Here is a 57,671-nt window from a genome sequence, read left to right on the forward strand (position 1 = left end):
TTTTCCATCAGCTCTGCCACAGCCGAATGAAACATGTCAAATCCCGCCATAGAATTGGAGAACGGGATAGGCTTTCTGGTGAATTCGATCCCCCTCCAGTTGAAAGCCCTGAAGTAGTGTTTTTCACTGCCGACATCGATGCCGACGATCATAGATGTTTCTTTTACTTGCTCGATCTTCTTGTTTTGTGTAGACTTCATTTTGTAGATACCTCTCTTTTCTGTTTATTACTAACTTCTCAGGGTCAGTAATGACAGTTTAGCTGAGGTATCTCTTTTTGTTAAGTTTGACTTATCTGTTGTCTACACTTTGAATTATACAGGAAGCTATTCACTGTAGCCGCCCAATCCTAAATTTCCCTAAAAATAACAACTCCCCCGAAAGCAGCAGTAATGCTATTTCCGGGGGATGAATTTTTATGCCTTCCGATAAGGTGGCTTTATTGGAAGTTTATTACTTTATATTCCACGAAAGGCTTTTCATTTAACGAAGAAAGTAATAACTTTTATTCAAACGAAATATATAAGTTCATATCTAAGCTAAGCCTATAAAATCTTTGTTATGGTATGGAGACGGTTGCCTTCTTCTGTATAAGTGCCTGGACAATGGAAGATTTCGCTAGCCTAAAAATTCAAATAATGTTTTAAACATCACTGAGTAATTCCCTATCATTCCTCGCTATGATACAATGCTATCTTCGGTAAAAAGTGTATAGTATGTTGAAATAGTGTTGTGATACAAGCTACTTGAATTCATTACATAATTTGAGTAGCTTTTTTTAATTTTAAATAATCAATATGTTAGTGAGTCTCCTATTATTTGAAAATCTGTTTATTAATATCTGATGGAAGCAGGAATTAATAATTATTAGCTAGAATATGTAACTAGGATATAGGATCCATTGATACGAAAAATATGGCGAAAACATTAGTAGCGAAAAGAAAGAGTCTGCCCGTCATAAATTGTTAAAATAACGAGGAGGTATCACAATGAAGAAACTCAGTATTGCAACACTAATAGCAGTATTAATTGCTATGGCTGCACCGGCTATGGCTGCAAATTATCTTGCTAATCCACGTTCAATGATTTTTCATTATGCAAGTTGTCGTACCATAAAAAAAACAAGTAATTTTATACCAATAGGTTCACGCCAAGAAGCTGTAGATGCTGGTTATCGTCCATGTAAGGTTTGTAATCCATAACATGAATTTACTTGGAGCTTGTGAGGCAGAGATTATATTATCAAAGGTGCTTTTAAGTTACCGTAAACACGATTAAGATAAAAAACAAGCCCCGGATTTTATAAAATCCAGAGCGTTTTTATTTCTATGGCTAACATAGAAAAAACTTTCACTTTATAGCAGGAAAAAAATTGCTTATCTAGAAATACACAAGTATAAGGTTATTGGTCGTTTTATATTTTATGATTAAAAGAGGTGGAAAAAATGTTTTGTCCAAAATGTGGAGCGAATTTACCTGATGGAACTAAGTTTTGTTCTAACTGTGGGGCAAATGTTGATACTCCAGTGCCAAATGCCCCTCAATCTGTACCATCAAATAATCAACCAATTTCTAATACTTACCAACAGAACACAAATAGTCCAAATGGTTGGAATAATGAACCCAATAAGCAAGAAGACTTGAAATTCTGGCAAAAAAGTTGGTTTATGTGGGTATGTTTAATATTTCTAACACCTATTGGGATTATTCTGTGCTATGTAAATAGGGAAAGACATTCAAAATGGAAAGTAATCTGCGGTGTATTTGCTGTACTTTTCCTCATTGGAGTGTTTATGCCAAAAGATAATCATTCAAAGCAAGCAACCAGTACTAATGTAACCCAAGAGCAAGAAGTTAATAAAAAAACTGATGTAAATAGTGCAGAAAAGAAGGCAGCTGAAGGAAAAAAACAAACAGCTGCTGATTATAAAATACTGTATAATCAAGTAATGGGGGCCTTGCAACCGGCGGACGATGCCATGCAAGCTAGAAAAGATGTTGCTGCTGCTGGCGATTTTGTAGGAATGATTAACAAAATGGCCGCTGAAAAAGATGCTATTGCTACGGCAAAAAACAATTTGAGTGCTATATCTGCGCCAGCCTCCTTCGATAGTGACGATAGAGACAAATTACAAAAAGGAAAAGAAAGTATAGGGAAAGCATTGGATCAGCGGGATGCGTTTATAATGTATATGGCGCGTTATATTCAGAATCAAAGTCAAACCGATTTTGAAATGGCCCAACAGTCCATTAAGTTATCTGATGCTGCTATGATGGCAGGCCTGGCCTGTATTGTTTCCATAGGTCAGAAATATAATGCAAATTAAACATTTAATAATAGCAAGCAACTCACATAATAGTTTCGTTTTTAGACACTAATATCCAAAAGTTGCCTCCTAGTCTGAAAAGGAATATATGGAGTGTAGCTAGCATCTGTTAAGGAGACTTATAAAGCGAATTGTAAGGAAACACCCCTTGGCTTAATTATTATAAGCCAAAGGGTGTTTCTTATTATTTTTCTATATATTTTTTAAGATTATCATATTGCTCCTGCAACAAGGCTATCTTTCTTTCAAGAGATGTAACGCGTTCGCCAAGAGTATCCTTTATAGGTTACAGTACGCTGAATAAATGGCTAAGGATAGAAAAGCTTAATCAGATACATGCAGATGATACTCTTAAAAAGAGCGACCATGAATCAATCGATAATCATAAAGAAGTTGTAAGACTACAACAAGAACTTCAGGAGGCGAGGAAGACACTGAATCTCATGCTGAAGTTTAACAATTTCCTCTAGGACTTGTCAGAAATCCTTTCAAAAAGTGTCTAATTCATTTTTATCGGCCATTTTATCTTCCTGTCGTCCAGAAGACCTTATTTTACTAAGCTTTTAGCATATTTTAAAAATTAGACAGTCTATGGGGGTGTGATAGCTTTCCCGCTCCGGGACTCCCCACAAGCAAAATGTTGTGTCCCCCTGCTGCAGCTATCTCAAAGGCACGTTTGGCTACAAACTGGCCCTGAACATCAGCAAAATCCTCCTCTACTTCCTCTTTTGCTTCCTGTTCATCCTCCGTAGGTATTGATTGTTCCCAGACCGCCTTCCCGTTTAGGTAATCAATTAACCCCTGCAGCGTTTCCACCCGATAAACTGCTAATCCATCCACCAGCAGGGCCTCATTCACATTCTCCCCAGCCACAAAAAAGCCTTTAAATCCCATTTCCTTTGTTTTTATGGCCATAGGCAAAATTCCAGCAACGCCTCTAACCTGGCCTTCAAGTGAAAGCTCCCCAGAAAACAAATTTCCTTCTATACTTTCCTGGGTTATTATGCCATAAGCAGCCATCATAGCCATGGCAATAGGCAAATCAAGGCCAGGACTATCCTTTCTTATGCCGGCTGGAGCCAGATTTATTGTCACTTTCTGTGGCATCACTTTTATACCAGAGTTTTTTACCGCAGTCCTTACCCGTTCCTTTACCTCCCGCACCATGGTATCTGGCAGCCCAATCATCTCCACTCCCGGAAGGCCATTGGCCACATCCACTTCAACATCTATTATCTGGCCATCCACCCCCAAAGTAGTAGCCCCACAACATTTTGCAAACACAATTACCACCTCTGCATAATATTATTAATTATATTACACTTTATCTAATAATATTATGCAATTTTATTTATTTTGTTTTCTTATTAATATTAAAAAGAAAAGACCCATGGGAAAGTTATGTAGTGTAGAGACCCCATAGGTCCTTTTCAGTATCATAAACAAACACTTCAATGCTTTGATGGAACGAGTGAAGCATAAGACTCACCCATCAGAACATGCTTATACCCATCCCCTGATTCTTTCTGTGGGCAGGTGAGGCTAACATCCACACAGGATTGGAATACCATAACAATATCGCTGCCACCAAAGAGAAAATACCCCATAGGATCCCCCTTCTTGACAACATCCCCCACAGCCAGATTTTCTTCCCAATTGCAGGAACAGATCTGAGACATTCCAATAGGCAAAACAGCCACAAGACCGTACTCATCTGTATCAATAACAACGCAATCACGGGTCTCAATCATTTGCCACCCTGGAATGTCATCAATCAAACGATAGCGGGACAGCTTTGGATCCCATTCGGTAACTCCGCCGGCAGCGTTAGTTCCCGGGATTTTGCGTAGCTCAACAATTTTTCCGCTAACAGGGAAATGATACCGATGATAGTCATTTACATCAAGGAAAGTATGGGTTAAGGTACCACCCTTAAATGCATCGCCATAAGCGGAGCCAGGTCCCAGCAATTGAGGGATAGATGTAAAGTTAGCGGACTTAATGGCAACCCCTTCTTTTTGTATAAGATTACCTGTTTCGTCTATCTGCCAAATCCCCTGCGGGGTGGAATCTGCCGGAGCAACCACCTGGCTATCCGCAATCGGACGAACAGATGGATCTACCAAATGGCGGGCAAACCAGTCGTTAAAGCTGTTCCATACATTATGATCTGCATACCAACCATACTGCATATTCATGGAAGGATCCTGCTTTATTCTCTGATAATAGCTGTCATTCCAGCTCTCCTTTGTGGAGAGGAATTTACCCCATTCCTGGGAATACTCCCGGCACCAGGTAGCTATAGGCTCATGGTACTGAAGGGAAGGATAGTAATATCCCTTGTTCTCCAGCTCCTCCAGTGGCTGATCCACTATAAACCAGAAATAATCAACGCTCTGATCTATATGGCTATATAGTGTAGGATAAGAGGCATCCGAAAGCACATTCCACGGCATACAGGTCACGGCCCAATCCAAAAATGTATATAATTCATCCACACTTTGAATCGGATTGGTGTTGTGGTCCGGATTAATTACACGGGCCTTTGCGATGGATTTTTCCATCAGCCTCATCAGCTCAGGATCATCATTCAGATATTTCATCATGGAGATAGTGGCCTGAGAATGAGGCAAACCTGATGGTGGAACTGCCGCCTGTGCCCCGATGCTGTAAAGCAGCAACACCATCCCCAACAACAACGTAACGACTTTTCTTTGCATAAAAAGAACCTCCTTCCTTTATCCGTAAATAAACATATCGACATAATCCAGTTTTTACTTCGACATATTATTTGAAAAATCCTTCTGCTTTAACTGCTTACACTCCCTCGACAAGCACAAAAAATCCGCACCCACTATGAATGGATGCGGATTGCATTTAAAAGTTAAATTTTAAACTTGCCGGTTTCCTGAGAAAGGTCAGTTGCCAGAGATGCCAATGCCTGGGAGGCAGAAGCAATTTCCTCGGAGGATGCTGACTGTTCCTCAGCAGCTGCAGAAATTGTCTGCGTATGGTCACTGGTAGTGCGACTTACATCATCAATATTATTAACAGCCTCTACTATACTTCTGGTTCCAGAAGCAACGGTAGCAGCTGACTTACTGATAGAGTGCATCTTCTGCTCAATGCTTGTCACCATTTCCATAATCTTGGTAAACTGAACGCCTACACCCTGCACAGCCTCAGCACCCTGCTGAACCTCAACAGAGCCCTGTTGCATAGCAGTAACAGCCGCTGTCGTATCATTCTGGACGGAACCTATACGCTCCTTTATTTCCTCCGCAGCTGCTGAAGACTGTTCAGCCAGCTTTCTTACTTCCTCGGCAACAACGGAGAAGCCACGTCCAGCATCGCCCGCACGGGCTGCTTCAATTGCCGCATTAAGAGCCAGCAGATTTGTCTGATCAGCAATGCTGGCAATGGTTTCAACTATCTGGCCTATCTGCTGGGAATTATCACCCAGCTTCTGGACAACGCCCTCCAGCTGTCGAACAGATTTCTCAATTCCCTGCATACGCTCAGTAGCATGCTTCATCAATGCCTCGCCCTGACGAGCTGCATTGGCTGTTTCTGCAGTATCTGCTGCAACCTCCTGGGCCTCAGCAGTCATGTTATCAATATCTACAGATACATTATCTACGTTATTTCTGGTGCCATCAACATTTACCAGCTGCTTTTCCATGCCCTCTGCTACCTCAGTAACTGTTTCTGCCACGTTGGTAGCCGCCTGGGCTGCCTGATGGGCACTGGCCGTCAATTCTTCACTGGAAGCAGCCAATAATTCAGCAGATTTCTTGACACCACCAATAAGCTTCTTTAAATTTTCATTCATGCGGTTCACATCACCGGAAAGCTGTCCCAGCTCATCCTCAGAATCCACATAAAGCGGACGCTGATCCAGTACACCGTTGGACATATCATTTACACGGTCAGCCAAACGCTCTACGACCCTGACAATACGAGTAGAGAATTTCAAGCAAGCAAATACTATCAATAAAATACCAACTATAGTAAGAATACCATAAACTATTTTCATAGTGCGAAGCTGACTAAATACGAAGCTGGTTGGAGCTGATACTACTGCCTTCCAGCCAGAAGTAGGAATAGTAGCATAAGCAACTACCTTCTCTTCGCCACCAGCGTCAGTTACAAAAAAGCCTTTATCATTATTTTTAATCTCGGTGGCAAAGGCCTTAAGAATCGGATTATCATCTGTTTTAGACAGGTTTTCTTCTTCATTGGCAGAGGCAATAATAATACCACTCTCAGGGTTTATCAACATGCCCTTGCCCTCGCCGCGGAATTTAATGGCCTTAGCCTGCTCAGCCAAGGTATCTATCTTAACATCTTCACTAAATACGCCACCGACAGCACCCTTACGATCATAAGGAACGGCAATAGTCACAACCATACTTCCACTACTGACGTCCTTGTATGGATCAGTATAAATAATGTGACCTGCCTTTTTTGCATCTACATACCATGGACGCTTAGTCCATTCTCCCTGTCCAGTTAAGTCCCCGTCATGCCATGCCATAGCAAATCCGTCATCCATTGCATGAATATCATCAAGGACTTCCTTATCATCGGCAATTTGCCCTACCAATTCATGACGCTTCATTATATCTGTACTATCAGCCGGAATCTGTTTAAACACATTAGCACCAGATATAACTACTTGCCCCTTGGCATTAAGCCAAGCGTCAGCCTGAGCTGACTGTCTTCCTATTTCAGCTATAATCTCTTCTTCCATAGTCTTTTCCAGTGAGGTAGATGCTGTAAAATAACCAATAATAGATACAACGGCCATTATTACACCTGCTATACCAGAAAGCATGAAAAACTTTTGTTTAATACCCATTTTCTTTATATCTTCCTTTCCTATTATTTTTTAACCTATCATCTTTATGATATCATTAACCTATATTTTATTCAATATTTCATCCAAAAATTTATTATTGCTATTATGTATCCCAAACACAGCAATTAATTATAAAAATTTTTTTGCTTAATTTTCTTGGCTTAGGTGTTTCGTCCCCGTTTTATACAAAAAGTACATTTTTATGCGATTTATACATCAAAATTGATATTGTTTGACGCAGAGCCATGTCAGGTAATATACTTATCCTTGATATTTTACTCAAATGAAGGAAAGTGTATCATAATGAATATAATTAGCACCCAAAAAATTCTTGTTACGTGCGCAATAATGGCCGCACTTATTTCTTTTTGCTGTGTGACAGCTCAGGTAGCTGCCAATGAATACAAGCATATCCCTACATCCAGAGAAGAACTTAACAATGCTGAAAGGGATTTAAAGGTTCTCAAAAAAAGATATCCTGACATGGAAGAAAGTGCCTTTATTACTGACAATATTCAGGCACCGCTTATAAAAAACAACCCCGACCTATTAAAAAAAGCCATCAAAAAGCATGACGATGGCCTAAGAAAAGTATATATAATAGATAAAAAACATCCTGAAAGCGTTGGCAAGGGGATTTTCACTATTTCAGCAGGAAATATAGCTCTTACCCAGGGCTTTATTAATGTGAAAATGGCACTGGAGCCTGGCACATATACTCCAAAATCATACAAGGATTATGATATTTATGCTACAAGCTGTCTGGCTGCCGAATATGCAAAAGAAGCCTCCCGCTGGTACTACAATGAAAAAGTACCACAGGATAATATACGAGCAGAAAAATTTGCTGTGAATCTGTTGGATAATGTACCCACCTTCAGTGTTGGTGGCGTTCTTATGTCCCGCCAGCGCATGCAGACAATAATGCAAGATGATTTCGCTGCAGAAGCCAGTGAAGCTTCTTTATATGACCTCTACAGCTTTATTTTAAATACCTCCCAAAACCGTGTGGGTTTTACAAATGATGATATCAACACCAATCAGCTGCTGGTGGCAGACAAAAATGGTGACTACTGGAGTGTTTTCGCTCCCCCACAATTTGATGTGACCAAGCTGGAATTTGAACGCGCATTAGAAGATAAAACCATCATGACCCGTGGTGAGGACAGGGCTTATTATACCGCTGGACAGATTGCCTGGGCCATCAAGAACAATGCTTGGGACTCCAGACATGTTACATTTATGGATGCCCACAAGTATTTCAAGGATTTACCTAAAAATATCAACTTTACAGCTGTTATTGCCACCACTGACAAGGGAAACTGGAAGCTGATTGACTGGTACCTTTCCGACAGCAGCTATCTTACAGAAAGTCAGCAGGAAAATCTGAATTTGTATGTTGATGGCATGAAAGCCAGCTTTGACGATACCGAAAACTGGTAAAATTTATATTATTGCAGGAGATAAACATGGATAAAAAGAGGCTTATGCAGGTAGGTGCCGGAAAAGTAAAGGCCCAGCTTGTACTAAAAAATGCTCATGTATTCGCTGGTTTTACCGGCAAGTTTATAAAAACTGATATTGCGGTGCAGGATGGGTATATTGCCGGCCTTGGCCAATATGTAGGAGAGAAGGAAATTGACCTTCAGGGGAGGTACATTACTCCCGGTTTTATTGATTCTCACGTTCATATTGAAAGCTCTATGCTGACTCCCTTTGGGTTTGCCCAAGCTGTAGTTCCCATGGGCACCACCACTGTAGTGGCTGATCCCCACGAAATTGCCAATGTGGGTGGAGAAACTGGTATTCAATATATGCTGGATGCTTCCGAAGATCTTCCTTTACAAATAAAATTCATGCTGCCATCCTGTGTCCCTGCCACTCCACTTGAGGATGCGGGAGCTGTTCTTAATGCCAAGGTATTAAGACCTTTCCTAAAAGATAGTCGCGTTCTGGGGTTAGGTGAGCTGATGGATGTTCCCGGTGTACTCAACGAGTCTAAAACTGTCTGGGATAAGCTGAATATGATTGGACCCCACCACTTTGTGGATGGCCACGCCCCTATGCTGAAGGGCAAGGAGCTTATGGGATATGCCGCTGCCGGTGTGGACTCAGACCATGAATGTGTAACTGTGGAGGAAGCGGAAGATCGTTTGGCTGCAGGTATGTATCTCATGATAAGGGAAGGCTCTGCCGCCCACAATTTGGAGGCACTGCTCCCTGTAATCAACGACCATAACAGCCGTTTTTGCTGCTTCTGTGCCGATGACCGTCACCCAGGTGACCTGATGAATGAAGGTGGCGTAAATGCTATGGTACGCGAAGCTATTAAGCTGGGACTCCCCGTATGGCAAGCCCTGCAAATGGCCACAGTAAATCCTGCGACCTATTTTGGTATTCGCGACACTGGTGTAATTGCTCCTGGCCGCAGAGCAGATTTGCTGATATTCCCAGATTTGGAGAACTGGCAGCCAGATGAGGTTTATACAGGTGGCAAATTGGTAGCCAAAGATGGCAAATGTATAAAGGAAATCTGGGATACCATTGAAATTCCTCCAGTGCCAACCCGTTTGAGTAAATCTGTAAATCTTCCTGAATTAAGTCTTGAACAATTTGCCCTGCCAATAAAGGGAAATATGGCCAACGTAATTGGTCTTATTCCTAAACAGCTGCTTACCCATCACCTTTGGCAAGAGTTGCCTGTAAAGGATGGAATGGCAACTGCTTCCCCGGATGAAGACATACTTAAGCTGGCCGTATTTGAACGCCATCATAACACCGGCAAACGGGGTATTGGACTGGTAAAGGGCTTCGGATTAAAAAAAGGAGCCATTGCCCAAACCATTGGACACGACAGCCATAACCTTATTGTAATCGGCACCAACGACGAGGATATGCTTATTGCCTCCAGGAGTCTGGAAAGCTGTGGCGGTGGTATTGCCATAGCAGTAGATGGTAAAGTTGAAGAAATACTCCCTCTGCCAGTTGGTGGCCTGATGACAGATAAATCCGCCACCGATGCTGCAAAGCAAGCGGAAAAAATGGAAAAGCTGGCATTCAGTCTGGGTGTGGACAGAGAATATGACCCGTTCCTTACCCTGGCCTTCCTTAGCCTTCCAGTAATTCCTGAGTTAAAGCTCACTGACCGGGGACTGGTAAAGGTGTTGGACGGTCGTATCATCGGCATTGACGAAAAAGTGTAATCATAGTCAAAAAATAAGGCAGTAAATATCACCTGTAGCACGGATTAAATCACAGGTGGAAATGCTCCACCTTTACCCTGTCCCCTTCTATATTCAGCACCATAAAGGACTGGGCCTTTCCGTCTCTGGGATGGGATACACTACCGGGATTTATCACCAAACAATCCTCACCATCATCTATCACCGCCACATGGGTATGACCATATACGGCAATATCTGCTCCCTTACTGACAGCCGCCTGGCGAAGCAGTGAAATATCCCGCTTTACCCCATAAATATGTCCATGGGTCAGAAAAATCTTATGGGAGCCAATCTCTACCAAGATCTCATCATCAGTTCCAGAGCTTGGCCAATCACAGTTTCCAGCCACATTAATAACCTTCTTATCCGTCACCATGGCCAGATATTCAGCATCTTCAATAAGATCTCCTGCATGAAGCCAGCAATCCACTTCCCCTGCCAGCTCTATAGCCCTGTCTACAGCCATGGTGTTGCCATGGCTGTCACTCATTACACCTACTCTCATTGCAAATACTCCTTTAACAGCACTGCCATTTTCCGCAAGGCCTCTCCACGATGACTGATGGCCTGCTTTTCCTCCAAAGTCAGCTCCGCCATGGACTTATCCCCCACATAAAAATATGGGTCATAACCAAAACCGCCATTTCCCTTTGCCTCTAACCTAATTTCACCACCACAGAAGCCCTGGGCCTGCAAAATATTTCCATCAGTATCGGCAAAGGTCAAAGCACACTGATAGTCTGCCGGAGAGCTGGTCAAGCCCAGCCTTTTCAGCTCTGCCACCAGCTTGGCATTATTGGAGGTATCATCAGCATTCTCACCGGAATAACGGGCAGAATAAACTCCAGGAGCTCCCCCTAAAGCATCAACCTCCAAACCAGAATCATCCGCCAGGCAGGCCATACCAGTCATTTTCTGATAATGTCTGGCCTTTTTCAAAGAATTTTCCTTAAAGGTATCCCCGTCTTCCACTGCATCTGGAATTTCACCATCTATCTCAGCCAAAGAAACCAGCTCCACTGGTAAATCTATAAAGGCATTCTGCATTTCTCTGACCTTTCCCTTATTTTTGGTGGCAATCACTATCTTTTTCATTGAACTATGAACCAACCTTCCCATTGTATTGTTTCTATATATCATTTACAAAGGTAATTTTACTACCTTTATGATTTCGAGGCAAACCATTAACCCCATAAGAAAAGGTCCGCCTGACTTTTGTCAAACGGACCAGAATTTACTGTACCAAACAAGTACCATCAGATATTTATCCCAATATCTTTAAGAACTCCTTGCAAATTGCTGTATTTCCAGGCCATGCAGGAGAAGTTACCAAATTGCCATCCACAACTGCTTTGTCTACATCAACATTTTGGAAATTTCCACCAGCCATGGTCACATCAGGGCCTACGGCAGGATAAGCTGTCAAGGTGCGCCCCTTCACCACATCAGCGGCAGTGAGTACCTGAATCCCATGGCAAATAGCTGCCACTGGTTTATTGTTATTCATAAAATACTTGGTAATACTGATTACCTTTGGGTCCAAACGGATATATTCCGGTGCCCGTCCGCCAGTCAGATACAGACCATCATAATCCTCAGCGGAGACGTCATCAAAGGTGGCGTTCAGAATAAACAGATGACCTGGCTTCTCAGAATAGGTCTGATCGCCTTCAAAGTCATGAATAGCTGTTTTGATAGCTTCACCACTCTTTTTGCCTGGACAAACCACATCAACCTGAACCCCTGCTACACCTAGCGCCTGAAACGGAACCATTACCTCATAATCCTCGGCAAAATCCCCAGCCAGCATAAGCACTTTCTTCATTTCCGGACTACCTCTCTTTCTCTACCCAAAATAGGTGCAGGAAAGCTTTACATCCACATAAATCTCCCCTGCACTGGCATGAAGGTGAACCGACTCTTTTTACACTTCACCCTTCATCATCTTTTATTCTATGTCATAGCTATAAATCCTGCATTTATTTTTGTATTTTTTTAAAAAACATAATGGCTAACGTATTTTTACGTTAGCCATTAATTTTTACAACATATTAAACAGGTCTTCCGCCAAGCTATACTTTGGCTTCATTACCATATTCTGCTGAGCTGTAAGAGACCTGCCATCCTCCGACTTGGGAACCGGAGAATTTGGATCCGGCACCAGCTCCAAATGAGGTGGTTTCCTATAACGATCCTTAATCTTACCGCCTACATATTGGGTAATCATGATACTGCCATCAGGCATGTAGCGGCGGACCACTTCGGTAACCATACCTTCAGCCTTTACTGTATTGATTGCTTCCCTTTGGGCCCTCATTTCCTCAAGAGTATCCTGAATGGAACCAATCTTTTCGCATAAAATTGATTGGAATTCCTCCGGGGTGCTGGCTGTCTTTTTCGACACTTCCGACACAGCCTTAACCCCCTCCACATTAGTGGTGTTACTGGTTCTTAACGACATGAGCTCACCTTCCTTTTGCATATTATGCAACATCCGGTGCCTTCCTTAGCTTACTTAAATCCTATACCAGCTTATCGTCATTAAAAGTCAAAAACATAAATCCATGACATTACTTGCCATATTCTGCTGCCAGTTTTTTAAAGGCAGGGATAGATTTTTCGATTGTTTCCTGCTTTATACAATATGCAGCCCGGAAATAGCCCGGACAACCGAAATCAGAGCCAGGAACCAATAACAAATCGTATTTCTTGGCCCGCTCGCAGAAGGCATAATCATCATCCTCCAAAGCCTTTGGGAAAAGATAGAACGCCCCCTGAGGCTTCTGACAGGTGAAGCCCGCCTCAACGAGTCCATTATAGAGAAGATTTCCGTTCCTCTCATAAGCGGCAATGTTTGATGGCTCATCCACACAACGGGCCACCACCCGCTGAAACAGTGATGAGGCATTTACATGGGTAAGAACTCTGGCAGCTCCAGCTATGCCGCCGTAAACCCTTTCAAAATCCGCCACCTCATCAGGCACCACTATATAGCCAATACGCTCTCCTGGCAAGGACAGGGACTTACTCCAGGAGTAGCATACCAAAGTATTCTTATAGTATTTTGGAATATATGGCACCGTAATACCGCCATAAACCAGCTCACGATATGGCTCATCGGAGATTATAAATATAGGGTGACCAAATTCCTTTTCCTTCTCGCTGAGAATCTCAGCCAGCTTCTTTATTGTATCCTCAGAATATACCACACCGCTTGGGTTATTCGGAGAGTTCACTATCACAGCCTTGGTATCAGGGGTAAGCATCTCCTTAAATTTGTCAAACTGAATCTGGAAATCCGCAGTATTAGCAGGCACCACCTTCAGCTCAGAGCCCATTGCCTCCACAAAGCATTTGTACTCAGGAAAATATGGGGCAAAGGTGATAAATTCATTATGTACATCATCCTCAGTCAGTGCCTTAAAGCAAATTGTGATAGCCGCAGCTGCACCGGCAGTCATAAAGAGATTCTTTCCGGTAAAGCTGGTACCAAAACGACGATTTATGCTTCTGGCGATTGTTTCTCTTACCTGTGGATCGCCTGGAGCCACGGTATAGCCGTGGAGAGCCACAGAATCCACCTCGTTAAGAATATCTATAATGGCTTCCTTCACCTTTTCCGGAGCAGGAACATTCGGATTGCCAATGGAAAAATCGAAGACATTTTCCTCACCGACCTCTGCCGCCCGCTTACGGCCAAATTCAAAAATCGTTCTGATAGTGGACTTCTTTGTGCCCAATACATAGCTCTTTTCTGAAATCATTCCAATCCCCCATTTCATATATAAAAATCATTTAAATAAGCACAATTACTTTACAATTATACAATAAAAATAGGTGTAAGGCCAGTTTTGTGTACTGACTTTACACCTTTTGTTTACTCCATAAAGTATTGCATACTGGTTTTCTTCCATTCCCGCTCCGTAAACTGAAGCTCATACTGATCTATGCCTGTCTCCTTGGACAGCTCTCTGGCAAACTCAATGCAGCTTTCCTTGCTGTCCATGTGAATCATGGTATAGAAGTTATATGGCCAGTCCGGTGCGGTATTACGGTCATAGCAATGGGTAACCTCACTATGGGCACACATTTTGGCCGCAACCTCATCCATTTTTTCAGGAGGTACAACCCACACCACCAGGGCGTTGGCTTTAAACCCCACCTCCACATGGCGGAGCACAGCCCCCATTTTTCTAAGGATTCCCTCTTTTTTCATATCCTCCAAGCGCTGCAACAGCTCCTCCTGAGAAATACCAATATCCTCAGCTATTACTTTATAAGGCTCCGAGCATATAGGAAAATCACTCTGCAAAGCCCGTATTATTTTCTTGTCCGTTTCCGTAAAATTCATAACCGGCCTCACTTTAATTTAAACTGCACATTTATCTTGTATTTCTTTTGGGAATACAGGTCCAAAAGTGATATAACCCCTGGCAATGACCTAATCTCCGACAAGATTTGTTTTCTTCGGTCATCGCTGTTGGTAATGACAGTAAACCACAGTCCATAGCCGCAGCTTCGTTGATAATTATGGGTTATCTCAGGATATTCATTTATTTTGGCTGCCACATCTGCCACATGATCTGGTTCAATTTTGACCGCCACCAGGGTACCGCTGTAGCCCAGTTTATCGGAATTGAAGAAGGCTCCCACCTTACGGATAAAACCATCTTTTTTCAGCTCCTGCAGTCTGGAAATCACTCTATCCTCAGATACCCCCAGCTGCTTTGCCATGGCCTCATAGGGCTTTGGTACAAACTGCACGCCGCCCTGCAATATATTCAGAAGCTCTTTATCAAATGCTGTTAGCTCCATATTCTCTCCTTATACGCCCAAAAACTAAAAAGCTCCTTTGCCCTCAAGCAAAGGAGCCTCTATTATTCTATCAAATACTATGTTTAACAGTCAAGAAAATGTGAAGCCTATTCACTTTTTCTTACTCATTTACCTCATCATTTTCCAATAGGCAGTCCGCAATAACATTCAACAGCTCTTCACGGCCCACATTCTTTACAGATGAATAAGGAAGCACATCCAGCTCAGGCACCCCCAATGAACGCTTAATCTGGGAAATGTTTTTCGCCACAGCATTTTTACTGAGCTTATCCACCTTGGTGGCAATCACCAAAACCGGCAAATTGTGCTCCACCAACCAATGAAACATTTCCACATCAGAAGCCATAGGCTCATGGCGGCTATCAATAAGCTGACATACAAACTGCAAATCCTCAGAGCCCAACAAATACTCATTAATGAACCTGCTCCATATTTTACGGCGCTGGGCACCGGTTTTTGCATAGCCATATCCAGGCAAATCCACCAGATAAAAATCCTTCCGCCCTGGGTCATCATCAATCTTGGCACCAATTTCATAGAAATTTATGGTCTGGGTTTTGCCCGGCTGACTGGAAACCCTGGCCAGCTGATTAACTCTGGTGAGGGAATTTATCAGTGAAGACTTGCCCACATTTGAGCGTCCAATAAACACGATTTCCTTGCGGTGAATCTCCGGATACTGCTCCGGCTTAACTGCTGAGGCCAGATATTTGCCTTGGGTAATAATAACCTTTTCCGCCATAGCTACCTCACTTCAAAAGGGCATTTTCCAGTACCTTGTCCACATGATCAACTGGTATAAACTCCAGCTTCTCACGGACATTCTCAGGGATTTCCTCAATATCACGGCGATTATCCTCAGGAAGGATAATGGTCTTTATACCCTCGCGATATGCAGCCAGCACCTTTTCCTTCAAGCCGCCAATAGCCAATACGCGACCACGGATAGTAATCTCACCTGTCATGGCCACATCACTGCGCACCTTTCTGCCGGTAAGAGCAGAAACCATAGCTGTAGCCATGGTAATACCAGCAGATGGGCCATCCTTTGGCACAGCTCCCTCAGGGAAATGGATATGTATGTCATTCTCCTCATAGAACTTAGGAGACAGCTTCAGCTTCTTCTGACGGCTGCGGATGTATGACAGGGCTGCCTGGGCAGATTCCTTCATTACGTCTCCCAGCTTACCAGTCAAAATAAGGTGACCCTTGCCAGGGAATACATTAACCTCTGTAGGAAGAATATCTCCCCCTACCTGGGTCCAGGCCATACCGATGCAAAGACCAATTTCCGGCTTATGCTTTTCCTTGGTGTGGTGATATTTAATCTTACCTAAAATATCCACCAAATTCTTGGTGGTCACCTTTACGGAGTCAACTTCACCCTCCACCAGCTTCTTGGCCACCTTACGACAAAGCTGGCCAATAACTCTTTCCAGCTCACGGACTCCGGCCTCACGGGTATAATCCGTTATAAGACGCTGAATCACTCCAGCACCAATACGCAAATTCTTGGAGGTAAGTCCGTTGGCCACATGCTGTCTAGGCACCAGATAGCGTTTAGCTATCTCCAGCTTCTCCTGCTCGGTGTAGGAGGAAAGGGTAATAATTTCTATGCGGTCACGAAGAGGACCAGGAATTTCAGCAAGATTATTGGCAGTGACAATCCACAGAACCTGAGACAAATCAAATGGCAGCTCCACATAGTGATCGCTGAATGTATTGTTCTGGGCAGGATCCAGAACCTCCAGCAAAGCTGAAGTCGGATCACCCTTGTAATCAGCCGCCATCTTGTCGACCTCATCCAAAAGGAATACCGGATTTTTGGTGCCGCTCTTTTTCAGGGCAGCCAAAATACGTCCCGGCATAGCCCCCACATAAGTACGACGATGTCCTCTGATTTCAGCCTCATCTCGAACGCCACCCAAAGATGCTCTTACAAATTTTCTGCCAAGCGCCCGGGCAACAGAGCTGGCCAGGGATGTTTTGCCAACACCTGGAGGACCCACAAGACACATAATAGGCGCATTCTGCCCGGAGGTAAGCTGTCGTACAGCCAAATACTCCAGAACACGCTCCTTTACCTTCTCCAGTCCATAGTGGTCCTTATCCAGAACCTCTGCGGCCTTTTTGATATCCTTATTATCCTCAGTGGTTTTGTTCCACGGCATGTCCAGCAATGTCTCAATGTAAGTGGTAATAACACTGGCCTCCTGGGACATATTTCCGGCACGCTCCAGACGGGTAATTTCCTTATTTACAGTCTTTACCACGTCCTCTGGATACTTCTCAGCACGCATACGCTTGCGGTAGCCTTCAATATCCCCCTGAACGCCGTCCTTGTCCCCCAGCTCATTATGGATAGCCTTAACCTTCTCACGAAGATAATATTCCTTCTGAACCTTTTCAATCTGCTTGCGGACACGGCCACTAACCTTCTTCTCAATATCCAAAATTTCCCGCTCACGCTTCAGCACACCATAAAGACGCTCTAAACGGGTCTTTATATCAATGCACTCCAAGAGCTCCTGACGCTCCTCCAGCTTCAGATTCAAATGACCTGCTATCATATCTGCCAGACGGCCAGCATCAGAAATAATGGAAACGGAAACTATGGCATCAGCGGGAATCTTACGGGATGTCTTTACCCACTGCTCAAATTCATGAACAACTACACGAACCAAAGCCTCCATTTCAAGGCTCTGCTCAGTAACATCCTCATATTCGTGGACATCCACATCAATGAATTCACCATCATCGTAGCAATTCACTATTTGGGCGCGATAGAGGCCTTCCACCAGTACCCTTACAGTACCACCTGGCATCTTCACCAAATGCTTTATTTCAGCCACAGTACCCACAGAGTACAAATCTTCAAAGCCAGGCTTTTCAATATCTGCATCCTTTTGAGCTGTCAGCATTATAACCTTATCATCAAGCATGGCCTGCTCCAGGGCAGCCACAGACTGCTCGCGGCCTGCGTCCAGATGAACCATCATATATGGAAATACCATCATGCCTCTAAGTGGCAGCAATGGTAATCTTCTCAATTCATTTTTCAAATAAAACACCTCCTGGTGCACATCTAAAAAAATATAGACGCTGCGCAAGCAACGTCTATAGTAACTCACCCTTAGGCGGAAGCTTCACTATTAGCAGAAAGCCGTGTCTTATCGTAGCTCAGGATAGGATCAACCTTGTCCTCCACCACGGCCTTGGTAACCTGACACTTGGTAACGCCCTCAAGAGATGGAATTTCGTACATGACGTTCTTCATAATTCCTTCAAGTATGGAACGAAGACCACGGGCACCAGTCTTACGCTTCAGGGCCTCCTTGGCGATGGAGCGCAATGCATCATCATCAAAGGAAAGACTCACATCATCCAAATCAAGAAGTGCCTTAAACTGTTTAACCAATGCATTCTTTGGCTTTGTAAGAATCTCTATAAGGGCATCCTCATCCAGAGAATCCAAAGTAACCACCACTGGAAGGCGGCCGATAAATTCCGGAATAAGTCCACTCTTCATCAAATCATCAGGTACAATGTGCTTCAGAACCTCGCCGATTTCTCCTTTTTCCTTGGAAGTAACCTTGGCGCCAAAGCCCATGTTCTTGTTACCACGACGCTTGTTTATTATTTTTTCGATACCAGCAAACGCGCCACCACAAATAAAGAGAATATTAGTGGTATCAATCTGCAGAAGCTCCTGATGTGGATGCTTGCGACCACCCTGAGGCGGTACAGAAGCAACCGTTCCTTCAAGAATCTTCAAAAGGGCCTGTTGAACGCCCTCACCAGAAACATCACGGGTGATGGAAACATTCTCGCCCTTACGGGAAATCTTATCAATCTCATCAATATAGATAATACCCCGTTCAGCCTTGGCAATATCAAAATCCGCTGCCTGTATCAGCTTTAAAAGGATATTTTCGACATCCTCACCCACATATCCTGCTTCAGTGAGAGTAGTTGCATCAGCAACAGCAAAAGGAACCTGCAAAATCTTTGCCAAAGTCTGGGCCAACAGGGTTTTACCACTACCAGTAGGACCAATCATAAGGATATTGGATTTCTGCAACTCCACATCCACATCAAAAATCTCACCGGAGTTAATGCGCTTGTAATGATTATAAACAGCCACTGCCAAGGTTTTCTTGGCCTCTTCCTGACCGATTACGTATTCATCCAAAATAGCCTTGATTTCCTTTGGTTTAGGCAGTGATCTGAGTTCCTCGGGAACCGAAGCTGCGTTTTCTTCAGAAACAATCTCCTGACAAAGCTCGATACACTCATCACAAATATATACGCCAGGACCTGCCACCAATTTACGAACTAAATCCTCTGTCTTGCCACAGAATGAACAGGTCAGCTTTTCATTATCATCGAAGCTCATAACAGTGCCTCCTTACTCGTCCTTGTCAGATTTCTCCTCAGGACGAACAATAACCTTATCAACCAAACCGTATGTCACTGCCTCCTCAGCGCTCATAAAATTATCGCGCTCAGTATCAGTATTGATCTTATCCAAATCCTGGCCGGTGTGATCCGCCAAAACCTTATTAATCATATCACGGGTACGCTGCATTTCCTGGGCCTGAATCTGAATATCAGTAGACTGACCACGGGCTCCGCCCAATGGCTGATGAATCATAATACGGGCATTTGGAAGGGCAAAACGCTTTCCCTTGGCACCTGCTGTAAGAAGCAGGGAACCCATGCTTGCAGCCTGACCCACACAGATAGTGGAAACATCTGGCTTAATATACTGCATAGTATCATAAATAGCCATACCAGCAGTAACCACACCGCCTGGGCTGTTAATGTAAAGATAAATATCCTTGTCAGGATCCTCAGACTCCAGGAAAAGGAGCTGTGCCACTACAGAGCTGGCAACAGTATCATTTATCTCGCCAGTCAGCATAATAATACGATCCTTCAACAAACGGGAATATATATCGTAGGACCGCTCGCCATTACCGGACTGCTCCACTACGTAAGGTACAAAATAACTCACTGAAAATCACCTCAAATTAATATCATAACAAAACCAAGTTCAATTCTCATATTATACTATATAGTCAAAATGTCAAATATGTCAATCTTAATTTTACTACAATATCAATATAGCAGGATTTTAAAAATATGCCAAATTAAAATTAATCCTCCGCCCAAAGATGAGTCTCTGGGCGGGGGAATTAATTAACTTATGAAATATTTTTCAAAAAATCTTATTTGGCAATGCTGTCAATTACGAAGTTAGCAGTCTTTCTTCTGAGAACAGTAGCTGCCAAATCGCCAAGACGACCCTGCTCAGCAATAATCTTCTTAACCTGTGGTGCAGTTGCGCCATAAGCAGCTGCCATAGTAGCAACCTCATTATCAAGATCCTCTGCCTCAACCTTGATGCCCTCAGCCTTTGCAATGGCCTCAAGAACCAAATCAACCTTAACATTGGAAGCAGCAGTCTCCTTGTAATTCTCACGGAGCTTGTTAATATCAGTGCCAGCGTAAGCCATGTACTGCTCCAGCTTCAGGCCCTGCTGCTCAAGACGGAGAGCCATCTCCTGAACCATAGCGTTTACGCGGTTCTCAATCATAACCTCTGGAATATCAACCTTTGCATTATCAGCAGCCATGTTGATAGCCTTTTCACGCTTCTCGGACTCAGCCTTGGTCTCAGCGCTCTTCTCCAGATTGCTCTTCAGATCAGCCTTCAGCTCATCAAGAGTCTGGAAGGTGCTGGCCTTCTTTGCAAACTCATCATTCAGCTCAGGGAGGACCTTCTTCTTGATGCTCTTTACAGTGCACTTAAATACTGCTGGCTTGCCCTTGAGCTCCTCAGAATGATAATCCTCCGGGAAGGTTACATTGACTTCCTTCTCCTCACCAACCTTGGCACCAATGAGCTGATCCTCAAAGCCTGGAATGAAAGAGTTGGAACCAATCTGAAGAGGATAATCCTTGCCCTCGCCGCCAGCGAAAGCCTCACCATCTACAAAGCCCTTGAAGTCCAAAGTGATGAAGTTGTCCTTCTCAACAGCTGCACCTTCTTCAGCATCAACCATATCAGCCTGACGGTCAAGCATACGAACCAGCTGCTGCTGAACTGCCTCATCATCAACTACGTCCTTCTCTACCTCTACCTTAAGTCCCTTGTACTCGCCCAGCTCAACCTCTGGCTTCTTGGTGGCAACAGCCTTGAATACCAGATCCTTGCCAAGCTCTAAAGTATCAACATCGATATCAGGGCGGGTAACAATATCAATCTTCTCCTGTGCGAGAGCCTCGTTCAGAGCCTTTGGAGCAACCATCTCAAAAGCATCTGTCATAACATACTCTTTACCTACGTGACGCTCTACAATCTTCTTTGGAGCCTTACCCTTACGGAAACCAGGGATATTAACGCGGTTAGCAATTTTCTTTGCTGCTGCATCGTATGCCTTGTCCAGCTCTGCTGCTGGAACAGTAATGTTCAATTCAACCTGCTGGTTCTCTAAATCTTTTACACTAACTTCCATTGTCTAAAAAGACCTCCTAATATATTCTTTATTGGGCCGTGCCCATTATTGACCTCATTGTGCCCACATAGCATATATACTACCATAATAAAAGGGATTTTACAAGTTTAAACTATGGTGGACTACTTAGGTGGATAACGCCCTATCTAAGCACTTCCACAGGGGTCAGTATCTGCTCTCCCCTCTCATTGGAGAAAACTTCAGCACGGACGCCGAAGACCTCCTTTAAGAAGGTTTCATTCATCACCTTGTCCGGGGCTCCTGCGGTGTAGATGCCCTTGTCCTTTACCACCACCAGATAATCTGAATACTTCACCGCCTGATTCAGCTCATGGAGCACCATCACCACCGTAATGCCCCAGTTCTCGTTGAGGCGCTTGACGATTTCCATAACCTCCAGCTGGTGGGCAATATCCAGATAAGTGGTTGGCTCATCCAAAATGAGAATTTCCGGTTTCTGGGCCAGAGCCATAGCTATCCATGCCCGCTGTCGTTCACCACCAGATAGCGACATAACCTGGCGATGTCTTAAATGGGACACATTGGTTTCAGACATAGCCCATTCCACCGCTTCCTCATCCTCAATCTGGTTGCTCTTTTTAAACCAGCTCCGATAAGGAAACCTTCCGTAATCCACCAACTGCTCCACGGTTACATCTGGAGGAGCCTGCATCCCCTGGGGAAGCACTGCCAATTTTCTGGCCAGCTCCTTCCGCTTGATTTTCTTTAAATCAATGCCGTCTATAATAACCTGTCCACCGTAATTGCTGTTAATGCCAGCCACTGCTTTTAATAGGGTTGATTTCCCTGCTCCATTAGGACCGATTACTGAAGTTATTTTTCCATTTGGTATGGTGGCATTGATTCCTTCCAAAATAACCTTGTCATTTATGGTAACAGACAGATCTTTTGCTTCAATTGACATTACAGCTCCCTCCTTAACAAGAACAAGAAGAATGGAGCTCCAAATGCCGCCATTAAAATACCCACTGGCAGTTCCACAGGAGCAAAGGCCACCCGAGCCACCGTATCACAAATCGTCACCACACCAATACCCAAAAGGGCTGAAGCAGGCAACAAGAAACGATAATCAGAACCCACTATAAGGCGGGCAGCATGGGGCACAATAAGTCCCACGAATCCCAAAAGTCCTACCACAGACACCGCACTGGCAGCCAGCAAAGCCGCAATAGCTGTAAGGACAATACGGGTAAGCTCAACTCTTACTCCAAGGCCCTTAGCTACTTCATCACCCAGCTGCAAAATATTGATGTGACGGGATGCCAGCAGGGCAAGAATACCGCCCCCCAGAGAATAGGGCCAAATCATAGCCACATGGGGCCAGCTTCTGGCAGAAAGTCCTCCCACCATCCACATAAGGGCATTATGAATCTTATCACTGTTAAAAATCATCATGCCGGAAATGCCCGCACCTAAAAATGCGGACACGGCCACACCGGCCAAAATAATGCGTACAGGCCGTATGCCATTTTTCCAGGCTAAAATATAAATGCACACTGCAGCCAGCATAGCCCCCACAAAGGCTACGGGAGTGACGAACATCTCATAGCCGGGGAAAATCAGCATCACCATAATACCCGCAATACCAGCACCAGAGGAAATACCTATAATATGTGGATCTGCCAACGGATTCTTCATAACCGCCTGAAGTATGGCACCAGACAATGCAAGATTCATGCCCACCAGAGCACCCACCACAGTCCTTGGCAGACGGATGCTATTTAATATTTTTTCATGGGTACCCGTGGCATTTCCCATAAGGGAATCCAGCACCTCCTGAGCCGGAATGGACACAGACCCCATCATTATGCTTAGTAAAAAGCCTACGGCGGCCAAAATGGCGAATATCGCCAAAATAGATATTCGCCACTTAACACTGCTTTTATTATCGCTCAATTTTTATGCTCCTTTAAAACAAATCAGGATATACCTTCTTGGCCATTTCCCTATAGCAGTCAGGGTATTTCAGCCCAGGACTCAGCAAAAACAAATCCTGTGGAAGGAAATATACCTTGTTGTTCTGTACCGCATTAATAGCATTCCAAGCCGGATTCTTCTTCATTTCCCCCAGGAGATTATCCTCCTGGGATTTGGCATTGCCCATGGTAACCACAAAGAGAATCTCCGGATTCTGCTCAACCATGGTCTCCATGCTGTATGGGGTAGCATCTGGATTCTTTTCCATTGGGGTAAGTCCCTCTGCCACATTTTTCCAGCCAAAATCCTTAACCACAGACCCGGCAATGCTGCCGCTAAGCTGAATATTAAGATTCTGAGAGGAACTAAAGAGCACTGCCACCCGCTTTTCCTCCTTAGGGAGTTTTTCCTTAATTGCGGTGATTTCCTTGTTCATTTTGGAAATAGCCTCTGCCGCCTTTTCCTTTTCCCCGGTTACCTGTCCGAAGATTTCCAGCTCACGCTTTACATCCTCATAGGTCTTGGATTTCAGCACAATAGACGGAATACCATTATCCTCCAATACTTTTATGAGCTTTTCATTTACTCCCTGATGAATAACCACCAAATCGGGATTTAAGGACAGAACCTTTTCCACATCAATCTGGATTGACTTTCCAACTACTTCAATATCCTTGGCAAAATCCGGAGCAACCTGTGAGGTTGGACGCCCTACGATATTTCCGCCCACCAGATGTAATGGCTCCAAAAATGACGCTGACAGTACCACGATGCGCTTTGGAGTACCGGGAAGCACTACCTTCCTGCCTGAATCATCATTAATAACGATTTCATTACCATTACTGCTCTGCTGAGTGACATTATTACTGCCACAACCGGCCATGCTCAACAGCATCAAAGATAATACTATCAGCATGACAGATTTCAAAAATTTCATAGAACATCCCTCCAATTAATCAGCCTTCCAGCTGGTCTTTTTTTACTGGCTGGAAGTTCTTAATAAATTCATCAGAAGCTATATATTGCTTCATGAAATTCAAAAATCTCTCATCCCTATCGTTAAGCTCCTTATCCTTGCCCCAATACAGGCAAATATGAACCATAAGAGGCGGAGTTAGCTGACGACGGACGAATTTAGTTTCCTCCCGGGTAACGAAATCTGGAAGTACAGAAATCCCAAGTCTGTTGGCCACCAACTGCTTTATGGTCTTCAGCTGGGTAGTACAAAGCAAAATATTTGGCACAAATCCACGCTCAACACAACGCTCATATACATGCTGATACTGATATGTATTGGACTGCTGCATAATGAACTGTTCATTGCGAAGGTCATCAAATTCAATATGATTTTTATTTGCCAGCTCCAATTCCGGGCTGACACACAAGCTTAAATTATCTGTCTGAATCAGCATTTCATGGTCGCTGTCACTCAATTTATCTGTAAAGATAATTCCAAAATCCAGCTCCCCCTTGTCTGCCTTCTGCAAAACCTCGGTGGAATCACTGTACTCCTTCACATCCAGGCTCATATCTGGATACATATCCTTGAAGCTGGTGAAAAGATCTGGAAAAAGATAGGCTTCCACCATAGGAGGAATACCGAAATGAACCGTACCCAGCTTTTCCTGCTGAAAACGGGCCATATCATTTTTAGTGTCCTCCACATCCTTCATAATCTTTTCTGCATGAAGCAAAAAGGCCTTTCCCTCCTTAGTCAGGGTAACATGCTTTTGTCGGCGGTCAATAAGGGTCAGCTTCAGCTCGCTTTCCAGTGCCTTAATGGCCTTTGTTACCGATGGCTGGGAAACATGCAAATACTCAGCAGTTCTCGTGAAGTTTTCCAGTTTGCTGATGGCACAAAAATACTCCAACTGTCTAAAATCCATTATTATGCCCCCAAACATTTCATTTCAAATCATAAAAATCGGTGCTTTTCGCACTCTATATATTAATTACAAAACAATAAAGCAAAAGGTTGTATTATGGAAGCAATTATGGACATTGCCGGTTGCTTTGGAAATTATAGGACAAAATTCGCCATAGGAGTACATTCCCGAGAATCTGATATTACGAGGTACAACCGCAGAGTATCCCTTGGTCTCATCCACCATATCATCATTTGTAAAGGTCATAAGCCTTGAAACACAGGAAGTAATAATGGCTGATGTGTACTCGTATTTGTGCTCGTTAGCCACATCCACAATGGCAGACTGAATAGCCTTGGCCACGGAATGAGCCACATCCTTACGGGAGAACATGGCCAGCTGTATATGGGCCCCCTTAGGCACATTGCCCAAAAAGACTCCCGCCCCTGTTTCCATATCAATACTATCCAGATTGCGGATTACCTGTATTTCATCCCCCTCCGGTGTGGTATAAGACACTAAGAACGGGGAACCTACAAACTGCATTACCAGATTTTTCACATCAAGGTCAAAGCCCGCAGCCTGCAAGGCCTCCACCATGGTTTTGCTGCCCAGCTTGTATACCACATTTCCCCTGGCTTCCGTCACAGTCTCATCAAAATCGGCCACAGTTTCCACGGAAAACTCGCCCTTGAGCACTGGCTTGGTATCACCCCCAATAAGGACCATAACCATTCCAGACCGACTTTGCTGGGAGTTAAGCATTACACTGCATTCACTGAACACAAAATTGTCAGAGCAGAAGCCTCCAAAAACAGGTATTCCACCGCTGGCATCATCAAGGACATTAACAAACTCATCACCGGGTATCTTTGGATTTTTTACTGCGTAGGTAATAATTACCTTTGGTCTCCATCCTCCCAAATCATTTTTTAGCTTATTAAAAGTCCTTTTTATCTCCGCCTTATAGTTGTCCTCTGTCAATTCTGCCGTCATACCGGCGGCAAAGCCGCAATCATCAGCAGTGAAAACGTGTAAGGAAATACCCTCCTTTGCATATCCCTGCTGCTCTGAAAACAGTGACATGGCACTACAACCCATAATAGGAAAGTTGAATTCTTCCCTCAGCTTTTCTCCTAATTCCTCAAAATCTGTTTCTGCGTGGGCAAACACCACTCCCAAGGAGTTTCTGCCAAGCTTAAAAGCCTTCAGCTTCTCCTTAAGCTCCGCCACACCCAAATCCAGGTCATCCATATTTTTTGTAAAAACGGCTAATGACCGCATTCCATTCACCTCTAAAATTACGTTTTACTCCATTGATTAATCAGCTCCTCCAAAGCATCATAATCAAAATCATTTCCTGCATCCTTCATCTTGTTCAAAAGCTCACGCTGCTCGTTGCTTACCTTGAACTTGGACAGCTTGGTTCTCAGCTCCTCGAAAATATCCAGATCGAAGTCTCCAATGGCCGATTCCATACTATCTATAATACGGTCCATCTCCTGCTGAGAAATTTCTACTAAATTTTCTTCTTCCTTTTTATCATAAATATCATCAGCAAAATAATCACCCAGATAGGCTATAACTGATGCATACTTTGCCATAAGCTTATCAAAGTTTCGGCGTATAAAGTCATAGTTACCGTCCTTGCCGGCCATTTCATGCTCCCTGGCCATCTGGGACAGCTCCTTTTGATTGATTATGGCCGCCACTGTCTTAAGTGCGTGAACCTCGATAATATAGTTAGCATAATCCTCATTTTCAATGAGGCTGCCCAACAGCTTCATCTTCTTTCGGCCATCAGTATACACCTGCTTTAATATATCCTGATCAATAGTATCCGTCTGGGAAGTAAATGGCTTTTCCAGCTTATTTATCTTCTCCTCCGGCAAGAACTGCTTTAAGCACTCGTCAAGCTCCTTGGCCTCAATAGGCTTGGCCAAAAAGCCCTGGAAGCCGTATTCACAATACTGCTCCTTCATACCGCTGATGGCATTAGCCGTAAGAGCTATTACTACCGTATACTGACACCCCGGAATCTCACGTATCTTATACATACATTCCACACCATCCATAACCGGCATCATGTGGTCCATAAACACGATATCAAATTTCTCATTGGTCAACAGGTTCAAGGCCTCAGCACCGCTTTCCACACAAGTTGTTTTAACCTTGTATGGTGCCAGCATCCCCTCAGCCACCTTCAGATTTACTCTGTTGTCATCCACAATCAGAGCAGTAGCCTCCTCGGCCGTAAAGGTATATTTAAAGAGCTTGCGCTGGAACAGACTATCATCCTTGTTCAGCTTGCCCATTGGTTTCCAGTCATCCACCTTATTGACCACAGTCCATGTAAATATACTGCCCTTGCCGTAAATACTGTCTACAGTAATATCTCCTCCCATGGAGCGGCAAAGGCGCTTACTGATGGCCAATCCCAACCCTGTGCCCTCCACTGAGCGGTTTCTCTTTGTATCCACCTGTTCAAAGCTGGAAAACAGCTTTACCAGATCCGTTGGCTTAATACCACAGCCAGTATCCTCCACACATGAAAAAATCTTAACGGCATTTCCCTCCGGCATTTTTTCAAACCACATCTTCATCTTGATGTATCCGTTATGGGTAAACTTAACTGCATTATTCAGGAGATTTACCATAACCTGTTTGATACGGATTTCATCACCTATCAGGCTATAAGGGATATTTTCGTCAATATCCATAATCAGCTCCACATCTTTATCCTTAAGACGAATACTAATCATGGTCATAACATCATTAATGATGGAAGACATCTGATATGGGGTATTGATAATATCCATTTTGCCCGCTTCTATCTTGGAAAAATCCAAAATATCGTTGATAATGGCCAACAGTGAAGCTGATGCACTCTTTATCAGCAATGCATTTTCTCTGGCAAAGGAATCCGTAGTATCACGTATAATAAACTCCGACATACCATTTATGGCATTCATTGGAGTCCGGATTTCATGGGACATATTGGCAAGGAAGCTGGACTTGGCCCTGTCGGCACTTTCTGCTCTTTCTTTGGCCCTAATAATATCGGTAATATCCACCATAATCAGCATAACACCTGCTATTTCCTTATCCTGGTTAATAGCCGGTCTTACATAAATGTCAAAATTTTCCTCCATACCATGGACCTCCATGCGGTCCATATACTGGATATTTTTGCCCTCGTCCCTGGTTTCCTTGCACATCTCCTCAATATGGCGACGACCAATGTTGTCCATAAGCCCCTCAAACAGGTCATAAATATACACGCCATCATTAACCTGTTCAAAAGAATAGCTGGAACGCTCAAAGAATGGCTCCGTGGCCATAACTGTATTCAAGTCCATATCCAACATTATAGATATATTCGGTGAATTCTGAAGCAGCATGGCATTATAAAAAACCTGCTGGCCCTTGGAGTGTTCGCTGTATTCACGGAACTTATTGGCCTGCTCCGCCAGTGCCGCAAGGATGTTATTTTCTCTTTGAAGACGCTTTATCTCACGATTGGCACGTTTCAGCTCAATCTGCAGCGATTTCAAGGTCGCCTCATTATCCTGCATCACGTTACCTCCTATGCCAAATACTGACCTACCAGTTTAAGCAAAGCATCCTGCTTAAACGGCTTCAGCAAAAAGCCCTGTGCTCCCACTGTCTTTATTCTCTCCTGCAGGCCCTCATCCTCTTCAGCTGTCAAAAACAACACCGGGACATCTGCCAGTTTCGGCATTTTTCTGATTTCCTCAAGCACCTGATAACCATCCATTTCTGGCATGAGAATATCCAACAAAATCAGATCTGGAACATTTTTCGACAAAAACTGAAGTGCCTTGCTGCCACTTGGAACCAGCACAGACTTATATTCCTCGTTTGACTTGAGCATTTTGTCCACAAATTTTAGATTAACCACATTATCATCTACAACTAATATTTTCTTCATGAAAAGATCTCCCTTCTATTCATGTAGCGTAAATCCAAAGTCATCATCAATTATTTGCAGCATAATACTGCCTATTATAGGGTCAAATTGAGATCCAAGTCCCTTTTCCAGCTCACTTCTGACCTCTTCCTGTGTAAGCATCCCCCTGTATGAACGGCGTGAGGTCATGGCATCATAGGAATCAGCCACATTGATGATTCTGGCTATTTCTGGAATCCCCTTGCCGTACAATCCCTCTGGATACCCACTGCCATCATAATGTTCATGGTGATACATGGCACCATCATAAATATCCTTCACCGAGGTTATCGTCTTTAATATATCGCCGCCAATAACAGGATGAGTCTTTACCGTCTCAAATTCCTCATCCGTCAAAGGAGCTGTTTTATTGATAATCCCATCCGGAATACCTATCTTGCCGATATCATGAAGGAGGGCCGCATATTTTAAACGCAGCAGCTGCATCTCCGTATAGCCAAGCTGTTTTCCAATCATTACGCTATATTTTGAAACCCTGTCAGAATGGCCCTTGGTATACTTATCCTTGGCATCAATGGTATTGGCCAGGGCCTGAATAATTTCATCAAACATAATGGTCATTTGCTGGGTTTTGTCCAGAATGGCCTGGGTTCTGATCTGAATTTCCTCCTGGAGCTTTGACTGCAAATAATACAAATCCAAAATTCTGTTTATTCTCGCCATCAGCAGTGCCGGATTAAGAGGCTTGGTTATAAAATCTACTGCCCCTTCCTTAAAGCCCTGCAGCTCCGTGGACAAATCGTTATCATGGGTCATAAACACCACGGGAATATGAACATACCTTTCATCTGCCTTCAGCTTTCCGATAATATCGTGCCCATTTTCACGAGGCATATGCACATCCAAAAGCACCAGATCAGGCAGAATCCCTTCCTCCAGCTGCTGAAAAAATTCCTGACCGGAGGCTGCCTCCTCAATATTATATGTATTTGAAAGAACCTCAACCACCACCTGACGATTAAGGCGGCTGTCATCCACCACAAAAATCGTAAACTGCTTTATCTGGGAGCTGGCCTCCAAATTTATGCGCTTTGGCAAAACTGCAGTGATGTTTCTCAGTAAATCCTCATACATAGCCACCAGATGATGATGGTTCATGTTGATATACTCCACATCCTCCTGTTTGGCCGCATCCTCCATGCGCTTCGCTTTTGCCCGCAGCTCTTCAGCACCAATATAAGCAGAGGAGCTTTTCAGTGCATGAACCTTAACACGATATCCACCCCAGTCATTTCCCAAATAACAGGTCTGCATATCATCCAAAACATTGTCCTCCACAAAGGTGCTGACAATATCCAGATAAAAGTCCTTATCGTCCATACATTGCTGGAGACCATCCTTGGTATTCAAAAAAGTTAATCGTTCTATTATTTCACTGGCATCATCAGTATTTTCCCCATCAAATTGTCCTACATCATGTTTCATATCATCACCATCATGTAAAATAAAATTACGTACAAATCCCCTACTTTATATATTACCTTATTTAAGCTATTTGTCAAAATGTTTTATACCATTGAAATAAGGCAGGAACAAATGCCATACAGCATATTATCCCTGCCTTTGAATGATATATATTTCCTTCAACGATGCACCAAATATCTCATATAAATAATCTTGGCCTCTTTCTTTCGCCGGTGACTTATAGGAATTCTGGAACCGTCCTTCATTATAAATTCATCGGCATCCATACGCTTTATATAATCCATGTTGATAATAATCCGATGATGACACTCCAAAAAATTCTTCTGCTCCATAAGCAATTCCTGACACTGGCTATAACTCATGGTAGTTTCACAAACCGCATCAGATAAATGGACCGTCAATTTATGTTTGTCGTTTATATCCACATACACAATATTTTTAAGGGGAATCTCCACCTTCTCTCCATTAACAGTGGCAAAAAGACATCGGTCTGACTCCACCAATGCCGGCATGATATGATCCATGGTATGGGAAAACTCATCCAAATGCTCTGACAAGGGTTTCAACAAATACCCCGCTGCAAACACCCGATACCCCTCCAGTAAAAAATCCTGGGATGTGGTCAAAAATACAATCGGAACATTCTCATTCTGAAGGCGAATGGCCTCCGCTGCCTCCATGCCAGTCATATCTGTCATAAATATATCCAAAATAAGAAGGTCGTATTTACCCGGAGCAAAATTTTCCAGCAATTCCTCAGCGCAATGAAAGGTATCCAGCTCAAGGTTTTTCATCACCTCAGGATATGAAGTTTCTATATATTGCCGCACCTTGGAGGCTGCCACATGAAGGTCAGTCTCCAAATCATCCGCTATAGCAATTCTCATAGCTTAGGTCCTTTCTTTTGTAAAAACTTTTCGAAAATATTGTACTATGTATAATACCATATGTGTATAATGTAAGATAAGATTTATTGAAGGGAGGCAACTGTATGGACTGGCTGGTGGTATTATTTGCACTGCAAATTACCCTTATCCAAATCGCTGCATTTTATCTGCGCTACTATGCCTTCCGTGACCAGCTGACTCCCCCACAGCAACGCAAGCTCTGGCAAAAGATTGCCGGCCTTGGCATAATATGTGTCGGTTTTTATACCCTGCTTTTTTCCTATACCAATATTGTGGTGGCCACTTACAAGGCAGTTTTGCTCATAGGCTGGATTCCCTACCAATTTTTTCTGATGAATGCCTTGCCCCGGCAACGGCTGTCACATACATTTATTGTCAGTATGTCCTTTCTGTGGAACTTTATCACCCACAGTATCAGCTGTATTATCATTGCCCTGTTTTTTATCCATTGCACCGAAAGGGTAGTTTTGCAGGCCGAGGCCGCCATTGACCTCATCACCTATCTAATCCTTTTGCCCCTGTCCCGAAAATTATTCACCGATCTGCTGCATACCTTTGCCCACTTTACCCGGCCTCTGATCCGACTATATATTTCCATCCTCCCCTTTATCATGACTGTGGGCTATGTGGCCATGATAAGTGACGAAATCATGTGGCATACCTGGGAGGAACGGCTGGCCAGACTTCTGTTGCCGGTTGCTTTCGTGTTTACATATCATTACATAATGGGTACAGCCAAACAAATCTACCAGCGAAAGCGCCTCCAGCATAACAAGAGTATTATGAAGCAGGAACTGCTTTATCTGGAAGAAGCCCGTCTTTTGGCTGCAGACAACAAAAATCATGTACAAAAACAGCTAAGCAGCCTCCTTGAAACCTACGAGCAGCTGCGTCAGCTCATTAATGACGGAAACCTTGAGGAAGCCAAGGCATATATCGAGCAGCAGGAGGAAAAGCTCTCTGTGGGAGCTATCATGTCCTATACCGATAATGCCATAGTCAATGCGGCCATTTCCATATATTTGAACCGTGCCAAAAATGCGGGGATAAAAATAACGCCCAAGGTCAATCTCCCCCGCAACATGAAAACCGATGAAAATGATTTATCGGTGCTTCTGGCCAACCTGCTGGAAAATGCACTATTGGCCTGCATTAAGGAACAGGGGCTGCGTGAGATTACCCTTATATTACAGCATACTGATTCCCAATGTGTACTGGAAATTGCCAATACCTTCCATGGCAATTTAAAGCTTGGAGAGGACGGACTGCCAAAAGCCAGCCACTCCGGCCATGGTATCGGTATGTTGTCCCTAAAAACATTTCTGAATAAATACGACGGATACGCTGACTTCAACTGCGAAAACGGTTGGGCCCGTATCACCATATACTGGGAGGATAAACTGCCATGTTAATTATTGCCATTGCCCTCACCTTAAGCCAGCTGCTAATCGTCTTCCTCATATTCCACAAGGAACTCCATGACAACATACAAAAAGAGGAAGCCAACGACCTGCTGACCCTACGGCTGAATTCCCTGAAGCATGAGGCGGCCCTTATAAAAAAAGATATCAATACCACCCGCATACTGCGCCATGACCTTCGTCACCACTACCGCATGCTCTACGCCCTTTTAAAGGAGGAGGACATACCCGCCTCCTTGGAGCACATTGAAAAACAGGAAGCTGCCATTTCTGATTTGGCCATATACCAAAGCACTGATATTTAAGCTATTACCAGCCCACTATATCAGTGCTTTTTCAATTTCTATATTTTCTTAAAAATGGAATACTGCAGAAAGTCCCCCGGTGAGGCCCTGTTTCTTACCGGCAAAACCGCTGAGGTTCAGATCAAGAGTTACATTGCTCTTTTCATCCGGCTTAAACTTGGCGCCGATTTCTCCACGGACACTGGTGCCGCTTATATCTGCACCACGGATGGCCACACCATCAGCAAAGCCTGAAGCCCTGCCGCAGAATTCATGCTCTACAGCCAATCCACCATAATAATTAATATTATCATTCTGCTTCACAGTGTATCTGGTTCCTACACGAAGTACGCTGGATTCCACTGCTCCCAAATCGTAATGGCCACCGGCATCAAAGGACACACTGCCCCTATGGTTATAGAAATACTTGGCGTAAAGGTCAAGAATATCTGTCTTATTCAGCTTGATTTCACGGCCTACACCAATATGGGCTCCCCAATAGGTGGCATCGGTGGTATAGCTGTATGGATTACCATTTGCATCACGAAGCACATTGTTGGCATCATCATGGATAGAACCGGCCCGTAGACTCCCCTCTACATAAAAGCCGTTATTCTTCTGCCATTTGCCAAGGATACCGCCACCAGTATAGCGGGTGGAGCCGTCGCCCCGTTCATCACCGTTAAAGGTGGAATAGTTTCCAGTACCGTATTCAAAGAAGGCACCATATTCCGTGGTGGACAGCTTCTTTTCATTCTTATGGCCAAGAGCCAAAATAGCATTCCAAGTATGGGTCTTAACATGGGAACCGGTTTCCACATTCATGGAGCCGCCACCCATATTGGCGTAGGTGGCCATGCCGTCAGTACCGGTATTTCCTGCCATAGCCAGCCCTTCCGTGGCAGCACCAACGAAATCATTACCAGCTGACAGGGCTGCCATACCAACTTCAGCCCCCATAACGGTGTTATGGGTCTGCTCCTGAACGGTCATCTTCTCCGCTCTGGTATCCGTGGTGAAAATAAGATTGCTTCCCTCAAGTGAAGCCTTGCCTTCCCCCTGCAAGGTGGAGCCCACCTTGTACTTGGTACCAGTAATGGTTCCCACGGTGTCGCCAAAGTTAGATACCAAAGTCATGGTCTTGTTGGCTTCCAGCTCCTTGATATTCGTAAAGTTAATGTTGGAAGTATCCACAGCTGCACCATTGAAGGTGATGTTTGACGGACGGGTCATAAGTGCGCCAGTATCCTTCCATGCCACGTTGCCGAAGGTCAGCTTTGTGGCATTATTGGCTGTAGCAGTATATGTAATAGCATTGGATTCCGTCTTATAGCTGCCGTTGATTCTTCCATTGACAGTTACCCCATCCACAGGGCTAAAGCCGTAGGAAACATTTTTGGTAGTTTCGGCTACATCTGCAAGGGTATTATTGGCGGTAAGCAGGGTGGTGGTGCCAGGGGTAATGCTTTCAGGATTGGTAAAGGACAGACTGGAGGCATCAATAACAGCGTTGGTATAATCGTAGCCCGTTCCACTGGCAGTGCGGGCGGTGCCCCAGGTCATATTCCCAAGGGAAATGCTGTTGACATTGAAATTGCTCCGGGCATAGATAAGGCTTTTGCCATCATCGGAAGCCTTTACACCCTTGGACTCGGCACCGGTCAGGGTAACGCCATTCACCGTGTCGGAGCTGGCAGCTTGCTCTGCGTATTTCATTGCCCCGGTAATCTGGTTATCTTTAAAGAAGCTACCCGTATCAGTTGTAAAAATATTGGTTGATGTTCCTGCATCAATAGTCGGTGCAGTAAAGCCCGCCGCCGTGATGGAGTTGGCGGTAAGGCCCGATGTCCAGCCAGCAGGAACAGAGGAAGCCGTGCCATTCCAGCCAGCGAGATTTACCCCAGTGAGGGCGGTGCCGATAGCGGTATAGCCAATCTGCCCCGCCGTGGTGCGGATTACTTTGCCGGAAAGGGTGGCCGACAAGGTTGCCCCATTAACCGCTTTAGTGAAATTCTGTGTATGGGCAATATTCGTCCCCGCCACCAGATTCGTGGCATTGGTAAGCAGTGTGGTAGTGCCCGTTGCCGACTCAGGATTATTGAATTTAAAATTGGTGGTATTTATATTGGCATTGGTAACACCAGTAAAGTCAAAGTCTCCTGCTGTCAAGGCCCGCGGGGTGCCAAAGGTCATAGTGCCCAAAGTAACGCCTGTTACCATGTTGGCAACTGTATAGTTGATGGCCTTATTGGTAGCGTCATAGTTGACGGTATGGGTATTGTTATAGCCGATGGTTACACCGTTTGCCTCACTGCTCTTGGCCGTGCTTTGCACCGTCACGCCGCCAGTCGTGATGGCAGTGCCCGACAGCGAGAAATTCGCCAAACTTCCATTCGATTTTATCAGCGTCATGGTACCGCTTTCCGTACGGTTTTTCAGCGCCGAAGCCTCGGAGATATCAATGGCAATTGAGGATTCAAGGCTGCCCTTGTAATATCTAGCAGCCGTAAGCACCGCATTTGTACTATCCCACGCCAAATCCGAAGCCAGCTTTATGGTCTTGAGCCTTTCAACATAACCTCCCACCGTGTTTATCCCTGATACGATAAGCGTATTGCCCGTGACGTCAAGCTCTTTGAAACCACCATATACGTTCCCGTCCACCGTGGCGTTTTTCAGGATTACGGTGTTGTTGTTCGTAGTGTTATCACCATCTCCTCCCCAAACGCCACCCACATGGCCGCCAATAACCTCCACTGTATTATTTGTAGCAGTAGCACCGTCGCCACCAATGACGGCGCCGCTAACCGTGCCCGTGACCACCACATGGTTGTTCGTGGACACGCCGCCGGTATTCTGGCCGCCGTAAACGCGGCCCGTCACCGTGCCTTCCACGGTCACTTCGTTGTTGGAGATGCCACCGATGATGGCATCGCTGCCTGTACTACCGGCGTTGACCTCGCCGCCTGATTTAACGGTGACAGTGTTGCCGCTGGACGTTACATATACATCATTGCCTTTGATGGTTTTAACCTTGCCGCCGCTTTCCACGGTGAATGTTATACCCTCTCCCTTGTCTGCGCCGCTATTACCGTCAAGTGAATAGTTCTTCTCGGATTCGTTTGTGTTGACTGTTTTGTCCGCACTTACAGTTTCATGTTCATCCGCCCATGCCACCCCGCCGGTCGCCATCCACAGCGATACAGCAAGTGCCAGAGCCATCTGCCCCTTTAAACCTTTCCAGCCCCTGCCCTTAGTATCTTTATTGAGGCTGATGTCCCCCCCCAGTGGACTACTATACTTCCTTGTTTCCATTTTTACATCCTCCATGCTTATCTGTTGTGCCATAAAACACGTTTTCCCTTTTGCCTTAATATTTAGCATGAAAATTTAAAAAAAACAATACCAAATCAAAAAGTGTACGGTTTTTTCAAAAAGTGTGCGTTTTTTAGACCTTTTGACCTTTTTCATAACAATTTTATTATAATACAAAGGAAATCTATGTTTTTAAATAGATACATTAAAAACAAAAAAAAGAGCTGCCGAAGCAGCCTATCAATAAATATAAAAATATGGTAATGTCATTTTTTCCTTATTTGCTCAGCCAATTCCTGAATACGCTCAAGGGGTAAGCGTGAATACTTTAGGATTTCTTCCATTGGTTTATTATCCATAAGCATATCAGTGGCCATCTGTTCTCTCCCCTCAGCGAGTCCAAGAGCCAGACCTTGTTCTATACCTTGTTCTATACCTTTTTCTATTCCGAGAGCCATTCCCTTTTCAATTCCACGTTGTTCAACGCCTTCGCTCAAATTACACATTTCCTGTACACCCCTTTCCAGTCTCGGTGTCATTTTTATGGAAAACTCCTCTGCCAATTTGTTTTTCTTTTCCTGCCGATTAAGGTTATTATCTACAAGGACAAGGTTTAATAGTCTCAAAAGACCTTCCAGCTCGGTATATTGCTTTTGTCCAAGGCAAATCATTACCACTGACAACAAATCATAATGAGAAGCTTTTGCTTTCGCCTTACCAATAATATTTTCTTCTATTATACCATACCTGGCAATATTATATTCCCATTCTTTACTTGAATTAGTACAAACCCAAATGGAATAGACCTTCTTGATTTTTTCATAATGGGATTTAGTGAATACTGTACCGTACTGGCCGGAAATCATGCGGCTGCAATAATATATTCCCCGCTTCAAAAGAGGATAACCAGGATTAAACTTATTTTGAGCTTCAATATTAATTATCAGCTCAATAGGTTCCTCTGTACCTGGTGCCAATGCAGTGAACCTCACATCAAAGAATACTGCACCTTCCCCCTCAGTTATATCCTCGGTATGCCGACTTTCTATGCGATAAATATCACCATCAGGCAGGACAGGAGTCTTTTCCACTTCGGGATTGCCTTGAATATACTTATTTACTATATCCTCAACAGGAACATTTTCATATTCCCTTACGCAGGTTTTTAAGATATGACCTATAATTCCCTTTTCTGATAAAACCTCCTTGCAGGCCTTATCATATAGCATTTTTCGTCGTTTATCAGCATTAACCATGCCCATTCTCCTTAATTAACCTTCTGTAATAATTGTATTATTTAAAATTAATTATATTAATATATTATCATATATTTACTAATTTTTCTATAAAATTTGAGTATATTTTATTATTTTATTTTATATTTCATTTTAATACAATAACAAATAACAGAATAAAAAGAGCTGTCGAAGCAGCCCATCAATAAATATAAAAATATGGTAATGCCGTTTTTAAAACCTGTTTTACAACAGTCTGAATTTTTCTTTCATATAGAGGAAAAATTTGAACAATGGCGTTATAATAATATCAACAAATGAGCACAGAGGATGTGGCGATTATGAGTACAGATTTTGCACATAGATTAAAGGAATTACGGCTGGCCAAGGACTTGACCCAGAAGGAATTTTCCGAGTTATCCCAAATAAGTCAAAGCACTATTTCCATGTATGAAAGCGGGCAACGGGAGCCTACTCTTGAGATTTTGGATATTTTTGCCAAGTTTTTCAAGGTGGATATGGATTATATGTCCGGAAAATCCCAAAAGCAAAAGCCAATGGCCATTGATATCATCTCCCCGGCCCCTGAGGATCCTAACCCTGATAATAAATCTGACAAAAAGCTCCTTGATGCCTATCACAAGGCCCCAGAGCATATCCAAAGAATCGTTTCCGTATGTCTGGAACCATATATTGAAGAAAAATAAAGCAAAACAAACAAAAGCACTGGCAATATACCAGTGCTTTTCTACTTTCTAGTTAGCTATAAGTGCAGCTATATAATGTAACATTATATCAAAGCATTCTTCTTTCCAATCTCAATAACCTGCTCAACAGTGAGTTTTGTTACACGGGCTATCATTTCAACAGATAGATTTTCTTTGAACATACCAATTACAGTTTCAGATTTTTCCAATTCAATTCCTTTTTCTATTCCACGCTGTTCAACGCCTTCACTCAAATTACACATTTCCTTTACACCCCTTTCAAGACTAGGTGTCATTTTTATAGCGAACTCATTAATCAACCTATTTTTCTTTTCCTGTTGACTAAGGTTATTATCAACTAATACAAGGCTTAACAACCTCAAAAGCCCTTCCAGCTCAGTATATTGTCTTTTCCCAAGGCAAATCATCACCACCGACAGCAGATCATAATGAGCTAGCTTTGCTTTTGCATTACCAATAATATTTTCTTCCATTATACCATACCGAGCAATATTATATTCCCATTCTTTGCTGGAATTAGTACAAACCCATATTGAATAAACCTTTTTGATTTTCTCATAATGCGATTTAGTAAATACAGTAGTCTTTTCCACCTCAGGATTACCTTGAATATATTTATTCACTATATCCTCAACAGAAACATTTTGATATTCCTTTACGCAGGTCTTTAAAATATGTCCTATAATCCCCTTCTCCGATAAAACCTCTTTGCAAGCTTTATCGTATAACCTTTTCCTCCGCTCATCAACAGCCCCCATACCCATTCTCCTTAAACAAGTATTTAGTCCTGCAACCTTAATTGTATTAATATAATATCATATATTACAAAATAATTCCACGCAATATAAGCATATTGCATTATTATATTTAAAATGCATATATCCTGATAAGTAGCATAAAATAGGGAGACCAAATCAGAGTCAAAACAAAAAGGGCTACCGAAGCAGCCCATAGTCCATTAGTAATAATGCTTTGCAAATATTTAGCATAGTGTTATAAAAAGTTGGATATAAAATACTTCCACATTCTGTACCATGATTCCTTTTTTTAAACGATTTTTCCAGTATTATATTGCGGGTGGCATGGGATAAGGACATGAAGCATGCTGAGCTAAAATGACACATCACCCAAAAATTTATTTGAGACGATATGAAGTGGCAGACGGCTGCGAAGCCCGTCCATACTAATGAACGCCAATAAATAAATTGATGTGACACTGCGAAGCAAATGAATGCCCTATCCCATGACAGGACCCGTATTTCTAAAATAATATGTACATAAGGAAAATCAGTGTGATTCCACAAGTGCATGGACTCTCTTGCGGCGGCCGTAGGTCTTCAGCACAAGTGCAATAAGGAAGTTAATCACAAAGCAGCCCGCAAAGAAATACAGCGTATAATCATAGCCGCTGGTGTTTTCCCTAAACACCGCGATAATAGATGGGCCTGCAATACCTGCCAGCCCCCAGGCGGTGAGAATTCTGCCGTGGATGGCACTAAGCTCTCTGGTGCCAAATAAATCGGAAAGATAGGCTGGCATACAGGAGAAGCCACCACCATAACAACTAATAATAAGCAAAATAAGAAGCTGGAATATCATGGCATCCACAGTATTGGCCAAATGATAAAAGGCGGCGATTTCAATCAGGAAAAACATAATGTATGTCATGCCTCTGCCAATGTAATCAGAAACGGTGGACCATATAATTCTTCCCGCACCGTTTAAGAGACCGATGATACCTACCATGGAAGCAGCTGCTGCCGCATCCATGCCCACTACCTCCTGGGCCATTGGGGAAGCCACGGAAAGAAGGCCAATACCGCAGGTAATATTTACGAAGAAAATCCACCAAAGAGCGGAGAACTGCCATGTCTTTACCGCCTCGTTAGCTGTAGCCCCCTGATGGGTGTGCTCTGCCGCCTCAGCAACACTGCTCGTTACTGGTGGCTTTAAATAAAGGGCGGACATACTCATAATCACAATATATACCGCACCCAATATCAGGAAATTGTTTCTTAAACCAAACTCTCCTGTAAGATACTGCATAACAGGACCCGCCACCAATGCTGCAAAGCCAAAGCCCATAATAGCAAGACCTGTGGCAAAGCCCCGATGGTTAGGGAAATACTTTACCAATGTAGATACCGGTGTAATATAGCCAATCCCCAGGCCTATACCACCGATAATACCATAAAACAGATACAGCATGGCAAGACTGCCTGCTTCAATGGCAAAGGCTGTACCCAGCATCCCAGTGCCAAAAAACAGAGTGGCCAAAAGGCCGCTTTTCTTGGGACCCAGCTTTTCCACAAAGCTGCCCAAAAATCCCGCAGACAAGCCAAGAAAGAGAATGGCCAGAGAAAAGGTCCAGGTGGTTTCCTTTAGGGTTATTCCCATCTCGGCCATAATAGGCTTGGTCAAAACACTCCAAGCATACACACTGCCAATGGAAATGTGAATCCCAATAGCAGCCAAGGCAATAAGCCAACGATTTCGCATACACAACAGTCCTTTCTGCATTACAACAAAGGACTTGCCGAACAAAAGAAAAGACCGTCCGGACAAATCCTTGCCCAGACGGTCGGCTTATTGACATTTCCCGGTACATGTGGTGAACTCCACTGATCCGTCAGCACCGAAAAACCTATTCATTTCAACGCAATCATTTTATATTTTTTTCCAATATATGTCAATAAAAAAACTGGAGAACTAATTGCACATCAGTACAATTCTTCTCCAGTTTTTTGCTTTATTATTTTCTGCTAATACAGTTGCTGCCACAACCGCAGCCACAATCTGAGCCGCAGCAATCATGCTTTCCGGAACGGAAATTATTCCAGACATGACGGACGGCAAAACCAAGTAATACCAAAAGTATTAAACCAATTACGTAAGTTGCCATATTAGGAGCCTCCTTTATTCAAAGCCCAACAACTTTCCTCCCTGGTATACTATCAGAGATACTACCCAAGCCAAAGCAAACATATAACCAGCGGCGAAGAACATCATCTTCCAGCTGTTGGTTTCCTTCTTAATGGTACCCAATGCAGTTACACATGGAGTATAGATCTGGGAGAATACCATAAAGGCTAAAGCAGACAGACTGGTGAAGGCCGCTGCCATACCAGTAGCACTAAGGGCCTCAGCAGTCTCCACAGCATCCTCAGCCTCAGCAGAAATATCTGGGAGGCCATAAAGAACACCAATGGTAGAAACAACGGATTCCTTGGCAAGGATACCGGAAATAACGGCTGCGCCAGCTTCCCAGTTGCCAAAGCCATGGAAGGTAAAGAGGGCACCAACAACTGCACCGATGGAAGCCAGGAAGGACTCACTCTGCTCCTCTACCATACCATCCATATTAAATGCACCCAAGAACCAAATGAGTACGCAACCAACAAAGATAATAGTACCAGCTTTTACCAGATAACCTTTACCCTTATCCCAGGTTTCCAGAAGAACGGTCTTCATATCCGGCATTCTGTATGGAGGTAACTCCAACAGGAAGGTAGCTGTTTCATCCTTATATTTGGCCGCAGTTAACAGCTTAGTAGAAACAATTGCCATAACTACGCCCACGATATACATAGCAAATACCACATTAGCGGCATTATCCGGGAAGAACATAGCAGCGAAGAGAGCCATGATAGGCAGCTTTGCTCCACAAGTCAGGAAAGGCGCTGCCAAAATGGACAGAATGCGGTCCTTTTCATTATCCAATGCACGGGCGCCCATGATGGAAGGAACACCACAGCCAAAGCCCATCATCAATGGCATTACGCTCTTACCACTGAGGCCAGCCCGACGCATAATAGGGTCCATGATAAATGCTACACGAGCCATGTAACCAGTACCATCCAGGAAGCTCAAGCAGAAGAACAGCATGAAAATAAGAGGAACGAAAATAATAACGGAACCAACACCGCCAATAATACCATCAAGAATAAGTGCCTGCATCCAATCGGCAACCTGGGCCCCTTCCAGAGCACCAGCTACCCATTCGGTAAAGTCGCCGGTAATAACCTCCTCCAAAGCATCAGCAATCGGCTGACCAATCCACTCGAAGGTAATCTGGAAAACAGCATAGAGAATAGCCAAGAATAATGGCAATGCCAAAACGCCATTGGCCAGAACGGAATCCATCTTCTCTGTAAGGGTGGAACCCACACTGGAGAACTCAGCCACTTCAGACAGGATCTCATCGATAAATGCATAACGCTGCTTGATGATTGCCTCCTGAAGGTCCATACCAGTAAGACCGCTGTTCTCGATTTCCTGAATCTTGGCAATATGGGCCTGAAGCTCTTCACTAGGACCATAGCTTTCCATGGAAACGGAGGTAAATACGTTAAGGAGATTCTTTATGCTCTTACCATCCCGCGCCACAGTAAGCAACACCGGATAACCCAGCTTCTTTTCCAGCTTCTTGACATCAATCTTAATGCCACGACGCTTTGCCTCGTCCTGCATATTCAAGTCAAGCATAAGTGGAATGCCCTTTTCCAACAGCTGAACTGTAAGGAACAGATTTCTTTCGATGTTGGATGAATCAATAACGTCCACTACCAAATCCAGCTGAGCTTCCTGCAAATAATCAATTACGATTTTTTCCTCAGGACTTCTTGCATTTACGCTGTATGTACCAGGCAAATCAATTACCTGAATGTGCTTGCCCTCGAAGGTTACATGGCCTTCCTTCTTGTCTACTGTAACACCAGGCCAGTTACCAATCTTCTGTCTAGCCCCAGTTATTTCATTAAAAATAGTAGATTTACCAGTATTTGGATTACCAGTAAGTGCTACCCTTATGATGTTATTATCCATTGCCATTGTTGCCATTATCATCCCACCTGTGTAACTTCAATCTTGTCTGCATCTTCACGGCGCATCGCCAAGTTATAAGAACGAATACCAATTGCCATTGGATCTCCCAACGGTGCGGAGCGAAGCACCTTCACAGTAGTACCTGGAATAAGTCCCATGGTCATAAGGCGTTCCTTCAGCAGTGAATCACCAATATTCTCCACTCTGACGGACATGCCTGTTTTACATTCCTTAAGAGTCATTTAAAAACCTCCCCATAACTCTATTCATCGTTTTAGGGCTTTATGACATCCTCGTCATAAAATATTAAAACGATAATTACTATCATTAGCATAGACAATGATACCCTTTCTCATTTTGTTTGTCAAGTGAAAAAAGCTATCATTTTCAAGGAATTTGATGTTTTTGACACATTTTTTCATACAAAAACAAAAATAGCAGTTGCCGCCATAAAACGGTAACTGCTATTTCTGTATATTTTGCTCTCTTAACTTATTGAGATACTTAATGTCCTCATCGGTAAGCTCCGCTGTTTCCAGCAAATCAGGACGGTTACGCAGGGTGATCTCCAAGGACTTCTCACGACGCCACTTGGCAATTTTGGCATGATCCCCGGACAATAATACATCTGGTACTGCCATACCTTCAAATTCCCTTGGACGGGTATACTGTGGATGCTCCAGCAGTCCATTATAAAAAGAATCCGTTGGTGCCGATTCCTCGGACCCCAGCACTCCTGGCAGCATACGGGACACCGCATCTGTAATAATCATTGCCGGCAGCTCACCGCCGGTAAGGACAAAATCCCCTATGGAAATGATTTCATCAGCCAGATTCTCACTTATACGGGCATCAAAGCCCTCATAATGACCACAAATAAAAATAAGCTGGTCATACTGGGCCAGCTCTCTGGCCTTGGCCTGATTGAACACAGAGCCCTCAGGACTCATTAAAAGTACCCGACGGTTGGCATAATTGGTGGTTTCCTTCACATAGCGCACTGCCTTAAACATAGGCTCCGGCTTTATAACCATACCACTGCCGCCGCCAAAGGGAGAATCATCCATCTGCTGGTGCTTGCCTTCAGCAAAATCCCGGGGATTAGTAATCTTTATATCAAGAATACCATTCTCCACTGCCCGTCTTGTAATGCTGTCCCCAAAGGGACCTTCAAACATGGCTGGAAACAGGGAAAGAATATCTATACGCATCAGATTTCCTCCGGCATATCCACAACCATGCGGCCCTCTTTGATGTTGATTTCCTTTACTACGGCCTTAAGGGCAGGAATCATCAGCTGCTTGGCCTCCCCTTTTTTGGAAGCCACATAAACATCGTTGGCACCAGTCTTCAGTACATCGGTAACAAAGCCCTGGGATACCCCATCCATGTCAAAGACCTCCAGACCAATTATGTCGAAGGTGTAATATTCCCCATCTTCAAGAGGCATGGCGTCCTTCTTGTCCACATAGAGCAGGGAGCCGGTAAGCTGTGCCACCTCCTCACGGGAAGGATACTGCTTAAATTTAAGGATAACAAACTGCTTGTGATATTTCACGGAAGCCACATCCAGCAGCTCATCACCTACATAAACCTGTTTTAATTCTTCAAACCGCTCTGGAAAATCTGTCAATGGAATAACACGGAGCTCGCCACGAATACCGTGAGGAGCTCCTGCTTTACCAATGACAATTCGATTATCAGCTGCGGATGGCGATGATAACGTCATCTTCAACAACAACCTCCACATTAAACTGGTCACGAACATTGTCGCCTTTTTTCAGTTCAACAAAACGCTCAGTGGTACCCTGAACGATTTCTGCACCCAGAACCAACTTCTCAGTATCAGTGATACGGGCCTCAGTCTGAGCAATGAAATCCTCACGCTTCTGGCGCTCGATACCGAAATGCTGATGAATCATAGCCAGCTGCTCCTGGTCTTCTTCACCGACCTCTGAAACAGCACGATTTTCCTGGATGTTAATCTGCTGAATTTCAAGCTGGGCCTGATTGATGCCTGTACGGAATTCCTCCAGCATCTTTTCTCTCAGCTTTTCAGTCAGCTTAGCCTTAATGGTCATTGGGAACTTTACTAATACACTGTCCATTGTGAAAAAATCCTCCAATTATAGAAATTGCGGCAAGCATCCCCCTAAATTGGACACACATTGCCGCATATTAAGCCGATGCCTCAGCTTATAATTTCTACATTAACTTTTTTATCCTCGCGAGTAGCAGCAGCCTTGACAACGGTACGCAATGCTTTTGCAATGCGACCCTGCTTGCCAATTACTTTACCCATGTCCTCTGTAGCAACATGAAGCTCATAGATGACTACATTATCTTCTTCCTTCTCGTTGATAACAACTGCGGAAGGATTGTCTACCAGGGACTTCGCGATAATCTCAACTATCTCTTTCATGCTATGCCTCTTTCTTAGTTCTTAGCATGCTTAGCTGCATCAAACTTAGCCATGATGCCCTGCTTGGAGAATAAGGAACGAACGGTATCAGTAGGCTGTGCCCCCTTTGCCATCCATTCAAGAGCCTTTTCTTCGTCGATATTTACAACTGCTGGCTCCTTAGTGGAGTCATAGTTACCAACGATTTCGATGAAACGGCCATCACGTGGAGCACGGGAATCAGCTACAACAATACGATAGAATGGGGACTTCTTAGCACCCATACGGTTCAGACGAATCTTTACTGCCATTTTGAAATTCACCTCCTTAGGATTGGTATATCTAAATTCTATTATATAGAAGATATACTTTTATATATATCAATGCATGAATGGAAGCTTGAAGCCTCCGAAGCCTTTACGGCCTCCCTGCATCTTTTTAACCTTCTTCATCATCTTGCGCATCTCCTCAAACTGCTTTAGGAGACGATTTACATCCTGTACGCGGGTACCGCTACCTGCTGCAATACGCTTTCTGCGGCTGCCATTGATGATGCTTGTATTTGCTCTTTCCTTTGGTGTCATGGAGCGGATAATTGCTTCCACCTGACGCATTTCCTTACCATTAAGGTCAATTTCTCTGTCGCCAAGCTTTTTCTTTATATCCCCCATGCCAGGAATAAGGCTCATTATGTTTTCCAGGGAACCCAATTTCTTGATCTGCTGCATCTGGGCAAGGAAATCATCCAGAGTAAAGTCATCCTTGCGGAACTTCTTCTCCATCTCCTTGGCCTGCGCCTCATCAAAGGTGGCCTGGGCCTTCTCAATCAAGGAAAGGACATCGCCCATTCCCAAAATTCGGGAAGCCATGCGATCTGGGTAGAATGGCTCCAAAGCCTCCAGCTTCTCGCCCATACCCACAAATTTTACAGGACAGCCAGTAACCGCCTTTACGGAAAGTGCCGCACCACCGCGGGAATCACCATCCAGCTTTGTAAGTACCAGACCATCAAGGCCTAAGTCCTTATTAAAGCTCTCAGCTACGTTTACAGCATCCTGACCGGTCATGGCATCAACCACCAGAAGAATCTCGTGTGGTTTCACCTGACCCTTTATATCCTTTAACTCCTGCATCAACTCTTCATTGATGTGAAGTCGACCAGCAGTATCGATGATGACCACATCATTGGCATGAGTGAATGCGTAGTTTAAAGATGACTTTGCTATAGTAACAGCATCAGTACCCGGCTCCATGGAGAATACGGGAATATCCAGCTGCTTACCAATGACCTGCAGCTGAGTAACAGCCGCTGGTCTATATATATCTGCCGCAACCAGCACCGGGCGCTTACCCTGCTTTTTAAGGGAAAGACCCAACTTGCCAGCTGAGGTAGTCTTACCAGCACCCTGCAGACCCACCATCATAATAATAGTCGGTGGATTTGGGGACATATTGATACGGCTCTGGGAGCCGCCCATCAGCTCTGTGAGCTCCTCATTAACAATCTTGATAACGAGCTGAGCCGGTGTAAGTGCCTCCATGACGTCCTGACCGATGGCACGCTCTTTTACGCGTTTTACAAAGTCCTTAACGACCTTGAAGTTTACATCGGCCTCAAGAAGTGCCATTCGCACTTCCCGCATGGCTTCATTTACGTCATCCTCTGTGAGCTTGCCATGTCCGCGAAGCTTTTTAAATGTTTCCTGCAGACGATCTGCCAAACCTTCAAAAATCAATCTAATTCCTCCTGAACCTTGCTGGTATATGGAGCAAGCTTCATAAGTATATGATTTGCTTCCTTCTCATCAATCTTTTTATTGGAAGAAAGCCGGGAAATATCATCGTAAATCTCAGTAAGCTCATGGCGCTGTTCTCTAAGGCGCTGTGCCAAACCGAGCTTTTCTTCGTAGGCTGCCATGGTCTGTTCCGAGCGGTGTAATATATCATATACAGCCTGTCTGGAAACTGCCAAATCCTCCCCTATCTCTGACATGGAGAAATCCTCAAAAAGGTGCATACTTAAACACTTCTGTTGTTTATCCGTCAGCAGTGGCCCGTAAATATCAAAGAGCTCTGCCAGATATAAACGCTGTTCAAGCATTGAAAACACCCACTTTCAAGGCACAGTTTATCCCGACCATAGTTATTATAGCCATCCCCCTATAGGTTGTCAAGTATTTTTCCTTGTCAAATATTTATATATTTCAAAATACCAGTCGGAGATACCCATGCGGAACGCTCGCGCTCGCTAGCTGTTTATTAAGATAGTATAAGAAAAGCCGATAACTTCCGTTATCGGCTTTTCTTATGATATATCAATCGATATTCTGCACAAAATTAGAGGGCTCTTTCAACCTTACCGGTACGCAGGCAGCGAGTGCAAACATTTACACGCTTGATTTCGCCTTCTACAACGGCACGTACGCGCTGGATATTTGGCTTCCAGGAGCGCTTGGTCTTCAGATGGGAATGGCTGACATTATTGCCGGACAGCTCACCCTTACCGCATACTTCACATAAACTTGCCATATAGCACACCTCCTTAACGTTTCATCGGCGCATAGTCGCATATATGTAAATTATCTGTACATAGTCCTATACACACAAACAAAAAGATTATAGCACAATAAGGCTGTCAAATGCAACCCCTTGGCAGCAATTATTTTTGCTGTCCATAACGCCAAGTTCATCTTGCATTCAACTGTATAATCTGTTGCTTGACTATACTATCATTTTTCTAAAATAAATGCAAGGGCTCAAGCATAAAGCCCCTACACTTAACAAAAATACTTACCTTACGCCATCTGCCAGCTTCATAAGATGCTCCAGCTCGTCCTTTTCAAATTGGTACTTCTCCCCACAAAACTGACAGCATACCTCAGCATGGCCATCCTGTACAAGCTGCTCCATATCCTTATGGCTAAGGCTAAGAAGTACATCCTCTATTCTTTCACGGCTACACTTGCACTTAAACGCCAGCTCCGTAGTAGTCAGATAATCCACATCAAAATCTGCCATAAGCTCCGCAATGATTCCCTTGGCATCAACGCCATCAGCAATCATGGAGGAAACTGGGCGCACCTTCTTCAACGCGTCCTCCACACGGGTAATAATCTCCTCGTCAGCATCCGGCATCATCTGAAGTATAAAGCCACCGGAGGCCATAGCCCTGCGGTCAGTACCCACCAATACACCAAGGCCCACACTGGAGGCTGTCTGCTCAGATACAAAAAGATAGTTGGTCAGATCCTCGGCAATTTCACCGGACACTATTTCCGAGCTACCCCGCATTGGATCGCCAAGACCGGTGAAGCGGGTTACCTGCACCATGCCCTGACCTACTGCGCCACCCACATCCAGCTTGCCATTTTCTTTTAATGGGAGATCCACATGGGGATTCCCCACATACCCACGGACATAACCCTCAGGAGTAGCATCAGCGGTAATGTAGCCCAGTGGGCCATTTCCCTGAAAGCTGACTGTCAGAGCCTCCTTATTTTTAAGATTAGCCGCCATCAAAAGGGCACCCGTCATGGTACGTCCAAGAGCTGCTGCTGCAGTTGGAGAGCAGTCATGACGACGGATAGCCTCATTTACCAGATCAGTGGTAACTGCTGCGTATATTCTTACGCCCTTGGTAATTGCTTTTACTAAAGTATCAGACATTTCATCAATCCTATCTTAGAGCTGCTTTAAAAGATTTGCCATCTCAATAGCGGTCATGGCACCATCAGCCCCCTTGTTACCAGCCTTGGTACCAGCACGCTCAATAGCCTGCTCGATATTCTCGGTGGTAACAACACTGAAGGTTACAGGAACGCCGGTGGACATGCTGGCCTGGGCAATGCCCTTGGCAGCCTCGTTGCAAACATAATCATAATGGGTGGTAGAACCACGGATTACAGTACCCAAAGCGATAATGGCATCGTACTTGCCGGACTCAGCCATCTTCTTGGAAACCAATGGCAGCTCATAAGCTCCCGGAACCCAAGCTACAGTAATATCATCCTCATCAGCACCATGACGATGGAGTGTATCCAAAGCGCCCCCAAGAAGCTTAGAGGTCAAAAACTCATTAAAACGGGCAACAACAATACCAAACTTCATGCCCTGGGCATTAAGCATACCTTCCAAAACCTTAACTTCTTTCATTTTATATACCTCCATAAAAGAATATATTATCTCAATATAATAATCAGATTTTCTCAGCTAAAATGTGACCCATCTTGGTCTTCTTTACCTTCATATAGTTCTGGTTGTACTCGTTGGTAGGTACCTCCAGAGCCACTCTGTCCACAATCTTAAGGCCATAGCCCTCGAGACCGGCACGCTTTGCAGGGTTGTTTGTCATAAGGCGAATGGTGGTGAGGCCCATATCTGCCAAAATCTGGGCACCAATACCATAATCGCGCTCATCTGGAGCAAAGCCCAGAAGTACATTGGCCTCTACAGTATCCTTGCCATGGTCCTGCAGCTCATAGGCACGCATCTTGTTGCCAAGACCAATGCCACGGCCCTCCTGACGCATGTAAAGAACCATACCTTCCCCTTCTGCCTCAATACGCTTCAAGGCTGTAGCCAGCTGTTCACCGCAGTCGCAGCGCAGGGAACCAAGGGCGTCACCAGTGAGACACTCGGAGTGAACACGAACCAAAACATTCTCCTTGCCCTTAACATCGCCCTTTACAATAGCCAAATGGCACTTGCCGTCCAGCTTGCTCTCATAAGCATGAATACGGAAGTGACCATACTTGCTAGGAAGATCTGCCTCGGCAATTTTCTCCACGAAGCACTCAGTACGCTTTCTATACTCAATCAGAGCCTTTACTGTAATGAGCTTCAAGCCATGCTCCCTGGAAAACTCAATAAGGCGTGGAGTACGCATCATGTGGCCGTCATCATCCATAATCTCACAGCAAAGGCCCGCTGGGGCAAGGCCAGCCAGCTTAGCCAAATCAGTAGTAGTCTCAGTATGGCCAGCACGACGAAGGACACCGCCCGGAACACTGCGCAAAGGGAATACATGGCCCGGACGACGGAAATTCTCCGGCTTGGCCGTTGGGTCAATAAGCCGTTTAACGGTTTCACAACGCTCAAAGGCGGAGATACCTGTAGTGGTGGTATCAGCATCCACAGATACGGTAAATGCTGTTTCATGGTTATCTGTATTGTTGGACACCATTGGGAAAATCTCCAACCGATCCAAATATTCTGCCTCCATAGGGGTACAAATAAGCCCCTTAGCATAAGTAGCCATGAAGTTGACGTGCTCAGGGGTCAGTGTCTCGGCGGCAACAATAAGGTCACCTTCATTTTCCCTGTCCTCGTCGTCAACTACGACTACCATATTTCCTTTACGTATTTCTTCGATTGCTTCTTCAACTGTTGCAAAATCTGACATAATCTCGCTCCTTAAAAACCATTATTTTTCAGAAAATCCATGGTGATGCGGCTTACATTTTCCTTAGGTGTCTCCTGAGGCTGCATCAGCTTCTCCACATATTTTCCGATAACATCATTTTCAATATTAATTGTTGAGCCAGCCTTTTTGCTGGATAAATTGGTCACCTGCCGGGTATGTGGTATCAGTGAAACTGTAAAATCACTGTCAGTAACCTCCGCCACTGTAAGACTGATACCATCAAGTGCCACAGAGCCTTTCTCCACAATATGTCTCAAAATATCCTTCTCTGCGGAAATCCTCATCAACACTGCATTCTGTTCCTCCTTCAGAGAAACAATATGCCCTACTCCATCAATGTGACCGCTGACGATATGGCCACCCAAACGGCTCTGCAGGGTAAGGGCCCTTTCCAGATTAACCGGACTTCCCTTTTTTAGCTCTGCCAATGATGTGCGACGAATAGTTTCCGGCATTACATCGGCATCAAAGCTGCCCCTGTCAAATCTGGTAACCGTCAAGCATACGCCATTTACGGCAATGCTGTCTCCCAGCTGCACATCCTGAAGGACCTTGGAAGCCTTTATAGTAAGGCTTCCGCCACCAATACTATGTACAGAGCCAACCTCTTCAATTATTCCTGTAAACATCTAATCACCTGACTTACTTCGCCACATTGGCAGTAATAAGAATATCACCGTCAATAAGCTCAGTTTCTGCATTTTCAAGCTCCACGGCCTGGTTAAGCTCCCCAAAGCCGTCCCCCTCCACTGGTGTAAGGGCATCTCTGCCCCCAATGAGCTTTGGTGCTATAAAGGCATAAACCTTGTCCACAAGCCCCGCCTTCAGCATGGAGAAGTTAAGCTGGCCGCCGCCTTCCACCAAAATTGAACAGATATTCATTTCAGCCAATTTCTTTAACAGCTGAGGCAAATCCACTTTGTCCTCACCAGCAGAAATCACCTGAACTCCTGCATCTCTAAGGTCTTGGACCGCCCCTGCGCTGGCTGCACCAGACACTGCCACTATGGTCTGTGCCTTACCGTCAGTTACCAGATTGGAATTCATTGGTAGTCTTGCTTTACTGTCCACCACTATACGCACAGGATTTTTTCCCATATTATTAGGTAGCCTTGTAGTAAGACTCGGATTATCCTTAATAGCGGTGTTTATACCTACCATAATGCCATCATAGACATCCCGCAGCTCGTGGGTCCGTAATCTGGAGGCCTCGTTGGTTATCCACTGGGACTGTCCCGTGGCTGTGGCAATCTTTCCGTCCAGTGACATGGCAGTCTTTAGCGCCACAAATGGCATTTCTTTGGTAATCCACTTCAGAAATACCTCGTTGAGTTTTTTTGCTTCCTCCTCCAGCACCCCGGTCACAACCTCAATACCAGCATCTTGAAGAATTTTTACGCCACGGCCCGCCACCTTTGGATTTGGATCCAGCATGGCCACCACCACCTTGGCTACCCCTGCTTCCACCAGCGCATTGGCACATGGGCCTGTACGACCATAGTGGGAACACGGCTCCAAGGTAACATATACTGTTGCCCCTTTGGCCAGCTCGCCAGCCATATTCAGGGCATGAATTTCAGCATGGGGAGTTCCAGCCTTACGATGCCAGCCTTCGGCAATGATCCTGCCATCCTTGACGATAACAGCACCCACCAAAGGATTTGGCGACGTTCTGCCAGTGGCATTTTTCGCCACCCGCAGGGCCTCACTCATATAAAACTCATCCTGCAATTCTATCACCTCTTTCCTATAGAAGCAAGATGAAAGCATACCGGCTTTCATCAGCCCTTACACGAAATCTAAAGTTCATCTTCATCTTTCAGATTCGATTCACTAAGATTTCCTAGCAAAATGAGATACACAGAACAGCCTGTATCAAATAGAAAAGGCTGTTGAAGAAAGAAACTCTTCAACAGCCCCAAATGCACACAAAAACAATGTACATACAAGTCTTTTCTCATCCAGACTATACTGTCGGCCACGGAATCTCACCGTGTCATGCCAAAACGGCTCGCGGGCTATACCGCCGGTAGGGAATCACACCCTGCCCCAAAGACTGTATCTGTATTTCCACTGATTATTGTAACACATCACTTATCCCACTGCAACCTTATGGTTACTGCATTCGCCCTTCACCTTGTACATCACAAGGCCAATTGCAAAGCCCACCATGGCAGGTACCAGCCAGCCGAAGCCCTGGGCAAAGAAAGGAAGATACTCAGTTGCAAAGCCAACCATTGAGGATACGAAGGCAGAACCAGCCAATTCCTTAGGCAGTGCATTCATAAGGTCAAATACAGCCGCAATAAGGGTAAAGAAGGTAACCATGCCATATACCCACTTGGAATGGTTGAAATGACCTCCCACCAAGCCCAACAGAGTTAAGGTAATGGTCAACGGATACAGGAACATTAACACTGGAATTGCATAAACTATAATAGCTGTAAGACCAACATTGGAAATTAACAGGGAAACTGCCCCAAAGATGCAGGCCCACGTGCGATAGCCTGGGCCACCTGGGAACATTTCACAGAAGGTCTCAGAGCAGCTGGTTACAAGACCTATAGCTGTCTTAAGGCAGGCAAATGTAGCAATACCAGCCAATACAAATACGCCAGCGGCACCAAAGTAGAAGCCAGAAATATCAGACAGAGCTACACCGCCATTTTCAGCCATTGGGAATACTCCCATACTCATGGTACCCATGAGGATAATCATCAAATAGATAACAGACATGATGATACCGCTAAGCACACCAGCCTTAATAGTGGAAGAAGCAATAGCCTCATTGGTTCGCAGGCCAAGATTCTTCATACTGTTTACTACAATAATACCGAAAGCCAAACCAGCCATGGCATCCATGGTGTTATAACCTTCCAAAATGCCCTTGGCAAAGGCACCAGACTCATAATCTGCAGATGGTGCAATATTGGCAATGCTGTTCACCATTGGGTTAGCAAAGGCAACCAGCAGAAGGCTTCCAAGGAATACAAGGAAAATAGGTGTCAAAATCTTTCCCACCCAGGTAACAATTCCACTTGGTCTGAGAGAAAAGAACATAACAATGGCAAAGAACACCAAAGAAAAACCAAAAAGTGCCATTTCAGGACTTACGCCGGTAATCATTGGCGCAATACCCATGGAAAATGGAACTGTGGCACAACGAGGAATTGCAAAGCAAGGACCAATTGTTAAATAAAGCATACAAGTAAAGAACATGGCATACTTTTTGTTTACTCTGGATGCCAAATCCTGCAAGCCATTACCCCCGGACATACCGATGGCTGCCACAGCTAAAATAGGAATACCCACACCAGTCAAAATGAAGCCGGCAATAGCTGGCCACACGTTGCTGCCTGCCGCCTGTCCCAGATGAACAGGGAAGATAATGTTACCAGCACCAAAGAACATACCAAACAGCATACTGGCAACAAACAGATAATTTTTCCAACTCAATTTTTCATTCACAACAAAACGCCCCTTTAATAGAATCACAACAGGTAAAATGTTACCACTGCGCTACAGGGATGTCAAAGAAATGGAATAAAATGGACACAAAAGTGTAATGTCTATTGGTAACAGACATTTATTGCTGTCATCGATATCCTTTATTCACATGTTTTGTGCATCATAACAATGTATCCTTGCTGATACTTGTTCCAAACAAAATAACAAACCGCAGCTGCTGCAATAACCCCTGTGCAAACCACGCTGTACATAAAGGTATAGCCATAGCCAGCTGCGACTATCCCCAAAAGGCCAGCTGCCAGTCCGACACAAATATCCAGGGACCAAAAATAGGTAGCTGTAGCCACACCGCTACGCTCCATCGGTGCACTTTGGATAGCCAATGTCTGAAAAGCCGGACTCAAAGCACCAAAGCCTATACCTAATATTGCAGCCGACACTAAAAGCCCCAGCATAGTAGAAATCTGACCAAAAAAGATCATTCCCAAGGCGAAACACAGAAAACCAGGATAGATTGTATAATCCGGTCCCTTGGTATCAAATATTTTTCCAACGATAGGCCGGGTCAGCACAATAACAGTAGCAAATACGGCAAAGAACATACTGGTCTCCTGTTGCAGACCCAAGGATTTCGCATAAAGGGGAATAAATGTCAATACACCACCGTAAGCAAAGAATACCAGGCCACCAATGGAAGACATAGCCACAGACCTGCGTTCAATAAAATCACTGATGGAGATGCCATGGCGCTGCTTTTTAGCAGGCAAAATAACCGCATCAGGCATTCTACGATGATTTGCCACAACAAAGGTAAATAATGCCAGCATCACCATAAAGGGAAAAAACATCTCAGCTCCCCAGCTGCCGATTATTACCAACCCCAGCAAAGGACCTACAACCATAGCCAAATTTGTGGTCAAGGCAAAATAGCCAATGCCTTCACCCTTTCGCTCCGCAGGTAGTACCATTGCGGCCATAGCAGCAGCTGCTGTAGTCGCAATAGCAAAAATCACACCATGAAGCAGGCGCAAGCTATAAAGCCCTGTAAGGGTCTGAAAAAAGTTAAACCCAAGCATAATAAGCCCAAAACAGAGTGTCGCCACCAGCATCAATGTTCGCTTATTCACGCTGTCGATAAGTTTTCCAGCCAATGGACGGCAGGCCACAGTTCCAATTTGAAAAAAAGTCATGGCCATGCCTGCTTCCAGCTCCCCACCCTGCAAATCATCCATAATAAAAATCGGCAAGGCTGCAATCATAATATACTGGCTCATAAATACCAGAAAGTTACAGCCGCCCATACTAATAAATTCCGTTGTCCAAAGTTTATTCATTCCCTGATCATTTCCTCTATCTTTAGTAACATTTCCTTCATATTTGCTGTATCAGCCTCACCCAGTTCCAGCTCTAATTGCCGGTTTTCCCGTTCATCTTCCGTTGCCAGTTTATCCACAAGCTGCTTGCCAGACATGGTCAACTGCAAGAGAAAGGCACGACGGTCAACTTGATTTGGCTCCCTTTTTACATAGTCCTTTTTAAGCAATCTATCCACAATCGCCTTAACCGTATTGGGATCTCGTTGCATTTGTCCAGATAATTCTTTTTGGCTGATATCCGGATGCTCAGCTAATATCTTCATCGCCACCCATTGCTCTACAGTCAGTCCGTATGGACTGAATATTTTCTCGGTATGGCGGTGAACCTTCCTGGCCGTTCGACACAACAGATAGCCCAATGTATCATCTATCTGCATCGTGATTTCACCTTCTTTTTTATTGATAACGCCTTTATTATTCGCACAAAAATAATACGTCAACGTACTTTATATTAATACGCTAACGTATTATTGTCAACAAGATATTTCAATCGTTATGTTAATCATAAACAGCTACCACCCTGAGTACCTTTTCATTAACAGAAAATTTGACCTCCACATCCCCAAATGGCATTCCGTAAATACGAGCAGGATCGTGATGATAAGATGGTCTTGGGTCATTGGCCAATACCTCTATCAAGGACTTATGCTGCTTTTCCGGAACCTTTGCCAGTAGTTCCGGAGGAAAATCTACCTCCAGCATTCGGTTCCAGCCGCCACTTCTGAAGCCCTCAGTAGCCTCTGGGTGACTGTCCGCATAGGGTATATAGGGTTTTATATCCAGTATTGGGGTATCATCCATAAGATCTGCACCACTAACAATAAGCACCGGACCATCATGGGGATCTACCTCCACCCCTTCCAGCTTCACTGATGATAAACCAATAGGATTAGGGCGAAATGGTGACCTGGTGGCAAACACGCCTACCCGTGTATTGCCTCCTAAAATTGGTGGTCTGACCGTTGGTGACCACCCCTCACGGACATTTTCGGAAAAGTGCCAAATAAGCCACAAATGTGAAAAGCCTTCTATACCTCTGAGAGCATCCTCATTACGATATTCCGGCTCAAAAACAATACGTCCCTTCAGCTCCTTCACCACCCCACTCTGCCGGGGAATGCCAAACTTGGTGGGAAAATCCGTATGAATTCTTCCTATTATTTTTATTTCTATAATATCAGCCATGCTTTCAAATCCTTTTCAGTTTTTACATATTATTAAACGCATTTCTATCAGTATAGCATAATACTTCAAGACTGACTCCTTACCGTACAGAACATGGCAAAGGATAAGGCCCTCCT

General features: G+C 44.2%; 55 protein-coding genes, 1 pseudogene and 2 riboswitches. Of the genes and pseudogenes, 7 read left to right on the top strand and 49 right to left on the bottom strand.

Annotated features, from left to right (window positions below):
• Positions 1 to 200, bottom strand: a pseudogene (locus B6K08_RS10640) (hypothetical protein); the annotation flags it as partial.
• A 789-nt stretch (positions 201 to 989) separates the two neighbouring features.
• Here B6K08_RS10640 and B6K08_RS10645 point away from each other — a divergent pair.
• Complete coding sequence (locus B6K08_RS10645; RefSeq protein WP_039209093.1) at positions 990 to 1,202, top strand: Ada metal-binding domain-containing protein; 213 nt, start codon at positions 990 to 992, stop codon at positions 1,200 to 1,202.
• A 243-nt stretch (positions 1,203 to 1,445) separates the two neighbouring features.
• Positions 1,446 to 2,327: a zinc ribbon domain-containing protein gene (locus B6K08_RS10650; protein WP_039209095.1), complete on the top strand. Its 882-nt coding sequence runs from the start codon at positions 1,446 to 1,448 to the stop codon at positions 2,325 to 2,327.
• Positions 2,328 to 2,900: 573 nt separating this feature from the next.
• Here B6K08_RS10650 and B6K08_RS10655 read toward each other — a convergent pair.
• The 3 genes from B6K08_RS10655 to B6K08_RS10665 form a co-directional block, all read right to left on the bottom strand.
• Positions 2,901 to 3,611, bottom strand: coding sequence for a magnesium chelatase domain-containing protein (locus B6K08_RS10655; protein WP_052212616.1), 711 nt, complete (start codon positions 3,609 to 3,611; stop codon positions 2,901 to 2,903).
• 167 nt (positions 3,612 to 3,778) lie between these two features.
• Positions 3,779 to 5,047, bottom strand: coding sequence for a phosphatidylserine decarboxylase (locus B6K08_RS10660; protein ID WP_039212202.1), 1,269 nt, complete (start codon positions 5,045 to 5,047; stop codon positions 3,779 to 3,781).
• Between the two features lie 164 nt (positions 5,048 to 5,211).
• Positions 5,212 to 7,188, bottom strand: a complete 1,977-nt coding sequence (locus tag B6K08_RS10665) for a methyl-accepting chemotaxis protein (protein WP_080326105.1) — start codon at positions 7,186 to 7,188, stop codon at positions 5,212 to 5,214.
• Positions 7,189 to 7,563: 375 nt separating this feature from the next.
• Here B6K08_RS10665 and B6K08_RS10670 point away from each other — a divergent pair, with 375 nt between their 5' ends.
• Positions 7,564 to 8,631, top strand: a complete 1,068-nt coding sequence (locus B6K08_RS10670; RefSeq protein WP_159446769.1) for a hypothetical protein — start codon at positions 7,564 to 7,566, stop codon at positions 8,629 to 8,631.
• A 26-nt stretch (positions 8,632 to 8,657) separates the two neighbouring features.
• On the top strand, positions 8,658 to 10,391 hold the full coding sequence (gene ade / locus B6K08_RS10675; RefSeq protein ID WP_080326106.1) for an adenine deaminase: 1,734 nt from the start codon (positions 8,658 to 8,660) through the stop codon (positions 10,389 to 10,391).
• Positions 10,392 to 10,440: 49 nt separating this feature from the next.
• Here the strand turns inward: ade and B6K08_RS10680 are convergent, their stop codons facing one another.
• The 21 genes from B6K08_RS10680 to B6K08_RS10780 form a co-directional block, all read right to left on the bottom strand.
• The gene (locus tag B6K08_RS10680) at positions 10,441 to 10,917 is read right to left on the bottom strand and encodes a metallophosphoesterase (protein WP_039209105.1); all 477 of its coding nucleotides are present in this window, start codon (positions 10,915 to 10,917) and stop codon (positions 10,441 to 10,443) included.
• Positions 10,914 to 11,507, bottom strand: coding sequence for an RdgB/HAM1 family non-canonical purine NTP pyrophosphatase (rdgB, locus tag B6K08_RS10685; RefSeq protein WP_039209108.1), 594 nt, complete (start codon positions 11,505 to 11,507; stop codon positions 10,914 to 10,916). The genes B6K08_RS10680 and rdgB overlap by 4 nt, the downstream gene beginning before the upstream one ends.
• A 169-nt stretch (positions 11,508 to 11,676) precedes the next feature.
• Positions 11,677 to 12,237: a DJ-1/PfpI family protein gene (locus B6K08_RS10690; protein ID WP_027396472.1), complete on the bottom strand. Its 561-nt coding sequence runs from the start codon at positions 12,235 to 12,237 to the stop codon at positions 11,677 to 11,679.
• 216 nt (positions 12,238 to 12,453) lie between these two features.
• A complete protein-coding gene (locus tag B6K08_RS10695; RefSeq protein WP_080326107.1) occupies positions 12,454 to 12,906 on the bottom strand; it encodes a hypothetical protein in 453 nt (150 codons plus the stop codon).
• Between the two features lie 76 nt (positions 12,907 to 12,982).
• Positions 12,983 to 14,176: a pyridoxal phosphate-dependent aminotransferase gene (locus B6K08_RS10700; protein ID WP_039209118.1), complete on the bottom strand. Its 1,194-nt coding sequence runs from the start codon at positions 14,174 to 14,176 to the stop codon at positions 12,983 to 12,985.
• A gap of 113 nt (positions 14,177 to 14,289) precedes the next feature.
• Positions 14,290 to 14,763: a siroheme decarboxylase subunit beta gene (gene ahbB, locus B6K08_RS10705; protein ID WP_037329705.1), complete on the bottom strand. Its 474-nt coding sequence runs from the start codon at positions 14,761 to 14,763 to the stop codon at positions 14,290 to 14,292.
• Between the two features lie 8 nt (positions 14,764 to 14,771).
• Positions 14,772 to 15,227, bottom strand: coding sequence for a siroheme decarboxylase subunit alpha (gene ahbA / locus B6K08_RS10710; protein ID WP_039209121.1), 456 nt, complete (start codon positions 15,225 to 15,227; stop codon positions 14,772 to 14,774).
• A gap of 121 nt (positions 15,228 to 15,348) precedes the next feature.
• Positions 15,349 to 15,990, bottom strand: coding sequence for a ribosome biogenesis GTP-binding protein YihA/YsxC (gene yihA, locus B6K08_RS10715; RefSeq protein ID WP_039209124.1), 642 nt, complete (start codon positions 15,988 to 15,990; stop codon positions 15,349 to 15,351).
• Between the two features lie 7 nt (positions 15,991 to 15,997).
• On the bottom strand, positions 15,998 to 18,310 hold the full coding sequence (gene lon / locus B6K08_RS10720) for an endopeptidase La (RefSeq protein WP_080326108.1): 2,313 nt from the start codon (positions 18,308 to 18,310) through the stop codon (positions 15,998 to 16,000).
• Between the two features lie 71 nt (positions 18,311 to 18,381).
• Positions 18,382 to 19,644, bottom strand: a complete 1,263-nt coding sequence (gene clpX, locus B6K08_RS10725) for an ATP-dependent Clp protease ATP-binding subunit ClpX (protein ID WP_039209131.1) — start codon at positions 19,642 to 19,644, stop codon at positions 18,382 to 18,384.
• 12 nt (positions 19,645 to 19,656) lie between these two features.
• Complete coding sequence (clpP, locus tag B6K08_RS10730; protein WP_039209135.1) at positions 19,657 to 20,265, bottom strand: ATP-dependent Clp endopeptidase proteolytic subunit ClpP; 609 nt, start codon at positions 20,263 to 20,265, stop codon at positions 19,657 to 19,659.
• Positions 20,266 to 20,479: 214 nt separating this feature from the next.
• On the bottom strand, positions 20,480 to 21,769 hold the full coding sequence (tig, locus tag B6K08_RS10735) for a trigger factor (protein ID WP_039209137.1): 1,290 nt from the start codon (positions 21,767 to 21,769) through the stop codon (positions 20,480 to 20,482).
• Positions 21,770 to 21,911: 142 nt separating this feature from the next.
• A complete protein-coding gene (locus B6K08_RS10740; RefSeq protein ID WP_039209139.1) occupies positions 21,912 to 22,694 on the bottom strand; it encodes an ABC transporter ATP-binding protein in 783 nt (260 codons plus the stop codon).
• Positions 22,694 to 23,686: a FecCD family ABC transporter permease gene (locus B6K08_RS10745; protein ID WP_039209143.1), complete on the bottom strand. Its 993-nt coding sequence runs from the start codon at positions 23,684 to 23,686 to the stop codon at positions 22,694 to 22,696. The genes B6K08_RS10740 and B6K08_RS10745 overlap by 1 nt, the downstream gene beginning before the upstream one ends.
• A gap of 13 nt (positions 23,687 to 23,699) precedes the next feature.
• Positions 23,700 to 24,644, bottom strand: coding sequence for an ABC transporter substrate-binding protein (locus tag B6K08_RS10750; RefSeq protein WP_052212241.1), 945 nt, complete (start codon positions 24,642 to 24,644; stop codon positions 23,700 to 23,702).
• 19 nt (positions 24,645 to 24,663) lie between these two features.
• On the bottom strand, positions 24,664 to 25,593 hold the full coding sequence (locus B6K08_RS10755; RefSeq protein ID WP_039209147.1) for a LysR family transcriptional regulator: 930 nt from the start codon (positions 25,591 to 25,593) through the stop codon (positions 24,664 to 24,666).
• Between the two features lie 66 nt (positions 25,594 to 25,659).
• A complete protein-coding gene (locus B6K08_RS10760; RefSeq protein WP_039207833.1) occupies positions 25,660 to 26,856 on the bottom strand; it encodes an FIST signal transduction protein in 1,197 nt (398 codons plus the stop codon).
• A 17-nt stretch (positions 26,857 to 26,873) separates the two neighbouring features.
• Positions 26,874 to 29,147 (bottom strand): ATP-binding protein, encoded by a 2,274-nt coding sequence (locus tag B6K08_RS10765; protein WP_052212080.1) that lies wholly within the window; start codon positions 29,145 to 29,147, stop codon positions 26,874 to 26,876.
• Between the two features lie 11 nt (positions 29,148 to 29,158).
• Positions 29,159 to 29,524 carry a response regulator gene (locus tag B6K08_RS10770; RefSeq protein ID WP_039207851.1) on the bottom strand — a complete coding sequence of 122 codons (366 nt, stop codon included), beginning with the start codon at positions 29,522 to 29,524 and terminating at the stop codon, positions 29,159 to 29,161.
• Between the two features lie 15 nt (positions 29,525 to 29,539).
• Positions 29,540 to 30,988 carry an HD domain-containing phosphohydrolase gene (locus B6K08_RS10775; protein ID WP_052212082.1) on the bottom strand — a complete coding sequence of 483 codons (1,449 nt, stop codon included), beginning with the start codon at positions 30,986 to 30,988 and terminating at the stop codon, positions 29,540 to 29,542.
• Between the two features lie 158 nt (positions 30,989 to 31,146).
• Positions 31,147 to 31,875 carry a LytR/AlgR family response regulator transcription factor gene (locus B6K08_RS10780; RefSeq protein WP_039207835.1) on the bottom strand — a complete coding sequence of 243 codons (729 nt, stop codon included), beginning with the start codon at positions 31,873 to 31,875 and terminating at the stop codon, positions 31,147 to 31,149.
• A 104-nt stretch (positions 31,876 to 31,979) separates the two neighbouring features.
• Here B6K08_RS10780 and B6K08_RS10785 point away from each other — a divergent pair, with 104 nt between their 5' ends.
• Positions 31,980 to 33,308: a GHKL domain-containing protein gene (locus tag B6K08_RS10785; RefSeq protein WP_039207839.1), complete on the top strand. Its 1,329-nt coding sequence runs from the start codon at positions 31,980 to 31,982 to the stop codon at positions 33,306 to 33,308.
• Complete coding sequence (locus B6K08_RS10790) at positions 33,302 to 33,622, top strand: hypothetical protein (protein ID WP_039207842.1); 321 nt, start codon at positions 33,302 to 33,304, stop codon at positions 33,620 to 33,622. The genes B6K08_RS10785 and B6K08_RS10790 overlap by 7 nt, the downstream gene beginning before the upstream one ends.
• A 48-nt stretch (positions 33,623 to 33,670) precedes the next feature.
• On the opposite strand, the gene B6K08_RS10795 is transcribed toward B6K08_RS10790, so the two are convergent.
• Both B6K08_RS10795 and B6K08_RS10800 read right to left on the bottom strand, forming a co-directional pair.
• The gene (locus B6K08_RS10795; RefSeq protein ID WP_039207845.1) at positions 33,671 to 36,916 is read right to left on the bottom strand and encodes an autotransporter outer membrane beta-barrel domain-containing protein; all 3,246 of its coding nucleotides are present in this window, start codon (positions 36,914 to 36,916) and stop codon (positions 33,671 to 33,673) included.
• 266 nt (positions 36,917 to 37,182) lie between these two features.
• The gene (locus B6K08_RS10800; protein WP_080326109.1) at positions 37,183 to 38,172 is read right to left on the bottom strand and encodes a hypothetical protein; all 990 of its coding nucleotides are present in this window, start codon (positions 38,170 to 38,172) and stop codon (positions 37,183 to 37,185) included.
• Positions 38,173 to 38,492: 320 nt separating this feature from the next.
• Here B6K08_RS10800 and B6K08_RS10805 point away from each other — a divergent pair, with 320 nt between their 5' ends.
• On the top strand, positions 38,493 to 38,858 hold the full coding sequence (locus B6K08_RS10805) for a helix-turn-helix domain-containing protein (protein WP_052212478.1): 366 nt from the start codon (positions 38,493 to 38,495) through the stop codon (positions 38,856 to 38,858).
• Between the two features lie 83 nt (positions 38,859 to 38,941).
• On the opposite strand, the gene B6K08_RS10810 is transcribed toward B6K08_RS10805, so the two are convergent.
• The 22 genes from B6K08_RS10810 to tsaA form a co-directional block, all read right to left on the bottom strand.
• A complete protein-coding gene (locus B6K08_RS10810; protein WP_052212474.1) occupies positions 38,942 to 39,637 on the bottom strand; it encodes a hypothetical protein in 696 nt (231 codons plus the stop codon).
• A 529-nt stretch (positions 39,638 to 40,166) separates the two neighbouring features.
• Positions 40,167 to 41,399, bottom strand: a complete 1,233-nt coding sequence (locus B6K08_RS10815) for an L-lactate MFS transporter (protein ID WP_327078479.1) — start codon at positions 41,397 to 41,399, stop codon at positions 40,167 to 40,169.
• Between the two features lie 44 nt (positions 41,400 to 41,443).
• Positions 41,444 to 41,526, bottom strand: a riboswitch (ZMP/ZTP riboswitch).
• Between the two features lie 105 nt (positions 41,527 to 41,631).
• The gene (locus tag B6K08_RS10820) at positions 41,632 to 41,781 is read right to left on the bottom strand and encodes a FeoB-associated Cys-rich membrane protein (protein ID WP_072033503.1); all 150 of its coding nucleotides are present in this window, start codon (positions 41,779 to 41,781) and stop codon (positions 41,632 to 41,634) included.
• Between the two features lie 14 nt (positions 41,782 to 41,795).
• The gene (gene feoB, locus B6K08_RS10825; RefSeq protein WP_039210877.1) at positions 41,796 to 43,718 is read right to left on the bottom strand and encodes a ferrous iron transport protein B; all 1,923 of its coding nucleotides are present in this window, start codon (positions 43,716 to 43,718) and stop codon (positions 41,796 to 41,798) included.
• 2 nt (positions 43,719 to 43,720) lie between these two features.
• The gene (locus tag B6K08_RS10830; RefSeq protein WP_027396454.1) at positions 43,721 to 43,945 is read right to left on the bottom strand and encodes a FeoA family protein; all 225 of its coding nucleotides are present in this window, start codon (positions 43,943 to 43,945) and stop codon (positions 43,721 to 43,723) included.
• Between the two features lie 222 nt (positions 43,946 to 44,167).
• Positions 44,168 to 44,914, bottom strand: coding sequence for a tRNA (guanosine(37)-N1)-methyltransferase TrmD (gene trmD / locus B6K08_RS10835; RefSeq protein ID WP_080326112.1), 747 nt, complete (start codon positions 44,912 to 44,914; stop codon positions 44,168 to 44,170).
• Entirely contained in the window at positions 44,914 to 45,432 is a 519-nt protein-coding gene (gene rimM, locus B6K08_RS10840; protein ID WP_039210872.1) for a ribosome maturation factor RimM, read from the bottom strand. The genes trmD and rimM overlap by 1 nt, the downstream gene beginning before the upstream one ends.
• Positions 45,404 to 45,811, bottom strand: a complete 408-nt coding sequence (locus B6K08_RS10845; protein ID WP_027396451.1) for a YlqD family protein — start codon at positions 45,809 to 45,811, stop codon at positions 45,404 to 45,406. The genes rimM and B6K08_RS10845 overlap by 29 nt, the downstream gene beginning before the upstream one ends.
• Positions 45,812 to 45,894: 83 nt before the next feature.
• Positions 45,895 to 46,125 (bottom strand): KH domain-containing protein, encoded by a 231-nt coding sequence (locus B6K08_RS10850; RefSeq protein WP_027396450.1) that lies wholly within the window; start codon positions 46,123 to 46,125, stop codon positions 45,895 to 45,897.
• A gap of 14 nt (positions 46,126 to 46,139) precedes the next feature.
• Positions 46,140 to 46,415 carry a 30S ribosomal protein S16 gene (gene rpsP / locus B6K08_RS10855; protein ID WP_027405572.1) on the bottom strand — a complete coding sequence of 92 codons (276 nt, stop codon included), beginning with the start codon at positions 46,413 to 46,415 and terminating at the stop codon, positions 46,140 to 46,142.
• A 69-nt stretch (positions 46,416 to 46,484) separates the two neighbouring features.
• On the bottom strand, positions 46,485 to 47,840 hold the full coding sequence (gene ffh, locus B6K08_RS10860) for a signal recognition particle protein (protein ID WP_027396448.1): 1,356 nt from the start codon (positions 47,838 to 47,840) through the stop codon (positions 46,485 to 46,487).
• A complete protein-coding gene (gene ylxM / locus B6K08_RS10865; RefSeq protein ID WP_039210866.1) occupies positions 47,837 to 48,205 on the bottom strand; it encodes a YlxM family DNA-binding protein in 369 nt (122 codons plus the stop codon). Before ylxM ends, ffh begins: the two co-directional genes overlap by 4 nt.
• Before the next feature lie 236 nt (positions 48,206 to 48,441).
• Entirely contained in the window at positions 48,442 to 48,633 is a 192-nt protein-coding gene (gene rpmB, locus B6K08_RS10870) for a 50S ribosomal protein L28 (RefSeq protein WP_027396446.1), read from the bottom strand.
• Between the two features lie 261 nt (positions 48,634 to 48,894).
• The gene (hslO, locus tag B6K08_RS10875) at positions 48,895 to 49,770 is read right to left on the bottom strand and encodes an Hsp33 family molecular chaperone HslO (protein ID WP_039210863.1); all 876 of its coding nucleotides are present in this window, start codon (positions 49,768 to 49,770) and stop codon (positions 48,895 to 48,897) included.
• Between the two features lie 15 nt (positions 49,771 to 49,785).
• Positions 49,786 to 50,256, bottom strand: coding sequence for a 6,7-dimethyl-8-ribityllumazine synthase (gene ribH / locus B6K08_RS10880; RefSeq protein WP_037329704.1), 471 nt, complete (start codon positions 50,254 to 50,256; stop codon positions 49,786 to 49,788).
• Between the two features lie 43 nt (positions 50,257 to 50,299).
• Positions 50,300 to 51,505 (bottom strand): bifunctional 3,4-dihydroxy-2-butanone-4-phosphate synthase/GTP cyclohydrolase II, encoded by a 1,206-nt coding sequence (locus B6K08_RS10885; protein WP_039210861.1) that lies wholly within the window; start codon positions 51,503 to 51,505, stop codon positions 50,300 to 50,302.
• A gap of 11 nt (positions 51,506 to 51,516) precedes the next feature.
• On the bottom strand, positions 51,517 to 52,155 hold the full coding sequence (locus tag B6K08_RS10890) for a riboflavin synthase (protein WP_080326113.1): 639 nt from the start codon (positions 52,153 to 52,155) through the stop codon (positions 51,517 to 51,519).
• 13 nt (positions 52,156 to 52,168) lie between these two features.
• Entirely contained in the window at positions 52,169 to 53,308 is a 1,140-nt protein-coding gene (ribD, locus tag B6K08_RS10895; RefSeq protein ID WP_234985350.1) for a bifunctional diaminohydroxyphosphoribosylaminopyrimidine deaminase/5-amino-6-(5-phosphoribosylamino)uracil reductase RibD, read from the bottom strand.
• A 163-nt stretch (positions 53,309 to 53,471) separates the two neighbouring features.
• Positions 53,472 to 53,587: riboswitch (FMN riboswitch) on the bottom strand.
• A gap of 33 nt (positions 53,588 to 53,620) precedes the next feature.
• The gene (gene brnQ / locus B6K08_RS10900) at positions 53,621 to 54,994 is read right to left on the bottom strand and encodes a branched-chain amino acid transport system II carrier protein (protein WP_039206240.1); all 1,374 of its coding nucleotides are present in this window, start codon (positions 54,992 to 54,994) and stop codon (positions 53,621 to 53,623) included.
• 140 nt (positions 54,995 to 55,134) lie between these two features.
• Positions 55,135 to 56,328, bottom strand: coding sequence for an MFS transporter (locus B6K08_RS10905; protein WP_052211835.1), 1,194 nt, complete (start codon positions 56,326 to 56,328; stop codon positions 55,135 to 55,137).
• On the bottom strand, positions 56,325 to 56,747 hold the full coding sequence (locus tag B6K08_RS10910) for a MarR family winged helix-turn-helix transcriptional regulator (RefSeq protein ID WP_052211832.1): 423 nt from the start codon (positions 56,745 to 56,747) through the stop codon (positions 56,325 to 56,327). Before B6K08_RS10910 ends, B6K08_RS10905 begins: the two co-directional genes overlap by 4 nt.
• 121 nt (positions 56,748 to 56,868) lie before the next feature.
• Complete coding sequence (gene tsaA, locus B6K08_RS10915; protein WP_039206238.1) at positions 56,869 to 57,555, bottom strand: tRNA (N6-threonylcarbamoyladenosine(37)-N6)-methyltransferase TrmO; 687 nt, start codon at positions 57,553 to 57,555, stop codon at positions 56,869 to 56,871.
• Between the last annotated feature and the right edge of the window lie 116 nt (positions 57,556 to 57,671).

The sequence above is a fragment of the Anaerovibrio lipolyticus DSM 3074 genome (genome assembly GCF_900141865.1).
Classification (GTDB): Bacteria; Bacillota; Negativicutes; order Selenomonadales; family Selenomonadaceae; genus Anaerovibrio; species Anaerovibrio lipolyticus.

Excerpts from the sequence above, each read along its gene's own strand:
- B6K08_RS10645 (WP_039209093.1), top strand. The coding sequence starts at position 990 with ATGAAGAAACTCAGTATTGCAACACTAATAGCAGTATTAATTGCTATG.
- B6K08_RS10650 (WP_039209095.1), top strand. The coding sequence starts at position 1,446 with ATGTTTTGTCCAAAATGTGGAGCGAATTTACCTGATGGAACTAAGTTT.
- B6K08_RS10660 (WP_039212202.1), bottom strand. The coding sequence starts at position 5,047 with ATGCAAAGAAAAGTCGTTACGTTGTTGTTGGGGATGGTGTTGCTGCTT.
- B6K08_RS10665 (WP_080326105.1), bottom strand. The coding sequence starts at position 7,188 with ATGGGTATTAAACAAAAGTTTTTCATGCTTTCTGGTATAGCAGGTGTA.
- ade (WP_080326106.1), top strand. The coding sequence starts at position 8,658 with ATGGATAAAAAGAGGCTTATGCAGGTAGGTGCCGGAAAAGTAAAGGCC.
- B6K08_RS10680 (WP_039209105.1), bottom strand. The coding sequence starts at position 10,917 with ATGAGAGTAGGTGTAATGAGTGACAGCCATGGCAACACCATGGCTGTA.
- rdgB (WP_039209108.1), bottom strand. The coding sequence starts at position 11,507 with ATGAAAAAGATAGTGATTGCCACCAAAAATAAGGGAAAGGTCAGAGAA.
- B6K08_RS10690 (WP_027396472.1), bottom strand. The coding sequence starts at position 12,237 with ATGAAGAAAGTGCTTATGCTGGCTGGGGATTTTGCCGAGGATTATGAG.
- B6K08_RS10695 (WP_080326107.1), bottom strand. The coding sequence starts at position 12,906 with ATGTTGCATAATATGCAAAAGGAAGGTGAGCTCATGTCGTTAAGAACC.
- B6K08_RS10700 (WP_039209118.1), bottom strand. The coding sequence starts at position 14,176 with ATGATTTCAGAAAAGAGCTATGTATTGGGCACAAAGAAGTCCACTATC.
- ahbB (WP_037329705.1), bottom strand. The coding sequence starts at position 14,763 with ATGAATTTTACGGAAACGGACAAGAAAATAATACGGGCTTTGCAGAGT.
- ahbA (WP_039209121.1), bottom strand. The coding sequence starts at position 15,227 with ATGGAGCTAACAGCATTTGATAAAGAGCTTCTGAATATATTGCAGGGC.
- yihA (WP_039209124.1), bottom strand. The coding sequence starts at position 15,990 with ATGGCGGAAAAGGTTATTATTACCCAAGGCAAATATCTGGCCTCAGCA.
- clpX (WP_039209131.1), bottom strand. The coding sequence starts at position 19,644 with ATGAGCTTCGATGATAATGAAAAGCTGACCTGTTCATTCTGTGGCAAG.
- tig (WP_039209137.1), bottom strand. The coding sequence starts at position 21,769 with ATGGAAGTTAGTGTAAAAGATTTAGAGAACCAGCAGGTTGAATTGAAC.
- B6K08_RS10740 (WP_039209139.1), bottom strand. The coding sequence starts at position 22,694 with ATGTCAATTGAAGCAAAAGATCTGTCTGTTACCATAAATGACAAGGTT.
- B6K08_RS10750 (WP_052212241.1), bottom strand. The coding sequence starts at position 24,644 with ATGAAATTTTTGAAATCTGTCATGCTGATAGTATTATCTTTGATGCTG.
- B6K08_RS10755 (WP_039209147.1), bottom strand. The coding sequence starts at position 25,593 with ATGGATTTTAGACAGTTGGAGTATTTTTGTGCCATCAGCAAACTGGAA.
- B6K08_RS10760 (WP_039207833.1), bottom strand. The coding sequence starts at position 26,856 with ATGCGGTCATTAGCCGTTTTTACAAAAAATATGGATGACCTGGATTTG.
- B6K08_RS10765 (WP_052212080.1), bottom strand. The coding sequence starts at position 29,147 with ATGCAGGATAATGAGGCGACCTTGAAATCGCTGCAGATTGAGCTGAAA.
- B6K08_RS10770 (WP_039207851.1), bottom strand. The coding sequence starts at position 29,524 with ATGAAGAAAATATTAGTTGTAGATGATAATGTGGTTAATCTAAAATTT.
- B6K08_RS10775 (WP_052212082.1), bottom strand. The coding sequence starts at position 30,988 with ATGAAACATGATGTAGGACAATTTGATGGGGAAAATACTGATGATGCC.
- B6K08_RS10780 (WP_039207835.1), bottom strand. The coding sequence starts at position 31,875 with ATGAGAATTGCTATAGCGGATGATTTGGAGACTGACCTTCATGTGGCA.
- B6K08_RS10785 (WP_039207839.1), top strand. The coding sequence starts at position 31,980 with ATGGACTGGCTGGTGGTATTATTTGCACTGCAAATTACCCTTATCCAA.
- B6K08_RS10790 (WP_039207842.1), top strand. The coding sequence starts at position 33,302 with ATGTTAATTATTGCCATTGCCCTCACCTTAAGCCAGCTGCTAATCGTC.
- B6K08_RS10795 (WP_039207845.1), bottom strand. The coding sequence starts at position 36,916 with ATGGAAACAAGGAAGTATAGTAGTCCACTGGGGGGGGACATCAGCCTC.
- B6K08_RS10800 (WP_080326109.1), bottom strand. The coding sequence starts at position 38,172 with ATGGTTAATGCTGATAAACGACGAAAAATGCTATATGATAAGGCCTGC.
- B6K08_RS10805 (WP_052212478.1), top strand. The coding sequence starts at position 38,493 with ATGAGTACAGATTTTGCACATAGATTAAAGGAATTACGGCTGGCCAAG.
- B6K08_RS10810 (WP_052212474.1), bottom strand. The coding sequence starts at position 39,637 with ATGGGGGCTGTTGATGAGCGGAGGAAAAGGTTATACGATAAAGCTTGC.
- B6K08_RS10815 (WP_327078479.1), bottom strand. The coding sequence starts at position 41,399 with ATGCAGAAAGGACTGTTGTGTATGCGAAATCGTTGGCTTATTGCCTTG.
- B6K08_RS10820 (WP_072033503.1), bottom strand. The coding sequence starts at position 41,781 with ATGGCAACTTACGTAATTGGTTTAATACTTTTGGTATTACTTGGTTTT.
- feoB (WP_039210877.1), bottom strand. The coding sequence starts at position 43,718 with ATGGCAACAATGGCAATGGATAATAACATCATAAGGGTAGCACTTACT.
- B6K08_RS10830 (WP_027396454.1), bottom strand. The coding sequence starts at position 43,945 with ATGACTCTTAAGGAATGTAAAACAGGCATGTCCGTCAGAGTGGAGAAT.
- trmD (WP_080326112.1), bottom strand. The coding sequence starts at position 44,914 with ATGCGTATAGATATTCTTTCCCTGTTTCCAGCCATGTTTGAAGGTCCC.
- rimM (WP_039210872.1), bottom strand. The coding sequence starts at position 45,432 with ATGACGTTATCATCGCCATCCGCAGCTGATAATCGAATTGTCATTGGT.
- B6K08_RS10845 (WP_027396451.1), bottom strand. The coding sequence starts at position 45,811 with ATGGACAGTGTATTAGTAAAGTTCCCAATGACCATTAAGGCTAAGCTG.
- B6K08_RS10850 (WP_027396450.1), bottom strand. The coding sequence starts at position 46,125 with ATGAAAGAGATAGTTGAGATTATCGCGAAGTCCCTGGTAGACAATCCT.
- rpsP (WP_027405572.1), bottom strand. The coding sequence starts at position 46,415 with ATGGCAGTAAAGATTCGTCTGAACCGTATGGGTGCTAAGAAGTCCCCA.
- ylxM (WP_039210866.1), bottom strand. The coding sequence starts at position 48,205 with ATGCTTGAACAGCGTTTATATCTGGCAGAGCTCTTTGATATTTACGGG.
- rpmB (WP_027396446.1), bottom strand. The coding sequence starts at position 48,633 with ATGGCAAGTTTATGTGAAGTATGCGGTAAGGGTGAGCTGTCCGGCAAT.
- hslO (WP_039210863.1), bottom strand. The coding sequence starts at position 49,770 with ATGTCTGATACTTTAGTAAAAGCAATTACCAAGGGCGTAAGAATATAC.
- ribH (WP_037329704.1), bottom strand. The coding sequence starts at position 50,256 with ATGAAAGAAGTTAAGGTTTTGGAAGGTATGCTTAATGCCCAGGGCATG.
- B6K08_RS10885 (WP_039210861.1), bottom strand. The coding sequence starts at position 51,505 with ATGTCAGATTTTGCAACAGTTGAAGAAGCAATCGAAGAAATACGTAAA.
- B6K08_RS10890 (WP_080326113.1), bottom strand. The coding sequence starts at position 52,155 with ATGTTTACAGGAATAATTGAAGAGGTTGGCTCTGTACATAGTATTGGT.
- ribD (WP_234985350.1), bottom strand. The coding sequence starts at position 53,308 with ATGAAAGCCGGTATGCTTTCATCTTGCTTCTATAGGAAAGAGGTGATA.
- B6K08_RS10905 (WP_052211835.1), bottom strand. The coding sequence starts at position 56,328 with ATGAATAAACTTTGGACAACGGAATTTATTAGTATGGGCGGCTGTAAC.
- B6K08_RS10910 (WP_052211832.1), bottom strand. The coding sequence starts at position 56,747 with ATGCAGATAGATGATACATTGGGCTATCTGTTGTGTCGAACGGCCAGG.
- tsaA (WP_039206238.1), bottom strand. The coding sequence starts at position 57,555 with ATGGCTGATATTATAGAAATAAAAATAATAGGAAGAATTCATACGGAT.